This window comes from Acinetobacter sp. GFQ9D191M, from assembly GCF_011174875.1.
In the GTDB taxonomy this organism is placed as follows: domain Bacteria; phylum Pseudomonadota; class Gammaproteobacteria; order Pseudomonadales; family Moraxellaceae; genus Acinetobacter.
Map to the genome: position 1 here is coordinate 57145 of NZ_JAALGV010000002.1, position 57671 is coordinate 114815.

Consider the following 57671-nt stretch of genomic DNA (forward strand, 5'->3'; position numbering starts at 1 on the left):
GTCTTGCTTCTGGCTTGTACCAGTTCCGTGAAGGCACTCAGATCGACCGCGTTGTACTTGACTGTATCACTAGCTTACAAAACGGTGCTGACCTTCTTTGGATCGAAACTGCGACTCCAAACGTAGCTGAAATCGCTCACATGGTTAACCGTGTACGTGAAGTTGTGCCAAATGCGAAACTTGTTTACAACAACTCTCCATCATTCAACTGGACATTGAACTTCCGTCAACAAGCGTACGACCGTTGGGTTGCTGAAGGTAAAGACGTATCTGCATACGACCGCGCTAAACTGATGAGCGCTGAGTACGACGATTCTGAATTGGCTGCTGAAGCTGACGAAAAAGTTCGTACATTCCAAGCAGACGCTTCTCGTGAAGCAGGCGTGTTCCACCACTTGATCACTCTGCCTACTTACCACACAGCTGCTCTTTCTACTCACGAGCTTGCTCAAGGTTACTTCGGTTCTGAAGGTATGTTGGCTTATGTTGCTGGCGTACAACGTAAAGAAATCCGCGGTGGTATCGCTTGTGTGAAACACCAAGCAATGGCTGGTTCTGACATCGGTGACGACCACAAAGAAATCTTCGCTGGTGACAACGCGCTTAAAGCGGGTGACGATGCGAAAAACACAATGAACCAATTCTCTGCTTAATCAGCTCTGAATCGATTCTAAAAAAACCCTGCGCAAGCAGGGTTTTTTTATGCCTAAAATAAAAATAATAACCTTATAAATTGTTGAAATAGCTAGATGAAAGGCAAAATCTTCATATTTTCTTCATGATTCAATTTTATACATATTTTTCTGTGATCAAGCCTTGCATTCTCTAGGCCACTGCCTGAATATCCTTAAGCTGACTCAATAATGCAACGCTTTCCATAATTCATTAAATTCAAAGTGATTCAGACTTATGCTGTCTAAGTTTTTCATTCATCGTCCTATTTTTGCAGGTGTGCTGGCCATTGTAGTCATGGCCATTGGACTTTTTGCGGTGATGAATTTACCTGTTGAACGTTATCCGGATATTGCACCGCCTCGTATTACTGTGGCAACAACCTATACCGGTGCATCTGCAGAAACAGTAGAAGAAAGCGTGACCCAGGTGCTGGAACAGCAAATTAAAGGTATCGACCGCTTGCTGTATTTCAGCTCAAGCAGTGATTCCTCAGGTCGAAGCCGGATCAGCATCAGTTTTGAAAATGGTACCGATCCAGATACAGCACAAGTACAGGTTCAAAATGCGATTAACGGGGTTCTCAATCGTTTGCCAGATGATGTCCAGCGACAGGGCGTGAATGTCTTCAAATCTCTTGGCGATACCCATATGGTCATCGGTTTGTATGATGAGTCACGGCGTAGCAGCAATATTGAACTGTCTGATTATTTGACCACGCATCTGGAACAGGATATTTCCCGAATTGATGGCATTGGGGAAGTGGATGTTTTTGGTTCACAGTTCGCAATGCGCATCTGGCTGAATCCAGCAAAATTGAAACAATATAACCTGATGCCAAGTGATGTGCGGGCAGCGATTGAATCACAAAATACTCAAGTGGCAGCCGGCGCAATTGGGGACTTGCCAACAGCCGATGATCAGTATCTGAATGCCAAAGTCACATCAGGCAGCCGTTTAAAAACAGTCGAAGAATTTGAAAATATTATTGTGAAGTCTGCCCGGGATGGTAGCTTTATCTACTTAAAAGATGTTGCACGGGTTGAATTGGGTGCGGAAAATTATCAGTCATATAGCACCACCAACGGCTATCCTTCTGCCGGTCTGGGCATTTCACTGGCCTCCGGTGCCAATGCAATTGCGACGTCGAGTCTGATCAAGGCTGAAATCGAGCGACTCTCCCAGCAGTTGCCGGAAGGCTATAAAATTGCCTATCCGCGTGACAATACACCGTTTGTTAAAGAATCGATTAAAGAAGTCGTTAAAACTTTATTCGAGGCGGTCATTCTGGTCGTCATCGTGATGTTTATCTTCCTGCAAAACTGGCGTGCCACCTTAATTCCGACTGTAACTGTGCCTGTAGTTTTACTCGGAACCATGGCAGTACTTTATGTTTTGGGACTGAGTATTAATACGCTGACTTTGTTTGCCTTAGTACTGGCCATTGGCTTGCTGGTCGATGATGCCATTGTGGTGGTAGAGAACGTTGAACGTCTGATGCATGAGCAGCAGCTTACAGCCAAAGAAGCAGCACTGGAATCCATGCAGGAAATTAGCGGAGCATTGATCGGGATTACCCTGGTTTTAACCGCGGTCTTTATTCCCATGGCATTCTTTGGTGGCTCAACCGGGGTGATCTATCGTCAGTTCTCGATTACGCTCGTGGCAGCGATGTCTCTGTCGCTGATGGTCGCACTGATTCTGACACCTGCACTTTGTGCGCTGATTCTAAAACCAAATCCAAAACCTGCCAAGTGGGCGAGTTGGTTTAACCAGAAACTGGATGGTTTGAAGCATCGTTATCTGAAAGTTTCTAATGTCACTCTACAACATAAGGCCATTAGTCTGGTGCTGTTTGCCGGATTGCTCTGCGTATTTGCTTTATTTTATCGCGCCTTACCCACCAGCTTTTTGCCGAGTGAAGACCAGGGTATTCTGAATCTGCAAATCCGGCTGCAGGAAGGCGCGCCAATGAAAAACACCATTCAGGTCGGTGAGCAGATTCGTCAGTATTTTCTGGAAGAAGAAAAGGACAATATCGACTTGGTCATGCTACGTTATGGCCGTAACTTCTCAGGTACCGGTCAGAACCTGGCGACCGGTTTTGTTGCCTTGAAGCATTGGGATGACCGTGCTGGAGAAGAAAATACCGCGCAGGCGATTCGTGAACGTGCTATGAAGCATTTTCGCAGTAACCGCGATGCTCAAGTCAATATCAGCATGCCGGCTTCAGTGAATGGTTTAGGTCAAACCGACGGCCTGGATTTCTGGATTCGTGATATTAACGGTAATGGCCGTCAGTATCTGGAAGAGCAGTTCCAGAATATGCAGGCTGGAGCAGCTCAATATAGTAGCTTTGAAAATCTGGATAAGCGTTCCAATCCGGAAAAAGCCGAACTGAAAGTCAATATTGACCAGAAACAGGCTATGGCCAATGGTCTGAGTCAATCCGCAATCAACAGTACGCTTTCAGCGGCCTGGGGGGGTAATTATATTAATGACTTTATTGATCGTGGCCGGATTAAACGGGTGATTATGCAGGGCGATGCAGAATTCCGTTCCAAACCTGAAGATCTGGCGCAATGGCATGTACGTAATGACCTGAACGAGATGGTGCCTTTCAGTAATTTCGCTCAGGTGGACTGGAGTGGTGGTCCTGAGGTGGTCAACCGTTTTATGGGCTATACCTCGCTGCAAATGCAAGCGGATATGGTCAAAGGTTCCAGTTCTGGTGAAGCGATGCAAGATGTTGAAAATCTGGTGGCAGAACAGGATGGCATTGACGTGGTCTGGAGCGGTTTATCCTTTGAGGAAAAACAATCCAGTAATCAGGCAATCTGGTTATATCTGGTGTCGATTGGTTTCATTTTCCTGTGCCTGGCCGCTTTATATGAAAGCTGGACGATTCCGACTGCGGTCATGTCCGCTATTCCTCTAGGGATTGGTGGGAATATCATTTTTAGTTTTCTGGCAGATTTTCCGAATGATATTTACTTCCAGATTGCTTTGCTGACCACGATTGGTCTGTCCTGTAAGAATGCAATTTTAATCGTAGAGTTTGCGGCATTGGCTCAGGAAAAAGGTAAATCGGTAGTTGAAGCTGCACTTGAAGGTGCTTCACTGCGCTTGCGCCCAATCCTGATGACATCTCTGGCCTTTGGTGCTGGGATTCTGCCACTGGTCTTTGCTTTTGGTGCTGGTGCAGCCAGTCGTCGTGAGATTGGAATCAGTGTTTTTGGTGGAGTGATCTTTGGAACGATACTGGTGCTAATTTTTATTCCATTTATGTACGTTTTAATTCGCCAAATGACGATGAAGAAATCACATACATAATATCAATTGAGAATATAGCATTCTAAAATCCCCGTTATAACGGGGATTTTTTTATCGGAAATAAAAAGGTAAAGATTGGCTTAAATTTAAGCATGGTGTGAAAATTGCTATAGAAATCATCTATTCATGGCGTGTGCATCCTAAAGATGCATTTGATGGGGATTTCTGATTTATGTTGTCGCGCTTTTTTATTTATCGTCCCAAGTTTGCAGCGGTCATTGCAATTTTAATGATGGCCCTTGGGGTATTTGCACTTCAAAAAATTCCCATTGAACATATGCCAAATATGGATACGCCAGCTTTAGGCGTTTCCGCAGGTTATCGTGGTGCATCGGCTGAAACAGTTGAGCAATCGGTGACCCAGATTCTGGAACAGGCGGTAAAAGGCATTGAAGGTCTGGAAACTTTTCACTCCAGCAGTTCGGTGGGACGGGCCCAACTTACGCTGCAATTTGAGCCAGGAGTCGATCTTGATCAAGCCCAGTTACAGGTTCAAAACGCCGTGAATGGTGTATTGAGCCGCTTACCTGAAGAGACGCAGCAGGGCGGAGTCAATGTTTATAAATCAGGGTATGACCAGTTTGCACTATTAAGTTTATATGATGAGAGTGGGCAGAGTAGCGTTACCGAACTTTCAGATTATTTGATGGTCCACGTCGAACCGCGTTTGTCACGTATTGAAGGTGTAGGGGAAATTGACCTGTACGGTGCAGGTTATGCCATGCGGATTTGGCTAAATCCGCATAAGTTGCACCAGTTTAACCTGATGCCAAGCGATATCCGTAATGCCATTGAAACTCAAAACGCGCCACTGGCTTCAGGCGCAATTGGTGGTTTGCCGACGATGCAGGATCAATATCTCAATGCCAAGGTCAGTGCCGGTTCACATTTAAGCAGTGTGAAAGAATTTGAAAATATCATCGTTAAAACCACAGATTCCGGTGCATTACTGTATTTAAAAGATGTGGCACGGGTAGAACTAGGTGCAGAAAGTTATAACCACATTAACTATACCAACGGACAGCTCTCTTCAGCTTTATCGATTACTTTGGCGCCGCGGAGTAATGCTATTGCCGTGTCCAAACAGATTCAAGACGTATTAAAAAACACTCAGGCCAATTTGCCACCGCACTACCAGTTGCAAATGACCATGGACAAAACTCCATTTATTACCAGCTCAATTGAACAGGTAGCTAAAACTCTGGTTGAAGCCATTATTCTGGTCATTGTGGTGATGTTTATCTTCCTGCAAAACTGGCGTGCCACGATTATTCCGGCCGTTACGATTCCGATTGTGGTTTTGGCGACCTTTGCAGTGCTGTATGTCTTGGATATGACTCTGAATAGTTTTACCTTATTTGCCCTGATTTTAGCCATTGGTCTGCTAGTCGATGATGCCATTGTAGTGGTGGAAAATATTGAACGCCTGATGCAGGACGAACATCTGGATGCCAAAGCGGCTGCCTTAAAATCCATGCAGGAAATGAGTGGAGCACTGGTCGGTATTACGCTGGTACTTACTGCAGTATTTATCCCGATGGCTTTCTTTGGCAGTATTACTGGGGTGATTTATCGTCAATTTTCCCTCACTTTGGTAGTGGCGATGTTGCTGTCTTTATTCGTGGCCTTGGTCATTACCCCAACATTTGCGGCACAGTTATTGAAACGCAAACATCATCAGGCTCGCTGGGTACAGCGCTTTAACCATGGCATGGATCAGCTCAATGCCGGTTATCAAAAAGTTTCAGCTCGGAGCATGCGATTGAAATTCACGATGTTGGCACTGTTTGGTGTGTGCATAATGGGCTGCGGCTGGGTATATAAGCATTTGCCGGAAGGCTTGATGCCCACCGAAGACATGGGCTTTGTCATGGGGCAGATCGTCATGCCGGGCAACGCACCGCGTTCAGAAGTCGAAAAAGTCGGGCGTGAAGTACAAGACTATTTAATGAAACATGAATCAGAACGCATTCAGAGTGTAGGCGTCTGGTATAGCGGCAACAACGTTGGTGTAGGCCCGTATCGTGGGCAGCTCTTTGTGGTATTAAAAGACTGGGCTGAACGTAAAAATCCTGAAGATTCGGTCTTTGCCATTGTCGATCGAGCACAGAAACACTTTGCCAATCATGCCAATGCTCAAATTTTCTTTATGGCACCTTCCATGTCGAGTAATGGTCGTGTAGTCGATTTCTGGTTGCAAGACCTGGATTATAAAGGAGCTGAATTTTTACAGGAGGCATTTGGCCAGATTGAAGCGCGTGCCCAAGGCAAATCATCGATTGAATTTTTACAGCTGGATCAACCCAAAGAAAGTGCTGAGCTGAATATCAAACTTGATGCAGAGCGTGTGTTAAAGCATTCCATTCCTCAGCAAAATGTAAACAGTACTTTGGCTGCAGCGTGGGGTGGAACTTACATCAATGACTTTATTGATCGCGGGCAGATTAAGCGTGTGATTATGCAGGGTGAAGCAGAATACCGTTCCAAACCTGAAGATCTGGCCTTCTGGCATGTACGCAATCAAAAAGGTGAAATGCTGTCATTTAACCAGTTCAGTAGTCTGAATTGGCAGGGCGGGCCGAACAGTATTAACCGCTATATGGGCTATAACGCTGTTCCAGTCTATGCCGGGATTCCAAAGGACAAGTTTTCCAGTCAGACCATGCAGGATGTTGAAACATTGGTAGATACTCAGGAAGGCGTGAATCTGGCCTGGAGCGGAGCCGCATTGGAAGAAAAGCGTAGCAGCGGTCAGGCGATTTTTCTTTATGTGATTTCGATTGCCTTTATTTTCCTGTGTTTAACCGCTTTATATGAAAGTTGGACCATTCCTGCGGCCGTGATCAGTGCCATTCCATTGGGCGTAGGCGGCAGTATCTTATTTTGCTGGGTCTTTGGTTTCGCCAATGACATCTTTTTTCATATTGCCTTGCTGACGACGATTGGTCTGTCCTGTAAAAATGCCATTCTGATTGTGGAGTTTGCTGCACAGGCAGAGAAAGCAGGAAAAACAGCTATAGCTGCAGCCTTAGAAGGAGCAAGTTTGCGCTTACGGCCTATTCTCATGACTTCTATTGCTTTTGCTGCGGGAGTGATTCCTTTGATTTTTGCTTCTGGGGTCAGTGCGATCAGCCGTCAGGAAATTGGTGCCAGCGTTTTGGGCGGGGTCATTTTTGCAACTATTTTGGTATTATTCTTTATCCCGTTTATGTATGTGTTAATCCGAAACCTGTTTCGTGTCAAAGCAACAAATAAAGTTATACAAATCAATCAGGAAAATGAGGAATACTCACTCTAGGGCGGGTATGTTTCATACCTGCATGGAATGATGGTAGGGAAATGCAGTACCAAGAAAAAATACAGCAACTACATGAGACTCTGCTGACAGGGGAAAATAATATTCATCAGCTTCTGCAAAAGTTGAATATTGCCGATCAGGCCAGAATTTTGTCTGAGCTTGGACCAGCAGAACGCTGTCAACATTTCAAGCAGCTGGAACGTCAGGCAGAAGTACTGGAGTTCTTGCCGCTGGCCATGCAAATCCAGCTGGCCTATCAATTTCCTCTGGAGCAACTGGCCAGTCTGATGGATGCCATGCATTCCGATGACTTCATTGATTTATACAAGCAGATGCCCTGTGAAGTGCAGCAGCAGTTACTTGGCAAATTATCTACCCAGTCGCTACAAACCCTGCGAGAGCTGCATGCTTATCCGGAAGAAACAGCCGGTGCATTAATGAGTTCAGACTTCGTCACGCTTGCTCCCGAACTGAGCATGACGGAGGCGATTGAAACGCTACGTGATATTGCGGGGAATCATGACACTTTATATCTGATCTATATCGTGGATGAGAAACAGCATCTGCTCGGCGTAATTTCCTTAAGGCAAATTATTCAGGCACGGCCGGATGCCACCATTAATGAGGTCATGACCACAGATGTGGTCTATGCCACAGTGGATGAGGATCAGGAGCAGGTCGCCCGTACCTTGGCCTATTATGATTTTATTGCCTTGCCAGTGGTCGACGCGACCCAGAAGCTGGTCGGGATTATTACCTATGATGATGCCATGGATATTGCAGAGGCAGAAAGTACTGAAGATATTTTAAAATCCGGTGCAGTGACGCCTTTGAATGAACTGAGTCTGAAAACCGCACCGATTCTCAGATTGTATCAAAAACGGGTATTCTGGCTGGTCATCCTGGTGTTTGGCAGTCTGCTCTCCGGAATCGGGATTGCCCATTTTGAAGATATTATTTCCACCCATATTGTGCTGGTATTTTTCTTGCCATTATTGGTGGGTAGTGGCGGGAATGCTGGTTCGCAATCTGCCACCTTGATGGTGCGTGCCTTGGCAACAGGCAATGTGCAGTTTAAGGACTGGTTTAGCCTGCTGGGTCGTGAATCCCTGGTTGCGTTATGTCTGGGTGGAACGATGGCCATTGCTGTATCAATCTTGGGTTATATTCGAGGTGACTGGATGGTCGCCATCGTACTTGCTTTAAGTATGTTAGGTATTGTGCTGATGGGCTGTCTGATTGGCATGAGTTTACCCTTTATTCTCAACAAGCTGAAAATGGACCCAGCCAGTGCATCAGCACCGCTGGTAACGTCGATTTGTGATGCCACTGGGGTGATTATTTACTTGTTTATTGCCTCTCAATTATTGTTTTAAATACCTAGCAATTACAGCTTAAATAGAAAAAATACTTTATGCTCAATTACATCAGCTTCATTTCTGGAAGAACCTATGCCTGATCCCGGACAAAAAAATAAATTGAGCCAACAGGATGTCATTCGTCTGGAGCGGGATCTGGCCAAGTTTGCCAATATGATGGATTCGGTGGTACGGATTCCATTTACCAAGCAGGGCGTCGGGGCAGATGCTGCTTTGAGTACCATTCCGGTAGCTGGAGATATCGCAGGTTTTGTATTGACCAGTTATGCGATTTATAAAGCCCGTCAGATCGGGGTGCCAAGTGAAAAATTAAAGCCAGTCCTGAAAATGGCCGTCATGGATGCTGTGGTCGGCTTTATTCCTGTAGCAGGAACAATATTTGATATTTTTATTCGTCCTAGCCGTAAGGCACTGGATATTGTGCATCAGCATATCCGGGACGAATACCAGATCCGTACCGATCATCATGTGGTACATCCATTTCTGCATGAAAGTTTGGAACGCAGACAACAGCAATCTGCTTTCTGGCGTAATCCTGTGGTGGCCTGGATCTGGATTCATCTACCAGATATCTTAGGAACTTTCTTTTTGATTCTGTTAATTATGGCCATTGGCTGGGGCACAATGCAGCTCTTTCAATGGTTTAAAGCCTGAAGGTTTATAAACCTAAACTTAATAAAAAAGCCTGCAAATGCAGGCTTTTTTCTATCAAGCAATCAATGCGTTGCTTAAGGGCAATCGAGTTGTTGCAAAGCAGCAACACGTTGTTCAATCGTTGGGTGAGTCTGGAACAGTGCCGCCAGACTAAAACCTTGTTCCTGACCAGCAGAAATTGCAAAGGCTTTCATTTCTTTCGGCATAGTATCCGGCATTTCTGATTCCGCCTGTAAACGTAATAACGCTGAAATCATCGCCTGTTTGCCTGCCAAACGTGCACCTGCTTCATCAGCACGATACTCACGGTAGCGTGAGAACCACAGCACGATCGCTGAAGCCATAATACCAAATACGATATCCAGCACAATGGTAATCACAAAATAGCCAATACCCGGTGCCTCACCTTCTTCACGACCGAAGATCGTACGGTCTACAAAGTCGCCAACTACACGGGCAAAGAACATGACAAATGCGTTGACTACACCTTGGATCAAGGCCAGTGTCACCATATCGCCATTGGCAACGTGACCAATCTCGTGTGCCAGTACCGCACGAAGTTCGTCTTTATTCATGCGTTCAAGCAGACCCGTGGACACAGACACGAGCGCATCGTTCTTGTTCCAGCCTGTTGCAAAGGCATTTGACTGATAAGATGGGAAAATACCCACTTCCGGCATTTTAATGCCAGCGCGCTGAGAAAGTTGCGCAACTTCTTGTAATAACCATGCTTCTGCCTGGTTACGAGGGGCATTTGGGTCAATCAGTTCAGTACCGGTTGTTTTTTTCGCCATCCATTTAGACATGAACAGGGAAATCAGTGATCCCACCATACCGAACACAAAACAGATCACCAACAGGTTGCCTAGATTCAAGCCACCCGCGCCATGGTAACTACCGACACCGAAGAGTGACAGGATAATGCCAGCTACAACCAGTACCGCGAGGTTGGTTAGCAAGAACAAACCAATCCGCATCATTGAGAAATCCTCTTATTATAAAAAAATAATCTGATTAGCAAATGAAAATCATTGAAATCAATATGGGGTGAAATGACTAAAAATTCAAGAAAAAAAATGGCCCTGGATCACAAAACACAGCTTTATTTTTTGCTGCATTTTCGCTAAGGCTATTTAGAATCAAATGATTTTGATTTATTTATTCACTTAAATAAATTTTAGCTGCTGCTGTTGCATTCGCCGTTGCATAAGAACCCATCGGTGCATCGGTATAACTGCCATCAGAATTCATAATAATCTGACGCTGATACTTGGCTGCCTGAATGTGTGAAGTACTGCTGCTATCATTGGAGTAGTTCGCTGAACTGGCAATGATGCGGCCTTCACTGGATGATGTGCTAGACGTGGTTGTACTTGCACTCAGGCCATGAGTATACAGATTTTGATAACGGCTGGTCACACGGCGTACATAATCCTGAGTCTCCCGGAAAGGCGGGATTCCACCATATTTGCTGACATTGCCTTCACCGGCATTGTAGCCCGCCAGTGCCAGGCTGGTATTGCCATTAAAACGCTTTAATAACCAAGCCAGATATTTAGCACCCGCCATAATATTCTGATGAGGATCATAAGCATTACTGACATTAAAGCGACGTGCAGTGGCTGGCATCAGCTGCATCAAACCTTGTGCACCCACAGGGGAGCGGGCATGGGTATTAAAGCCGGATTCAGTATGCATGACTGCTTTAATTAAACCTTCAGACACACCATAAGTCTGGGCGGCCTGACGAATGATCGAATCAAAAGCGTTCTTATTCTTGCTATAGCTAGGCAAAACTGACGACTCGCTGCTGCCCCAGTTACTATAGCTATGAATATTGCTATCCGGATAATAAGTCTTCTTTTCGACCTGAAGATGATTATAACGGCTCTTCTTATTGGTCAATAAGGTACTGCCGTTTTTATCACGCAACTGATAGATGGTTTCACCGGCATACACCAAATGACTGCAGCCCAGCATAAGCAAGCTACCGATCAGTTGACACCCCAAGAAATACGTCTTTATTTTCATTGTTTATATTTGATAAATAATAAGCTAGAAAAATTCATGGATGAGTTTAACAAAAAATTACGTAATGCACAGCCTTATACGCTGCATTTATAAACGAGTATGTAAACGGGAACAGCTGTCAATATTTTGAACATTAAAATATTTTTTTTATTTAATTTAAAACCTTAGGGTTGACAGCTTTAAGTTGTTGATTTTAATAATAAAATAAATTGATCAAAAAATGATCAATTTAAAGAAAAGCCTTAAATTTTGAGGTGAACAAGTTGTCAAGTCCATTTCAATCCACAAAGTTATCCACAGCTTTTGTGGACAACTGTGGAAAAGTCCAAAAGATAAGCATCTTGCTTAAAAATTGAACTAAATCGTTCAATATATCAATCTAAATAAAACATGAAAATGAAACTAATATGGCATTTGTATGAAAATAAATTCTTTTGATGCGATACGGAACCGAATCAGCTAAAATTGCGCGGTATTTCTATTTATGGGTTATTCTCGTCTATGTACTCGCCAGTTGAATCCGAGCAAGGATTTAATTTCAAACCTGAACTGCCAACAAGCTCTGCCTACTACCGTTTGTTGAAGAAGCTTCGCCGCCAGGTCGGACATGCCATTCGCGACTTCAAGATGATTGAAGACGGCGACAAGGTCATGGTGTGTATTTCTGGTGGTAAAGACAGTTATACCTTGCTTGATATCCTCCTTCAGTTTAAACGCATTGCACCAATCAACTTTGATGTGGTGGCGGTTAACCTGGACCAGAAACAGCCCGGTTTCCCGGAAGATGTATTACCGCGTTATTTAGAAGAAAATAACATTCCATATTACATCTTGGAAAAAGATACCTACAGCATTACCAAAAAACTGACACCGGAAGGTAAGACTTACTGTGCAGTATGTTCACGTCTGCGCCGTGGTTCTTTGTACGGTTTTGCTCAGGAAATTGGGGCGACTAAAGTGGCGCTGGGTCATCACCGTGATGATATTTTGGCAACATTCTTCCTGAACCTGTTCCATGGGGGCAGCCTGAAAGCCATGCCGCCAAAACTGCTGTCTTCTGACAAAAAGAATATCCTGATTCGTCCATTGGCCTATGTGGAAGAAAAAGACATCATCAAATATGCACAGATGCGTCAATTTCCAATTATTCCATGTAATTTATGTGGCTCTCAGGAAAATCTTCAACGTGCCATTATCAATGACATGTTACGTGAATGGGACAATGCACATCCAAAACGTCTGCACAGCATCTTTGGTGCCTTGCAAAATGTTTCACCATCTCAGTTAGTTGACCGTGAATTATTTGATTTTGAAATTCTGGATAGCCAGCGCGAATTCGATTTCAAAGGCAGCTGTTCAACTGAAGAGGCGGTAGAAGGTGAGAACCGCCGCATCAATATGGTCAATTTGGGCTTTGCAGCGGACTAATCGACCTATATAAAGTTAAGCCGATACAGGCATGGGCTACGGCCTATGCCTGAATCAAAAATAACACAAGATAAGAACTACAAAAATTGAACGGTGCGTACAAAATTCGTTAGCCTTTGCCATAATGATCATGTTATAACAAGTCACAAGCATAATAGCTTCAACCTGATGTCGTCTGGATAGTCGACACAAATGAATAAATAAATTGAGGAAAGATCATGCCTGCTTTTTTAACTGATGATTGGTTTTCGACTGTAGACACGCTCACTGCACAAGCTGGTGATTTGGATTTGCCACCTGCTTTGGCGAATCTGGCAATTAATTTGGTCGTTGCAGACACTACAGGTAATACAGAATTATCTTTGGAAGGTGGCGCGATTAAAAAAGGTTTGTCTCCAAATGCAAAAACAACATTGAACATGGATGGCGAAACCTTACGTAAAGTTTTCCTTGAGTTTGATATGGCGGCTGCAATGCAAGCCTTCATGACAGGTAAAATCAAAGTGCAAGGCGATATGTCTCAATTGATGGCATTACAAACAGCGAAGCCAAGCCAAGCTCAAAAAGACCTCTTCAAGAAAGTTCTTGAAAATACCACAGCTTAATAGTTTTGATCTAAAAAGCTGTAGTAAAAAAAAGCTTACCCTGAGGTAAGCTTTTTTTTTATAGCTGAATATCTGGATTTGAAATGATCAGGCTTAAATATTCACCAGCTGTGGAGTGGTCTTGATGTGTTCCAGATAGGCACGAATACGGGTCACGTATTGCAGGGCCTGACGGTAACGACCATTACTGGCTTTATTCTGTTCCAGATAAGCATACAGGTTTACCCAGTTATTCGGATTCTTGCCTTGGGCCTGAATACGTTTTTGCAGCTGATTCACAGCACCTGGGCCCATGTTATAGGCAACTAAAGCAAACCAGTTACGATCCGGATAAGGGATATGTTCATAACGGCTCAGCATCTGGTCATAGTATTTGGCACCCCCATCAATACTTTCGCCTGGATCTGTCCGGTTACTAACCCCCATCGCTTTTGCGGTAGAGCTTGTGAGCATCATCAGACCGCGGACACCGGTGGGAGATACGGAGTTTGGCTTTAGATAGGATTCCTGGTAACCGATCGCGGCGAGCAGGTGCCAGTCCAGATCGTACTGCTGAGCAGATTTCTGGAAGCTTGCCTTGTATGTGGGGAGGCGCTGGTTCAGGTCCTGTTGAATTTCATCCCAAGAATGTTCTTCTACCACATTCTGATTGTAGAAGGATGCAAGCTGCTTGATCACACCACTTTGTTTGCCTTGACAGACAAAAGCACTGGCGGTTTGACTCAAGGGATCACTGGCTGATTTAAATACCAGATTCAGATTGGCATTCAGTCCATTACTGGCCAGTGAAGACTCATCACCACAAGTGGCAGAAAAAGCTGTTAAGCGCTCTTGTTCAATCGTACCCAGATCAGTCGTGGTCATGGCCAGATTGGCTTTGCCTTGGGCTACCCATTTCAGGGCCGTGGCATTATCCGGAACAGTTTTAAAATCCAGCTTAACATTCAGGCTGTTGGCATAGTTACGAACCAGGTCATAACCAAAGCCATGCTGATGTTGTCCATCCTGAAACACAGTCGTTGGACTTTGAACTGTGACGACGGTGAGTTTGTTGCTATTGACCACATGATCATATTGAAATGTGGTTTTAGTGGCATTGATACTATGAAAGGGGATAAGTGCCGTACTCAGTACCAGTGCTTTTACAGGGAGAGAAGAGATAAAAGAGCTAAGGCAAAGCCTCGACCCAGTGGTTGAACTACTGTGCATGTTGTCTCCGCTACAAGTAATTTATGCCCTAAAAATCACAGCCAATACTAGCCAGAAACTTTTAAAAGTTTGATAAATTCAATAAGGGTTGGGCAGTCATGACGTCATTCAAAAATGACTAAATTGATCGGGAAATATGTAGAAAAACTACATAGATTAAAAAATAAGCGATTCCAAAAGTAGGGTGCATATTAAAGATCAAAAAATGAATTGTCAAATTTTGTACATAATTTATTTTTTAAATGTAATTTAAGTTGTTAAATTTATTGAAGAAAAAAATTGCATATTCTGGCTTGTCCTAAAACTCCAAATAAAATAAGCTCTTAATGTCTAAAAACTGGTTCAAAATTGGCAATTAAAACACATGAAATCTAACCTGATTACCCGTGGTGGACACGACAAATTGGTGGCAGAACTTAAAAATCTCTGGCATGAGGAACGTCCTGAAATTACCAAAAAAGTGAACTGGGCAGCCAGTCTCGGCGACCGTTCGGAAAACGCAGATTACCAGTATAACAAACAGCTTTTACGTAAAATTGATCGTCGGGTTCGTTATCTGGGCAAGCGTCTGGAAGAGCTGCGAATTGTTGATTTTTCTCCTGAACAGGAAGGCAAAGTTTATTTTGGTGCCTGGGTCGAAATTGAAAATGAACAGGGTGAGCAAAAGAGCCTTCGGATTGTGGGCGTCGATGAAATTTATGATCATCATCCGCAGCATATTTCGATTGATTCACCCATGGCACGTGCCCTGTTAGGCAAGTCAGTGGATGATGAAGCTGAGGTGATGACACCATCCGGCAAGAAACTCTGGTTTATCAATTCAATTCGCTATGAAAAGCCAGAAAATTCAGAAGATTAATGAAATTGATTTTATTTTGCGCAGTTGATGCAGAGAAATTGGAAAAATATTTGCCAAGCGCAATTTTTATTTATATGATGGCGGCCATGGAAGCGTGGCAGAGCGGTTTAATGCACCGGTCTTGAAAACCGACGAGGGCTTATACCCCTCCGTGAGTTCGAATCTCACCGCTTCCGCCAGATACGAAAAACCCCGATCATTGATCGGGGTTTTTATTTTTAACTCATTAAAATGATTTTAAATTTCCATTGTTCAAAATGATGTAAATATAGGGATTAAATTTCATCCTTAAAATAAAAATATCAGTACCAAGATTCTGTGTATAAAATTTTATCTACTCTAAAATTTTCGTCTGATTTTTGACTGAATGAACTGATTTTTACAGAAGTTTTGCGAAAATTTATTGCCAAGAAACAGAAATATTTATATGATGGCGGCCATGGAAGCGTGGCAGAGCGGTTTAATGCACCGGTCTTGAAAACCGACGAGGGCTTATACCCCTCCGTGAGTTCGAATCTCACCGCTTCCGCCAGATACGAAAAACCCCGATCATTGATCGGGGTTTTTTATGGTCTATTCATTGGGGTTTATAGCTCAGACTCAGATGGAAGGCTGCCTTGAATTTCCTGTTGTATCCATGCAACAAATTTTTCAATCAGCGGTGAGCTTTCTTGGCTGGAATGGACCAGATAATAGCCTCGTTTCCTTTCTAAGGTCTTGCTGGATACCAGCACCAATTCCTGCCGCTTTAATTCTTTTTCAATTAGCATTTGTGGAATCAAGGCCATTCCCATGCCATGGCTAGCCACTACAGCGAGCATAGAAAACAGTTCATGTCGTTGCCCCTGCAAAGGATTCGGATGCTGGATCTGATGTAACTTGAACCAGTCTTCCCAGATATTCGGCCGGGTGGTTTGCTGTAATAAAGGAAGTTGAACCAATTGTTCAGCACTTAAGTCATAGCTGTAATCATTAATCTTCTGTGCATTGGGAAAATACTGTTGAATCAGGTCAGGTGCACAGACAGCAACTACATCTTCATGCATTAGAAAATGGCTATGTGTACCCGGCCATTGTTCGACCTGTTGAGGTGTTCCTGCATAAATAGCAGCATCGAAAATCTGTTCCTGAAACAGAAAAGGGCGGGTGCTGGTTTCCAGATGTATCGTAATTTCAGGATACAGCCGATTAAAGCTCTGGAGTTTAGGTAATAGCCAGCGAGTCGCAAACGTAGGCACTACGCCCAGTTTTAAAGTACCGCCGCGCCCTTGATGCGTAATGACGTCTAGGGTTGACTGTTCCAGTCCTTTGAGATGCGGAGTGATACTTTTTAAATATTGCTGTCCAGCATGATTGAGTTCTACACCATGCCGCGTACGGGTAAATAAAGCCGTGCCTAAATACTCCTCCAGTTGCTGGATCTGGCGTGAAACTGCACTTTGGGTTAAAAACAGTTCCTGTGCAGCATAGGTATAACTGGCATGACGTGCAGCAGTTTCGAAACAGATCAGCGCTTGCAGGGAAGGTATTTTTCTACGCACTTGTTCATCCTTGAACTTAAAATGGTCAGATATCAATAAATGGTATATCAATCTAATACTACTATACGACTTTGGTATAAAAAATAGGCAAATTAGCTATGAAAAAAATTTCTAGAAATAGCGACTTATATAAGGTATGCATAAAGTGCATAGCTGCATGCAAATTTATTGTTTGAACAAGTCATGATTCATGCCTAGAGTCAATCTGAAGGATAAAACAACATCATCAAATAGATAGATGAAGGATTGGCAGGGAATACTATGAATCAAATGGTCGATACGAAAAAAACCAGCAAAGTCTATTTTAACTGGCAGGATCCATTTTTACTGGAACAGCAACTGACTGAAGAAGAACGCATGATCCGTGACAGCGCGCATGCGTACTGTCAGGATAAGCTGATGCCACGTGTACTAGAACAGTTCCGCCATGAAAAAACTGATCCAACCATTTTCCGTGAAATGGGTGAACTCGGTCTGCTGGGTCCAACCATTCCTGAGCAATACGGCGGTGCAGGTTTAAACTATGTCAGCTATGGTCTGATTGCTCGTGAAGTAGAACGTGTAGATTCGGGTTACCGTTCTATGGCCAGCGTGCAAAGTTCTCTGGTGATGGTGCCCATCAATGAATTTGGTTCTGAAGAACAGAAACAGAAATATTTGCCAAAACTGGCGAGCGGTGAATATATCGGTTGTTTCGGTCTGACTGAACCAGATCATGGTTCAGATCCGGGCAGCATGATTACTCGTGCCAAAAAAGTCGATGGTGGTTACCGTCTGACTGGCGCAAAAATGTGGATTACCAACAGTCCGATTGCAGATGTCTTTGTGGTTTGGGCGAAAGAAGTGTCTCCTGAAGGTAATGTGGGTGATATTCGTGGCTTTATTTTAGAAAAAGGCTGGGAAGGGCTTTCTGCACCAGCGATTCACGGTAAGGTCGGTCTGCGTGCTTCGATTACCGGTGAAATCGTGATGGACAATGTTTTTGTTCCAGAAGAAAACGCGTTCCCGGAAATTCGTGGTCTAAAAGGTCCATTTACCTGTCTGAACAGTGCCCGTTATGGTATTGCCTGGGGTGCGATGGGTGCAGCTGAATTCTGTTGGCATACAGCGCATCAATACACCATGGACCGTAAACAGTTTGGCCGTCCATTGGCTGCGAATCAGCTGATCCAGAAAAAACTGTCAGACATGCAAACTGAAATTGCATTAGGTCTGCAAGTGGCTTTACGTTTCGGACGCATGAAAGATGAAGGCATTGCTTCAGTAGAAGGCACTTCACTGATCAAGCGTAATAACTGTGGTAAAGCTTTAGACATTGCCCGTTTAGCGCGTGACATGATGGGTGGTAACGGGATCTCTGATGAATTTGGTGTAGCTCGTCATCTGGTGAATCTGGAAGTGGTTAACACTTATGAAGGTACACATGATGTACACGCCTTGATTCTAGGTCGTGCGCAAACAGGTATTGCTGCATTCTCCAATTAAAAAAGGAAACTTTTTCGTGCAGGGTATGGCTTTCAATCGCCTAACCCTGCGTCATTTTCTTACTCCAATTACACTCCTTTGCCGAAGTGATGTTTGACTTCGGCATTTTTTATATCTCTATGTTTATAAGAATTCATCTAAAGCTTGAGTGAAAATAGTCACATCCCGGTTGACGCGGTATGATAGACAGATTCAGGCGTTGGAACAGATTATGAAAATTGTCGCAGATGAAAATCTGGCATTTACCGATTATTTCTTTGCAGAATTTGGCGATATTCAGCATTGTGCAGGAAGAACTCTCACTGCGAACGATGTAAAAGATGCCGAGGCTTTATTGGTCCGTTCCGTGACCAAAGTCAATGCAGCACTCGTACAGGACAGTCAGATTAAATTCGTCGGCAGTGCCACCATTGGTACAGATCATCTGGACATTGCTGCACTAGAACAACAGAACATCCGCTGGAGCAATGCACCCGGCTGTAATGCGCAGGCGGTAGCTGAATATGTGATTACGGCTCTATTATATTTACAACCCCCATTGATCAATGCAAATAAAGATTTCACCTTGGGTATTGTCGGTCTAGGAAATGTCGGTTCGCGTTTAGCAACAATGGCCAAATTGCTAGGCTGGAATGTGATTGCCTATGATCCCTTTGTACAGCGCGATCAGGTTCATCAGGTTGAATTTGAACAACTGCTAAAAACTGCAGATGCCATTTCTATTCATGTGCCTTTAACCAAAACGGGTCAGCATCCGACTTATCATTTGATTAATGCTGCTGAACTTGGACAAATGAAGCCTGAAGCCATTTTAATTAATTCAGCGCGTGGGCCAGTCGTTGAAGAAGCAGCACTAATTGCTGATATTCAGGCAACTCAACGTCAGGTTGTACTGGATGTCTTTGAGCATGAACCGGAAATTTCTGAACAGTTGCTGAATCTGATTACTTTGGTGACGCCGCATATTGCAGGTTATAGTCTGGAAGGTAAGGCACGCGGTACTCAAATGATTTACGACGCATTTTGCCAGACTTTCGGCTTTGAGATTAATAAGCAGTTTGAAAGCCAGTTGCCTGTCTGTGAACAGTTTTTCCAGAATCAGGATTTAAAACTGGCGCTACAGCAGCATTTAACCCAGATCTATGATATCGCCCGTGATGATGCCAATCTGCGTGCCTGTTTAAAAGATGGCAAAGTCGATCAGAAAGCATTTGATCATTTACGCAAGACTTATCCTTTACGCCGTGAATGGGCCGCTCATGGAGGGCCAAAGGCATGAGTCAGATTGTATCTTATCAACCGACCTGCGACTTAAAAGCCATTAAAGCACGTGCCAACATGTATGCCCAGCTCCGTCAGTTTTTTGCTGAACGTGACGTGCTGGAAGTAGAAACACCGATTTTATCTCAGGCTGGTGTGACCGATGTGCACCTGGCTTCGATTCAGGCCCAGCGTCATGTCATGGGTAAGCTCGGCACACATTATCTACAGACCTCACCTGAATTTGCCATGAAACGTTTATTGGCGAGTGGTAGTGGACCGATTTACCAGATCTGTAAGGTGTTTCGGGATGATGAACACGGCCGCAAGCACAATAGTGAATTCAGCATGCTGGAATGGTATCGCCCGGCCTTTAGTCTGAAAGATCTGATGTTTGAAGTGACAGATCTGTTAAATGTGACGCTTAAGGCACGTTTTGGAGAAATCCGCCCCACTGTGCTCAGCTATAAACATGCCTTTATGGATCGCCTGGATCTCAATCCTTTACAGGCCACTTTGCAGCAACTCAAAGATTGCTGTCGCAGGGTAGGTCTCAATCTGGACTTGGGGGATGACCGTTTAGGGTATATCGACCTTTTATTCTCGCATATGGTCGAGCCAAGCCTGGGTTTCGATACGGCTGTATTTCTGACAGATTTTCCACCGGAACTGGCATCATTGGCTAAAACCAGAATCGATGAAGATGGGGAACTGGTTGCGGCCCGTTTCGAGTTGTATATCGAAGGGCTGGAACTGGCCAATGCTTATGATGAGCTGATTGATGCTGAAGTTTTGCGTTCCCGCTTTGAAGCAGATAATGCAGAACGGGCAGTGCTTGGCTTGCATGTCATGCCGATTGATGAGTATTTGCTGGCGGCATTGCCACAAATGCCGGAATGTTCAGGTATTGCCCTAGGTCTTGATCGCTTGCTGATGATTGCAACCAATCAGATGAAATTGGAAAAAGTGATTACTTTCCCTGCTGAAATTTCATAAATTAAACCCACGATTGATCAGCTGGTTATGACTGGCTGATCATTCCAGATGCTTGCGAAATCCAATACTGTAACTGTCAAATCCCAGTCCTTGATAAAAGGCATGCGCAGGATAGCGTTCTTCGCGATTTCCGCTGTTGAGCTGAATCATCTTGAAGACTTGCTCTTTTGCAATCTGTTCAATAGCAGCCATTAATTGCTTGCCTATACCTTTTCCACGATAGGCCTGATCAATTACAAAAACCTGAATCCTTAAATATCCACCGTCAAATTCCCAGGTGTATTCCTGAATAAAACCGGCATAGCCGATCACATGTGAATCCTGTTCTATAATCAGTGTCTGATAATGACTGTTTTGATGGAGATGCTCCCAACGCTGTTTGATCTTTTCCAGCGTAGAGGGATAGCCAAGCTGAATCGTGAATTGATGAACGTCATGCAGGTCTTTTTCAAGATCCAGTTGACGGATGAGATAAGTCATTAGACATGTTCTTAGCTAAAAATAATATCAATCATAATCAATATTTACTTTGCTTAAGTGTTGAAAGTACACGGTAGCTTCAAAGAATTACTGCTATTTATATAGAAAATCGAGATGAGTGAGATTTGAGATATTAAAAAGGCCCCCGAAGGAGCCTGATATTTAGAGTATGGCACTATGCTGTTCTTTCAGTTCTGCCAAAGCCGCAATCCGTCGTTCAATCAGCATTTCACCAATATCCGGACCTTGAATTTCCGGTGCTAAATCTTGTGCTTTGATGCTACGTACAACCTGCATGGCATCCAGCACATATTGAGCCTGAGGATAAGCACGATTTTCCAGACCCAAGCGACCGCGAGAGTCACATTCACAGGCCTGTACAAACGCTTCAACACGTTCAGGACGACGCAATACATCCAGACGCTGTAATAAACGCCATAAAGTGCCAGGTTTTAAGTTAAAAGCCTGATGGCATTTTAAGTGTTCTTTACAGACCGCCAATGCCAGCTGTTTGGTATGAGTCGGAACTCTTAAACGTTCACACAGCTCATTTACCGGTTTGATCCCACGTTCTTCATGCATGATATGGCGTGGCAATTCTTCAACAGGGGTTAATGCCTTACCCAGGTCATGAACCAGAACTGCAAAACGAACATCCAGAGTATAATTTTGGCGGCAGGCTTGCTGTAAAGACATCATGGTATGAATACCACAGTCAATTTCCGGATGATATTCAGGACGTTGCGGAATGCCATATAAGGCATCCAGTTCCGGGAACAGCACTTTTAAAGCACCACAACTACGTAATACTTCAAAATACACATCTGCATCCTGTTCCATCAGTGCGCGTGTGGTTTCTTTCCAGACCCGCTCAGGTGTCAATGCATTAAGCTCGCCCGATTCCGCCAGCTGCTTCATCAGCACCAACGTTTCTTCTGCAATGCTAAAACCCTGATGTTGATAACGCGCAGCAAAGCGGGCAATCCTTAAAACACGTAAAGGATCTTCGACAAAAGCTTCTGATACATGACGCAGTACACGATCAGCCAGATCTTTTTGACCGCCATAAGGATCATAAATCTTACCTGAATCATCCATGGCCATGGCGTTGATGGTCAGGTCACGGCGGATCAGATCCTCTTCCAAGGTGACATTGATATCGGTATAAAATTCGAAACCATGATAACCATAGCCAGACTTGCGTTCGGTACGTGCCAGAGCATATTCGTCTTTGGTTTCAGGATGAAGAAAAACAGGGAAGTCCTTGCCAACAGGTTGAAAACCTTTAGCAAGCAATTGTTCCGGCGTCGCGCCGACAACCACATAATCTTTTTCGTGATAGGGGTGTCCAAGTAAATGATCCCGAACTGCACCGCCTACTAAATAAACTTGCATGAAAAAACCTCTATTCTTACAAGCATCATGCTACAGAATAGAGGTTTTCTCAAGTCAAGAAGTTACGCTGATGCGTACATTCCTTAAAACGCGTTTTTTTCTGCTTCCTGAATTTCAGCGACAGTTAACGCAGTCATATTCACTACGCGACGAGTCGTTGCAGTTGGTGTCAGGATATGAACAGGTTTCGCAGCACCAAGCAGGATAGGACCAATGGTCACGTTATTACCTGAAGTTGCTTTTAACAGGTTAAACGAAATATTGGCTGCATCCAGATTTGGCATGATCAGCAAGTTTGCAGAACCTTTGAAACGAGAGTTCGGGAATGCAAACTGACGGATATTTTCGTCCAGTGCTGCATCACCATGCATTTCACCTTCAACTTCAAGCTCAGGTGCAGTTTCAGAAAGGATTTCATATACACGGCGCATTTTTTGTGCGCTGGCATCGTGCTGGTCTGAACCGAAGCTAGAGTGAGAAAGTAGGGCAACACGTGGAGTAATACCGAAACGACGTACTTCTTCAGCAGCCAGAATCGTCATCTCAGCAAGCTGTTCAGCCGTTGGATTACGGTTGATGTAGGTATCCGCGATAAACAGGTTGCGCTCTTCAAGCATTAATGCGTTTAAGGTGAAGAAGGTATTATGGCCATCCTGTTTGCCGATGACATTGCTGACAAAGTCCAGATGGATGTCATAGCTTGAGTAAGTACCACATAACATACCGTCCGCCATGCCATGACGAACCAGCATCGCAGCGATCAGGGTAGAACGGCGACGCGCTTCACGGTGTGCATATTCAGGCGTTACACCTTTGCGTTGCATCAGGTTGTAATAGTCGTCTGCAAATTTTTCGTAATCTGGGTTCTTTTCCTGATCCACGATAGTGATATTCACACCATCTTCAAGACGTAAGCCTAATTTCTTGATATTGGCTTCAATGACTGCTGGACGACCTACCAGAATCGGTTTTGCCAAGCCTTCATCCACTGCAATTTGTGCAGCACGAAGTACACGCAGGTCTTCACCTTCTGCATAAGCGATACGTTTAGGATCTGTTTTAGCTTGTGCAAAGATTGGTTTCATCATGAAGGCTGAGTTGTAAACAAACTCAGACAGACGTTGACGATATGCCGAGAAATCCTGAATCGGACGAGTCGCCACGCCAGAATCCATTGCAGCTTGTGCAACTGCAGGCGCAATTTCCAGAATCAGGCGTTGATCCAGTGGACCAGGAATCAGGTAATCACGGCCGAAAGAAGCTGATTTTTCGCCATAAGATGCAGCATCTGCTTCTACGTGTGCCATACGTGCAATCGCGTGTACGCAGGCAATTTTCATTTCTTCATTAATGGTGGTGGCACCAACGTCTAATGCACCGCGGAAGATGTAAGGGAAGCACAGTGCATTGTTTACCTGGTTCGGATAGTCAGAACGGCCAGTCGCCATGATGACGTCATCACGAATTTCGTGTGCATGTTCAGGCAGAATTTCTGGATCCGGGTTCGCCAAGGCAAAGATAATTGGATCTTTGGCCATCAGTTTCACCATTTCTTTGGTGAGAATACCGGCTGCAGAAAGACCCAGGAACATGTCTGCACCTGCAATCACGTCACCGATCTGAGAGGCATCAATGTCTTGTACATATGCTTTTTTAGATTCGTCCAGACCTTCACGTTTAGTTGTTAATAGACCACGTGAGTCAGCAACGATGATATTTTCTTTTTTCGCGCCAAGGGCACAAAGCAAGTTCAAGCAAGACAGGGCAGCAGCGCCGGCACCTGAAGCAATGATCTTGATTTCATCAATTTTTTTGCCGTTTAATTGCAAAGCATTCAGAAGAGCAGAACCTACAATGATTGAAGTACCATGCTGGTCATCGTGGAACACAGGAATTTTCATGCGTTCACGAAGTTTCTGTTCAATATAGAAACATTCTGGAGCCTTAATGTCTTCCAGGTTGATCCCGCCAAAAGTGGGTTCTAGAGAAGCGACAATATCAACAATCTTGTCTGGATCATTTTCAGCAATTTCGATATCGAATACATCAACACCCGCAAATTTTTTGAACAGTACGCCTTTACCTTCCATGACCGGTTTAGACGCCAATGGGCCAATATTACCCAAACCAAGAACTGCTGTACCGTTACTGACCACTGCAACCAGGTTACCGCGTGCGGTATATAGGGCAGCTGTTGAAGGATCACGTTCAATCTCAAGACATGGTGCGGCAACGCCAGGCGAGTAAGCAAGGGCTAAGTCACGTTGGTTGACCAATTGTTTGCTTGGTGTAACGCTGATTTTTCCTGGAGTAGGGAATTCGTGATAGTAAAGAGCCTGCTGCTTTAAAGATTGTTCGTCCATCTGTATCTCTATCGTTGTAAAGATTACCCAGAAAGCGGGTAAAAAATTGCATTTATGGCTCTGAATATAACATTTGTTAAGCACTTAGCCCAGTCAAAGTCGACCATTTTTGCGACAATATTATTCGAGGTAGATATAGACTTAGACTTGATATATATAAGTTTCAGCGACGCGATTCTGTTCTAAATACGCAGTTGCTTCCAGTTCAGGCAATGGCTTGGAGAAGAAGTAGCCTTGGGCAATATCACAATCTAAATCACGTAGATATTGCAGCTGTTCTTCAGTTTCAATACCTTCAGCGACGACAGTCATGCCCATGGCTTTGCCCATCGCGACCATGGCGCTGACAATTGCTTCCTGTTTATGTTCGCCAATTTTAGAGACAAAACTGCGGTCAATTTTGAGAATGTCAATAGGAAAATCGGCAAGATAGGACAAAGAAGAATAACCGGTTCCGAAGTCATCCAGCGAGATATTAATCTGGCGCTGCTTGATCTGGTTCAGCAGATTTTTGACAGATTCAGAGTTTTCAATCAGTGAAGATTCAGTAATTTCCAGTTCCAGACTGGTGCCAGAAATCTGGTTTTCGCTAATGGCCTGATCCAGATCATCGAGTAACTGACCACGACGCAGTTGCTGCGCCACGATATTCACAGAGACACAGATATTATGAAAGCCAAGATCATTCCATTCACGAATCTGTTTGGCAGTTTGCTGAATCACCAGACGGCCGATCTCGGAAATCAGGCTGGTCTGTTCCGCTAAAGGAATAAACAGACTAGGTGGAATAATACCTTTCTCTGGATGTTTCCAGCGTACTAAAGCTTCAAAGCCATAAATATGCTGGTCATTGAAATTAATTTTCGGCTGATAGTAGACTACTAGTTCGCCATTTTGAATAGCTTTACGCAGATCACGTTCAATGAAAATTCCTTGCTCTAGCAAAGCTGTATTTTCATTGGAGTAGAAATGGATAGTATTCCCGCCGAGATTTTTGGCTTCACTCAGCGCCTGTTCAGCACAGTTATTCAAATAATCTAGCTGACGACCATGATCCGGATAGAAGGCCACGCCCATCGATAGGGTAATCACATAATCTTGTCCAAAAATATGGAAAGGAGCCTGGAAGGCTTCAGCAATTCGTTGACAGTGTTCCTGTACAGACGGGCGAATATGCGAGATTTCATACAGAATCGCAAAATCGTCACCATTTAGATGGGCCACAAACAGGGCTTCAGCATTGGTCAGACGTAAGCGCTGTGCCACCTGACGCAACAGCTCATCACCACCATTATTAGACAGGTATTCATTCAATGGACGGAAACGGTCGATATTGAGTCGAATCACCGCCATTTTCTTGATGGAATCTTTTTGCGTCATCAGATACTGATGCAGCTGGTAGTTATAGTAAAAACGGTTTGGCAAATCAGTTAGCGTGTCATAATTTTCCAGATAAGACAGGCGCTGTTCCTGTAATTTACGCTCAGTCAGATCAGAGACAATGCCGATATAGTGGGTGATACGGCCTTCATCATCGGTAATCGCATTGATATGCAACCAGAGTGGCATCTCTTTGCCGGACAGGAATTTTTCACTCAGTTCGCCATCAAAGGAACCGATTTTCACGACTTGCTTGATGATATTGGAATGAATGCTGCGCTGCTGTGACTTATGACTTGCAGTAATATCAAACAGATATTTACCTAGAATTTCATTACGTTCAAAACCGGACAAATTTTCGAAATAAGGGTTCACTTCGATATAACGTAATTCATCATTTAGGATGAAGATCCCTTCAGCTGCTTGCTCAATTACACTGGCTGCCAGTTTCAGGCGTTCTTGAGCACTACGTTCCTGTTGAATATCACGCAAAATTCCCACCATGCGTAAAGGACGGTGAGTTTCGGGATCGCGACTGATCACCCGACCTACATCATGTACCCAACTCCAGACTCCCGGCGCTTGCTGAATCCGGTAAGTTACTTCATAGCGCTCAGTTTTCCCACGCAGATGCTGTTTCATATTGCTTTTGAATGCAGCCAGATCATCGGGATGAATCATATGTTGTAACTGCAAATGATGCTCACTGGATTTCCGTTGTACCTTCTCATCTTTATGATTGGTCAGCAAAATACTGCGGTCTTTGATATTCCAGTCCCATGGACGGATACCGGCGATTTCATGAGTCAGTTCAAGGTTTTGCTGCTGGTTTTTCAGATCAATATTAATCTGTTCAATATCATAAGTACGTTCACGAACTTTCTGCTCTAGTAGTTGATTGCTGAGTTGTAGCTCCAGTTCGATATCTTTTGATTTATTGACTTCCGTTTGTAGCTGTTTGCACAGTTCATCCGTCCAGGCGACCTGTTGTTCGGCATTATTCACCAGCAATTCATTTTCTGCATAAAGGCGGGAAGTACGGGTATGAATACGATAGGTACTATTGGCACAGAGCAGGATCACAATGACTGCAAAATTTAAGGCTAGACCAAAGACTGGATTGGCACCTGAGATATGAAAAAATTGAAAGAGTAAAAAGGGTACCAATGAAGGCAAAAATACCAGTGAAAAATAACTGAGCTTCTGGGTTAAATAAGTCAGACCGAAAGCTTGAGTCACTATTAATAGCAAGGCTGATAGAGTCAGTGCTTCTATTTCATCAAAATTGGTATTGGCCTGCGGCAAGTAATAATAAATCAGGGAAATACCGGAAGCGATACAGCAACCTACCGCAAGGCTCTGAATTTGTAACCAGTAATGCGCATTTTTTAGTTGATATTGTTCAGGCTTAAAATACAGGGTATTGATGAGCCAGCACATGCTGACGGTAATTTCAGTCAGGATAAACCAGAGATTAAAGTAACTATTCGATAAGCTATATTGAATGTGATAAACACAGAAAATATAGAGGCAAATAATCATGATACTTAACAGAAAATATCGGCTATGTCGAAGCGTGTTCGCAATCTGAGCACGATGCAAGTGCTCTTTGATATAAGCCTCTTGATTATCAATCATATAATTAAGTGCCTTGTATTCGTCCTGAACGGTTTTTATCCTAGATTTTAATTTTTATTCAAGCCTGAATGATTCTTAAATCAATCAATATGTGTTTCATTATTATTGACTCAAGAGTAGAATGCTTATAAATAAAAATCAATAAAATTAATAACTAAATTTTACAATTTTGACCGCTTAAATAGTGTAATTCAAAATTGAGAGGGCAACGACAGGAGCAGTTTCGGTACGCAGGACACGTTCACCAATACACCAATTGACAAAGCCTTGCGCATTCGCCGCTAGGATTTCTGCTTCACTCAAGCCGCCTTCAGGGCCAATCAGCAAGGCAATATCCAGCGTGGCATTCACCAGAACATCAATTTCTTCTTTATTTGGCGCTAGCACCAGTTTGGTAGTAGGAAGATCAGTTTCCAGCCATTTTTCAAGTGACATTGGCGCTAAAATTTTAGGAACAATATTCATTCCACACTGTTCGCAAGCGGCAATGGCTACACCTTGCCAATGATCCAGTTTCTTCTGGTCGCGGTCGTATTTCAGGCGCATCTCACAGCGTTCAGAGGTTAAAAGCTGAATTTCAGATACACCCAGTTCGACCGCTTTCTGGATCGCATAATCCATGCGGTCACCTTTACTCATGACCTGGCCAAGCAAGGCTTTAAATTTTGGTGTGCGATCCGTAGGGTTATAACTATTGACCTGTACAGCAGCCGACTTTTTGGAAACTTCAACCAGTTCAACTTCATATTCGCCACCTTGTCCATTGAACAGGGTGGCTTTTTCGCCGACTTGAGCACGTAAAACTTTAACCCAATGATGAAACACTGTTTCAGTCAGTTCTACAGTGGTATCTACTGCTAAATCAGCTTCAATAAAAAAACGTGGCATTAAAGTTTTACTCTCAAATCAGGTATTTTACTTATGCAAGACCGAGGTCTTTAACAAGTTGACGGGTTGGATCAGTGGTATTCATGGTGTAGAAATGCAGGCTCGGTGCACCGCCAGCAATCAGGCGTTCACAGAATTTCACCACGACTTCATGACCAAAGGCTTTAATGCTTGCAGTATCGTCGCCATAAGTTGCCAGTTGTTTGCGAATCCAGCGTGGAATTTCAGCACCTGTACCATCTGCGAAGCGAATCAGGTTGCTGGCATTGGTAATTGGCATGATGCCTGGCGCTACTGGAATATCAATGCCTGCTTTCTGGATACGGTCTACAAAGTAGAAGTATGCATCCGGGTTAAAGAAGAACTGGGTCAATGCCGCATTGGCACCTGCATTTACCTTATCCACAAAGTGCTGAATGTCTTTATCAAAGCTGTCTGCTTGTGGATGCATTTCAGGATAAGCGGCAACTTCAATATGGAAGTGGTCACCTGAATGTTCACGGATAAAGCGAACCAGATCCTGTGCATAAGGCAATTCACCCAGGCCCACCTGACCAGATGGCAAGTCACCACGCAGCGCGACAATACGGTTAATTCCTTGTGCCTTATACAAATCAAGCAGTTCAGCGATACGCGCTTTGTCATCACCGATACAAGACAGGTGAGGGGCAACGGGGGTACCTTTACCATTAAAGTCATTGATCGTAGATAAAGTACGTTCGCGTGTTGAACCACCCGCGCCATACGTCACAGAAAAGAATTCTGGGTTCAGCAGTTGTAGTTCTTGATGTACGGTTTTAAGTTTTTCTGCACCCGCATCGGTTTTGGTCGGGAAAAACTCAAAAGAAATTGGAATCTGTTTAGACATGTTCAAATCCTTTTTATAAATACTTGTATTTTATAGATTACCCTCATCCTAACCTTCTCCCAGAGGGAGAAGGGACTACCATTGTGATAGTTAAAGTCTTTAAAGACTTACCCTATAACAATTTTCACAATGGAAATCTCCCTCTCCTTATAGGAGAGGGCCGGGGTGAGGTGGAAATCAAAAATTAGTATTTATAAGCATCAGACTTGAATGGACCTTCAACAGGTACACCTAGGTAATCTGCCTGTTCTAGAGTCAATTGAGTCAGAACACCACCGAAACCGGCAACCATTGCAGCAGCAACTTCTTCGTCTAATTTCTTAGGAAGCAGTTCTACACGAATCGCTGCTTGTTTTTGATCTTCAGGAAGATCCGCAAATTTCTCAGCGAACAGGTGCATTTGACCCAATACTTGGTTCGCGAATGAACCGTCCATCACACGTGATGGGTGACCAGTTGCATTACCCAGGTTTACCAGACGACCTTCAGAAAGCAGGATCAGGTAATCATTTTCATTTTCTGAACGATATACTTGGTGTACTTGAGGTTTCACTTCAACCCATTTATAACCACGTAAGTAGTTAGTATCGATTTCAGTGTCGAAGTGACCAATGTTACAAACCACTGCGCCAGCTTTCAGTGTATCTAGCATCGCAGCGTCACATACGTGGTAGTTACCAGTTGTAGTCACGATCAGGTCGGTATTTTGAAGAAGATCAACGTTCACATCTTCTTTTTTGCCAGTTTGAACGCCGTTTTTGTATGGAGAAACCACTTCATAACCGTCCATGCATGCTTGCATCGCACAGATTGGATCGATTTCAGATACACGTACGATCATGCCTTCTTGACGAAGAGACTGAGCAGAACCTTTACCTACGTCACCATAGCCGATCACTAATGCACGACGGCCAGAAAGCAGCATGTCAGTTGCACGTTTGATCGCATCATTTAGAGAGTGACGGCAACCATATTTGTTGTCGTTTTTAGACTTGGTTACTGAATCGTTGACGTTGATCGCAGGAACTTTCAGAGAGCCGTCTTTCCACATTTCCAGAAGACGTGCTACACCTGTAGTTGTTTCTTCAGTAATCCCGTGAATTTTTGCAATCAGTTCAGGATATTTTTCGTGAACAACAGCTGTCAAATCACCGCCATCATCCAGAATCATATTGGCATCCCAAGGTTTGCCATTGACATTAATCTGTTGTTCAAGACACCACATGTATTCTTCTTCTGTTTCGCCTTTCCATGCAAATACAGGAATACCGCGTGCAGCGATTGCAGCAGCAGCATGGTCTTGAGTAGAGAAGATGTTACAAGAAGTCCAGCGAACTTCAGCGCCTAATTCAACCAGAGTTTCAATTAAAACCGCAGTTTGAATAGTCATGTGGATACAGCCAAGAATTTTGGCACCAGCAAGCGGTTTAGCAGCTGAGTAGCGTTTACGCAAACCCATTAGGGCTGGCATTTCAGCTTCTGCAAGTTTGATTTCTTTACGGCCGTAGTCAGCTAGGGAAATATCGGCAACTTTATAATCTGTAAATGAAGCATTAACCGCGTTCATCACGATCTCCTTATAAAAAACAATAATTGATCATTCAGTTCGCGGATGCCGTTGTTGGTCCGTCTAGAAAAAGTTGGACCGATCGTCGAGCCTGGCGCTTTTACATTTCGTACCTGTAAAACGTCGCAGCATCCCTCGACTAGCGAGGTATTGTACTTGGAAATTAATTTGGTTCCAATCCGAAATTGTTTATTATCTGACTAATAAGAAAATTTTGAAAATATTTTGAGAAATATCCTGATATTTGAAAACTGAAATAAAGTTTTATTCTCGTAAAAAAGCCCATCATCTGACGGGCTTGTTATTTATTCTATGTCCTGCTCAATTTCATCTGCTTTCTTAGTCCAGTAATCTGCCTGTATGTCATCAGCGGCCACACCAAGACCATTGGCATAAATAAAGGCAAGATCACGCATGGCTTGAACTTCACCCCATTCAGCTGCTTGCTTTACAAGAGCGATAGATTTTTCAACATCTTTTTCGACCACATCACCACGACGGTAAAAACCAGCCAGTTCTAAAGTCGCTGCAGAGTGTTTTTCGAAATTGGCTTTGCTCAACCAGTAATAGGCTAACTCAAAGTGAGCTTTGGAATCTTCTGGGTCTTCCTCAGCGATTTCTTTGGCATAAACCGTATAACCCTCACCGAGCCAGTACATGGCTTCAACCCAGCCACCATTGGCTGCTTTCAATGCCCACTCTTCGGCCAGCATGATGTCTTCGTCATGCTCGCTTTGCATATAGAGCTCGGCAAGCTCAAATTGGGCTTCGGCATTGCCTGCCAATGCGCGGTTTGCCAGCGTGGCAGGGGGAGAAACACGCTCAGTCATGTCAGTATCTCAAATATCTTTGTATCTAGATTAAAAGGTTCAAAATAAAAAAGCCAATCCGAAAACTGGCTTTTGTATAAAAGTCGACTGATAGAGCTTAAAACACGCAAACTAAGCTATTTGTTTAGAGGAATAACAATAAAACGAATAGAAAGAGAACAAGAATAAATTTAAATATTTTTCCATGATTCAGAAAGCAAAACAGCGGCCCGAAAGCCGCTGTTGATATACGATTAATGAGATAAGAATTTAGTCTTGCTGGATTCCTGCAACCACCCAATCTTGTTGAGAACCGGCAGGTTTGACAAAGTGCCAGATTTCAGCAAACGGTTGAGGTTGGCTATTCAAGTCTTCACTTACAGTACCAGTGAAGCGTACGCTTACTACGTATTGACCATTCTCATTCGATGAATCCACAACCATTGCATTCAGGTTAGAGAACTCAGCTACGTCCTGATCCTGATTTGCCATAATATCGTTATACATCGACTGGTAAAGATCAGGAGTCAGGTAACGTTTAATTTCTGAAATATTGCTCGCCGTATTCATTGACTGAATGTGGTTAAAGCGCTGACGTGCAACACGTAAGAAAGTCGCAGGTTCTGTACCATCTGGAAGCTGGTTGCCGCTATTGGTATAGGCTGCACCAAATGGCGCATTATTTACCGGAGCTGAACCAAACGGAGCATTTGTGCTTGGCGTGCTACCACCCACGTTCTGACCAAAAATATTGGTATTGTCACCACCGCGAGGAGGTGTCTGACCAAATGGTGCTGAATGACCAGCACCACTATTTGGAGCGTATGGATTAGAAGCTACTTTTTTTTTTGCGCCCATCTTACGGAAAATGAAGAAGGCAACAGCGGCAGCAAGCAAGATCCAGATCCAGCCAGGAATACCACCTTTTTCCTCTTGTTGCTGTTGAGCTGCTTGAGCTTCAGAAGCCGCTTGTACTTCTTTGTCATCAGCCAGCGCATTGGCAGCAACCGCACCCACGGCAGCACCTGCTACACCGGCAGCAACCATACTACCTACACCTGGGCCAGATCTTTGCTGAGTTGCAGCACCAGCGGCTGGAGCCTGTTGTGCTGGCGCAGCTTGACGAGGTTGTTGATAAGATTGAGTAGGCGCAGCAGAACGTTGCATACCATGGCTTTTACCGCCACCGGCACGTTTTGCTTCAGCAGTTAAAGGAGCAACCAGTAATGCTGCTGTTAAAAGACCTGCAATCAAACCACGCTGTCGAACTTCCATTCAATTTTCCTATGTGAAAAAAACTTATTTGAATACTCTATTTATATAGGCTTTATAGGGGATTTCAATCAAAAATGTGTATTTTTTTAAGCTTTTTGCAAGATTTATCGATTAAAACTAACTGAGTTCATCACTTAGGCTCATGGCTTCACTCAGGGCTTCATGCAATCGGGCTACAGCAATGACCTGTACGCCGGGAATCGGTTTTTGCGGTGCATTGGCACGCGGTAAAATAATATATTTAAAACCATGTTTGACTGCCTCTTTCAGACGTTCCTGACCATTCGGCACTGGACGAATTTCACCAGAAAGACCAACTTCACCAAAAACAGCCAGTTGCTGAGGCAATGCTTTGGTCCGGATACTAGATGCACACGCTAAAAGTACAGCCAGGTCAGAACCGGTTTCGGTAATCTTTAAACCACCGACGATATTGACATAGACATCCTGTCCGGATGTTTGTACGCCACCATGACGGTGCATCACGGCCAGCAGCATATTCAGACGATTCTGCTCTAACCCCAAGGCTACACGGCGTGGCTGGCCATGAGCGTCATCGACCAAAGCCTGAACTTCAACCAGGAGTGGGCGAGTTCCTTCACGGCTAATCATGACGATGGAACCTGGAATCGCTTCATCATAACGACTGAGGAAAATGGCAGATGGATTGGCGACTTCACGCAGACCTTTATCGGTCATGCCAAAGACGCCAAGTTCATTGACTGCACCGAAACGGTTTTTGACTGCGCGGATCATACGGTAACGAGAATCCGACTGGCCTTCAAAATACAGCACACAGTCCACCATATGTTCCAATACACGTGGACCTGCTAAGGCACCTTCTTTAGTCACATGACCGACAATAAACAGGGCAGTTCCGCTATTCTTGGCGAAACGGGTCAGTAGGGCGGCAGACTCACGGATCTGTGATACACCACCTGGCGCAGACTGCAAGGTTTCGGTATATAAAGTCTGAATCGAATCCAGAATCGCAACAGCAGGACGTTCCTGTGCAAGCACCTCGCAAATGCGTTCCACACAGGTTTCTGCCATGACTTTCAACTGGTCTGTGGGTAAGTCCAGACGCTGGGCACGCAATGCCACCTGAGACAGGGATTCTTCACCTGTCACATACAGGGCAGAGCTGTTGCCGGCTGCCATATGGGTTGCAGTTTGCAATAAGATAGTTGACTTACCAATCCCCGGATCACCACCAATTAGCACCACGGAACCTGTGACCAGACCACCACCTAAGACTCGGTCAAATTCGCCAATCCCGGTTTGCAGACGGGTTTCATGTGAAACAGACACTTTATTTAAGGTAGTAATCGCAGCTGCCTGACCGGCATAACCTCCAATTTTTGGCTGAGCACGATGTGTCGTTGCTGGCGCAATACTGACTTCTACCAGACTGTTCCATTCCCCACATTCAGAACACTGACCCGCCCATTTAGGATGGTCTGCTCCACATTGTTCACAACGATACACACTTTTTGCTTTAGCCATAATTTCCGAAAATAAATATTGGGAATGGGGGCTACAGCATAGCGGTGAATGAGACTGAAAACCAAGACCTTTGGCTGAAAAAGTCACTGATTTACGTCAGCATATGACGCATATGAATTTACCTTTCTACATGAAAGTGAAATACCTTCTATAATGAGAAAATTCATCACGGGTACAGGAATCCTGACATGCCACAACTTTTAAAACATATCGATGCGATCGCACGTGAAAAAGACCGTGATGTATTATTTGTACATTTTGAAAATTACGAACATGAAAATGCAGATGCTGAGTCCTATCATTTGCGGCAGAACCTGATGGAATGGCTGGAGCAACGCCAAATTAACTTTGCACCCTGTATGGGGATAGAACAGCCTGGCGTAATTGAAAGTTATTCAGGTGATCTTTATATCGATGTGCCATTTGATGAAGCCCATCCGGTTTACCAAATGGTCAGTGAACATCTGGAAGATGCCGAAGGGGAGATGAAGATTCCGGGAGTGCTGTTCTTTGTATTATCTCTAGAAACTGCGCTGGAAATTGAAGCAGACCGTGAAGAGTTCTTAAATCTAAATCAAGCTCATGATGATGACGATGAATTTTCTGGCCGTGTGAACTGATATTTTTAGCAAACTTAAATAATAAAAAAGCCACGATGAACGTGGCCTTTTTATTAAGGGTTTTAAATTTGATTAATACAGTTCACCTGATTTACGGCGAGCAATAAAATCTTTAGATTCTTTCACGATCACCCCAGACAGCAGTAACAGGCCGATCAGGTTTGGAATGGCCATCAAACCGTTGAAGGTATCTGCAAACAGCCAGACCAGATCTAGTGTCGCGACACAGCCAATAAATACTGACAGGATATAGATGATGCGATAAGGGAATAGAAATTTCTCACCGAGCAGATAGGTTGCACATTTTTCCCCGTAGTAGCTCCAGCCTAAAATGGTGGAATAGGCGAAGAAGATAATGCCGAAGGTCACAATCCAGCCACCAACACCTGGCAGCAGTTTGTTAAATGTAGAAACGGTCAGAACAGCACCGGTTTGTCCACCAAAATCACTGCCGGCCATGATGAAGCCCATCACCAAGACAATACCAGTAATCGAACAGACAATAATCGTGTCAATAAAAGTTCCGGTCATGGAAACCAGACCTTGACGGGCAGGATGATCGGTTTTTGCAGCAGCAGCGGCAATCGGTGCCGAACCCATACCAGCTTCATTCGAGAAGACACCACGCGCGACACCATAACGAATCGCTGCACCAATCGCACCACCTACGGCAGCTTCACCAGTAAAGGCATAGGTGAAAATCATTTTCAGTGCAGGGCCCACTAAATCGAGATGGGTGAAAATAATGATCAGACCGCCCGCTACATAACCAATCGCCATGATCGGTACAATGAAAGAAGCAGCTCTAGAAATCCACTTAATCCCGCCCAGAATTACCAGTGCAGAAAATGCAGTGATTACGATCCCTGTAACCCAGGTTTCCAGACCGAAACCATTTTCTACTGCAAGTGCAACAGTGTTGGACTGAACTGAACTACCAATTCCGAAAGATGCGACAGCACCAAAGAACGCAAAGATCAGCGCCAGCCATTTCCATTTCAGGCCACGCTCAATGTAATACATTGGACCGCCAGACATTTCACCGCGTTCATTTTTAACCCGGTATTTGACGGCCAGTACACCTTCGCCATATTTGGTTGCCATTCCGAACAGGGCAGTCATCCACATCCAGAATACGGCCCCAGGACCACCCAGTACACAGGCAGTCGCGACACCGGCAATATTACCGGTACCGATGGTAGCTGACAGTGCGGTCATGAGTGAGCCAAACTGGGAAATATCGCCTTCATGCGAAGGGTGTTTGCCAAAAACCTGTTTAAAGGCCAGTGGCAACATGCGGAACTGCCAGAACAGCAGGCGGAAGGTCAGGAATATACCGGTACCGACAATGAGGACCAGCATATATGGGCCCCAGACCCAGCCACTGACGGTTTCCATGATGCTTTGTAAATTTTGCATAAATTTCTTCTTATTTATCCGTGTCAGCTTTATTTGAGATGTTGATTGAAAAGCAATTGCTATGCCATGCGCGCTCATCCTAAACGCGAATATTGGCGGATTTGTATTCTATTTTTTACATAGTTTCAGCGCTTTGACAAGAAAAATCCTGTATTCATTGCGCCTTAAAACTAAGACTAAAGATAAATGAATATTGATATAAGAAAAATAAATTAACTTGCAAGATTAGTTGGAAAATACAAATGATGCGAATTTTCTTTTTGTATTCCATGTTTTTTACGTTAATTTGTCGCGATTAAAACTCAAAGTTGAAATGAAATAATGTCAGAAAAATATAGTCACTCATCATCGGAAGATGGTGAGCTACAGCGTAGTTTATCCAACCGGCACCTGCAGTTAATTGCCATTGGGGGTGCGATTGGCACCGGCCTGTTTATGGGTTCAGGGAAAACCATTAGCCTGGCAGGACCATCCATTCTGGTGATTTATATGATCATCGGTTTTATGGTGTTTCTGGTCATGCGTGCATTGGGTGAATTATTGTTATCCAATCTGCAATATAAATCTTTTATTGATTTTGCCACAGATCTGATCGGGCCATGGGCAGGTTATTTTGTCGGCTGGACCTACTGGTTATGCTGGATCACGATTGGTATCGCGGATTTGTCAGCCATTATCTATTACTTGCAATTCTTTAATAACGGTCTGCCATTTACTCCGGGTGAAGGCGTGTTGATCAGTATTGCCTCTATTGTCTTTATTATGGGCTTGAACCTGGCAACCGTGAAACTGTTTGGTGAAATGGAATTCTGGTTTGCTTTGATCAAGATTATCGCCATTATTGTTTTGATTGGTGTGGGTCTGTGGATGATCTTTACTGGCTTTACTAATGATGCAGGTACGGTCGCTTCATTTGCCCATATCTGGGATCATGGCGGTTTATTCCCGACAGGAACTATGGGCTTCCTGGCCGGTTTCCAGATTGCGATTTTCGCCTTTGTGGGTGTAGAGCTGGTTGGTACTACGGCTGCTGAAACCAAAGATCCAGAGCGTAACCTGCCTAAAGCGGTGAACTCGATTCCGATCCGTATCATTATTTTCTATGTGCTAGCTCTGATCATTGTGATGTCAGTGACACCATGGGATCAGATCAATCCAAATGTTTCTCCGTTCGTAAATCTGTTCAGTCAAGCAGGTATTGCGGCGGCCGCGATCATCATGAACCTGGTGGTGTTGTCATCAGTAATGTCATCGATGAACAGTGGGGTGTTCTCAACCAGCCGTATGCTGTTTGGTTTGTCTCGTGAAGAACAGGCACCGAAAGCATTTGGTCGTTTGAATTCGCGCGCCGTTCCAGCGAATGCTTTGTATTTCTCAGCGATCTGTTTATTGCTCGGTGCAGCATTACAATACTTCGTGCCGAATACGGTTGAAGCATTTACCTTAGCAACGACTTTGTCGACTATTCTGTTTATCTGTGTATGGCTGATCATTATCTGGAGCTACATGATCTATTACCGTACCCGTCCGGAATTGCATGCTAAATCCATATTCAAGCTGCCTGGAGGATTGGTGACTTGCTGGATCGTCATTATTTTCTTTGTTGGTATGATTGGTGTGTTATCGCTGGAAGATGATACCCGTCGTGCCTTGATGGTCAGCCCAGTCTGGTTCATTTTGCTGATTATTGGATATTTAGGCTTCTATAAACAGAAACATAAATAATCCATATCAATAAAAACGTCAGCGATCTGCTGGCGTTTTTTTATGTCTGAATATACTCTCTAGCGTTTAGCGCTTTGGTCATACGGATGATCGCGTTATACTTCATCGAAAATACTCATATAGGTGGTCAGATGCGTCAGGTCATTTGCTACATCAGTTTAATTACAGTCGGTTTTGCCTTGGTCGGTTGTGGGCAGTCGGGAGCTTTACATCTTCCAAATGATCCAAACTACGATAAACGTGCCAAGTATTTACTCTATAAAAATACTGAATCTGCACCGCAAGTATCAGATGAACAACAGGATGCGCCGGTCAAGCAGCAATTTGAAGCGCCCGCTGAATCCGATTCAACACCATCTCCTTAAGACTTTCAGAGAAAGGATACATTCATGAGTTTCACCCGCATTAATGGGGTATTGCATGCTGAGCAATGTTCACTGCAACAGCTCGCAGAGCAATTTGGCACACCACTTTATGTTTATTCAAAAGCAACTTTTGAAAAGCATTATCTGGATATGGACCGTGCTTTTAGCTTTATCGATCATCAAATCTGTTTTGCGGTAAAGTCAAACTCTAATCTTGCGGTATTGAATGTATTGGCCAAGCAGGGTGCTGGTTTCGATATCGTGACTGGTGGTGAACTGGCTCGTGTCTTGAAAGCCGGTGGTGAGCCTTCAAAAATCGTATTCTCAGGTCTGGGTAAATCTGAAGCAGATATCAAGAAAGCACTGGAAGTCGGCATTGCCTGCTTTAATGTGGAATCTTATGCCGAGCTGGATCGTATTCAGAAAGTAGCGGCCGAACTTAATGTTAAAGCGCCGATTTCTCTACGTGTGAATCCGGACGTGGATGCTAAAACTCATCCTTACATTTCCACTGGTTTAAAAGAAAACAAATTCGGTATTCCATCAGACAGCGTATTTGAAACTTATCAATATGCAGCGTCATTGCCAAATCTTGAAGTGGTCGGGATTGACTGTCATATCGGTTCGCAGTTGACTGAAACTCAGCCTTTTGTTGATGCGCTGGATCGTGTCATTGTGATGATCGACAAGCTGAAAGACATGGGCATCAACTTGAAACACATTGATATCGGTGGTGGTCTAGGTGTGACGTATAAAGATGAAACACCGCCATCGGTTGAAGAATATGCCAATGCCATGCGTCCGGCTTTAGAAAAACTGGGCCTGAAAGTTTATATGGAGCCGGGTCGTAGTATCTCTGCCAATGCAGGTGTTTTACTGACCAAAGTGGATCTGCTGAAACCAACCAATCACCGTAACTTTGCCATCATTGATGCTGCGATGAATGACCTGATTCGTCCAGCTTTATATAAAGCATGGATGGATATTCAGTCTGTGACACCGCGTACAGATGTGGAAACAAAAGAATGGGATGTGGTGGGCGCGATCTGTGAAACAGGCGATTTCCTGGGCAAAGAACGCGAGCTTGCCATTAAAGAAAATGATGTACTAGCAGTTCTTGGGGCTGGTGCATATGGTTTCGTAATGAGTTCAAACTATAACAGTCGTGGCCGTGCTGCTGAAGTGATGGTGGATGGTGATCAGGCGCATCTGATTCGTGAGCGTGAAACGGTTGAATCACTTTGGGAACGTGAGCGTTTATTGCCTTAAGGAGACTGAATAATGTTGCTTGAATTTACCAAGATGCATGGCCTGGGCAATGATTTTATGGTGGTAGACCTGATTAGCCAGCGTGCTTATCTGGATACTCTCACTATTCAGCGCTTGGCAAATCGTAACTTTGGTGTGGGTTTTGACCAGCTCTTGATTGTTGAACCGCCTGATATTCCAAGTGCAGATTTTAAATACCGTATTTTTAATGCGGATGGTTCTGAAGTTGAGCAGTGCGGTAATGGTGTGCGCTGTTTTGCCCGTTTCGTGCATGAACGTCAATTAACGACTAAAACCAAAATCAAGGTACAGACCAAAGCTGGAATCGTGGAACCTGAACTTGGTGCCAATGGCTGGGTACGAGTGAATATGGGTTATCCAAAATTCCTACCTCAGGAAATTCCATTCGTGGCTGAAGAACCGGAAAATCTGTATGACATCGATCTGGCGGGTGGTGAGAAACTGACGATTGATGTGGTGAATATGGGTAATCCACATGCAGTGACGATTGTTCCGGATGTGTTGACTGCTGATGTGGCTAAAATTGGTCCACAGGTGGAATCTCATGTGCGTTTCCCGGCACGCGTTAATGCTGGATTTATGCAGATCATTGATGAAAAGCATGCCCGTTTACGTGTTTATGAGCGTGGTGTAGGCGAAACACTGGCTTGTGGTACAGGTGCCTGTGCTGCAGCAGTGTCTGGTATGCGCCGTGGTTTGTTATCTAGCAAGGTCGAAATTGAACTTGCGGGTGGTAAATTGCAGATTGAATGGAAAGAAGGTGATGTAGTCTGGATGACGGGCCCAACCGCCAATGTTTATGAAGGTCGACTGGACTTGCGCTACTTCCAGGGTTAATCCCACATTTATTTCTCTAAAAAGCACCGCACATAGTACGGTGCTTTTTTTATGATAGGATGAATTCCATATTTAATTGATATCACAACAGCTCTATGAATCAGCTTGTGTTTTTACCGGGTGCATCAGGCAGCCAAGGCTTTTGGCAGCCGTTGTTGGCTCATTTAAAAACAGATCAATCTACAAAAATATTGACATATCCGGGCTTCGATGGGGTAGAACTAAATTCAACTATTCAAAATCTTCATGATCTGCAGGAACTCATCACAGAGCAGATTGAGGATGATTCGATTCTGGTTGCCCAGTCCATGGGGGGAGTTCTTGCAGTTGGAATTGCACTACATCATCCACAGAAAGTCAAAGGACTGGTTTTATTGGCAACTTCTGGTGGTGTGGATCTATCACAGTTCGGTTGTGCTGACTGGCGGATAGATTATCGCGAGCAGTTTAAAGATGTTCCTGATTGGTTTTTACAAGATCAAACCGTATTTAGCCTGAAACAGTTAAGCAATCTTGAGATTCCTGTTCTACTGATCTGGGGTGACCAAGACGCTTTAAGTACCGTTCAGGTGGGGCAATGCTTAAAGCAAAATTTGAAACATGCAAACCTGCATGTAATTCAAAGCGGAGATCATTTCTTTGCGGCGACTCATCCAGTACAGACCGCAGAACTGATTGAAGCTTGGCTGGAGTCAATTGAATGGAGCAAGTAAAGCTTTCTGCAAAAGACTTGCTCGGAATCTGGCTCAAAGAACGTGAGATCCAGAACCAGTCTAAACATACCTTGCAGGCCTATGAACGTGATGTGGCTGATTTTCTGGAGTTCTGCGCAGTACAACAACTAGCGCTTAATGATGTGGAAGCCACGGATTTACGCCAATTTCTGGCTGAAAAAGTCGAGCAGCACGGATTAAGTTCGAGTAGCTTGCAGCGGATGCTCTCTTCGATTCGCCAGTTCATGAAATGGGCAGAGCAGGCGCAGTATCTTGCATTTAATCCGGCTGATGATTTTCAGTTGAAACGTCAGTCACGTCCTTTGCCGGGTATGGTCGATATTGAAACTGTGAACCAGATTCTGGACCAGCCGGCTCCAGAAACCGAAGCGCAGCAGCAAATGTGGTTGAGAGACAAGGCGATTCTGGAATTACTCTATTCCAGTGGTTTACGTTTGGCAGAAATTCAGAGCTTAAGAATCAAGGATGTTGATTTTAATCGTCAGCTCTTGCGTATTACTGGTAAAGGCAATAAAACCCGGGTAGTGCCTTTTGGTTCAAAAGCCAAAGACAGTCTGATGGAATGGCTAAAAATTTATCCGCTCTGGAATGGTGATTTTGTACCTGACGCGAATGTATTTATCACCCAAAAAGGCAATCCGCTCGGTGCACGGCAAATTGAAAACCGGGTCAAGTTTCAGGCGCAGCGTGCAGGGGTTAGTGTTGACCTGCATCCGCATTTGTTACGGCATTGTTTTGCCAGCCATATGCTGTCGAATAGTGGTGATCTTCGTGCCGTTCAGGAAATGTTGGGGCATAGCAATTTGAGTACCACACAAATTTATACTCATATTGATTTTGATCGACTTGCGCAGATTTATGATCAGGCGCATCCGCGGGCACAGCATAAAGAATAGGGAAAATATAAAGTTTTCTTCCGCTTGTCGGATGATTAGGATTCATGGCATAAAACTTTCATGTATCATGCTCAAAATATGACCTGAACAGACTGTTGGAAAGATATTTCACTATTGTCTTATTTTTCAAATGGCTGTTTTCGGATATAAGTATAAATAGTAATTAATTTTTAAAAGAAAATCAGCGATCTCGATACTGGAATTTTTATGGACACAGCAATTATCCCGGATATACAACAAAAGCATGCGCAGTTAAGCCCAGCCCAAAAAGACATGTTTGCGGGTTATGGTTTACGCCAGATTAAACATTTTGTTGAGATTAGCTTGCCCACTATTGAAGCCGTTCTCCCTGAAGGAGCAATCGTGCAAGGGATTAATGCAGAAGGAAAAATGCAGGCTTATAATCCTGAAACAGGCCAGTATTATCTATGGATTTCTGATCTGCAATGGCAGACCACGCAGCGAGCCAGTAAAGCTGTTGACCTAAAAGAAGATGCGCTCGAAATTTGGAATATTTTCGATCTGAAGTCTTATGAACTGATTGAACTGAGTCATGTGCATCGTGACTTTCTGCAAGTTTAATGAACATGAAGGATGACTAAGGTCATCCTTTTTTATTGCTAAAATATTTTATAAGTCATCCAAGGGTAACTGAAAACTTTGCTTGATAATCTGGCTGGGTAAATCTGTTTTGACACTGGTAATGCCATTTTTCTTGGTCAAATGTGTGGACTGGAATTTACGGTAACTTTCCAGATCAGGCACCACAACTTTTAACATCGCATCACATTCACCCAGAATGATATAGCACTCCATCACCTGAGGCAGCTCTTTCATCGCCTCGATAAAAGTATCAATGGTTTCTGCATCCTGACCGACCAGCCAGATCCGTGAAAACAGAATCAGTTGAAAACCGATTTTCTGTGAATCCACGATGGTGGTGTAATTTTGGATCACGCCCGCATCTTCAAGTAATTTTACCCGACGCAGACAGGAAGAAGGGGATAGTCCAATTTCACGTGCCAGATCGTTGTTCTGAATACGACCATTGGCTTGCAAGTGATGAATGATATTTTTATCAATTCGATCAAGTTTTACTCGCACAGACTTGGAAGATATTTTCATAAATTAGAATATAATTCGAAAAATAATACTTATTATAAAATAAATTGAAAGCCTATTTTGTAAAAATTCGCAGATACTAATTTCACTTTCCGAAGATTCAAAGGAAAAAGGAAATGTCTGTATTTGCACTTTTTGCACTGACCGTGCTCCCCCTGATTTTTACACCTGGACCAGATATGCTGTTTATCCTGTCTCAAGTGATGGGTAAAGATGCAAAAGCAGGCATGATGGCAACCATCGGGATCTGTACAGGCTATCTGGTACATTCCATTTTGGTAGCATTAGGAATCGCAGCCATTATCGTGTCTTTTCCGGTATTGTTTGAGGCGATTCGCTGGTTGGGTATTGCTTATTTGCTCTATCTGGCTTGTAGCCTGTTGAAATCAGTATTTAGCAAAAATTCAATGAAAATTGAGAAAAAGACCAGTGCTAATCCAGTGAAAAAAGGCTTCTTTACGGCCTTACTCAATCCTAAAGGCATGCTGATCTATTTTGCGATCTTGCCGCAGTTTATCGATAAAAGCGGAAATACGGTGAGCCAAGGCTTAATTCTCTCTTTTATTTTTATCGGTATGATTTTCATTGTTTATTGTGCTCTCAGCATTCTGTTCAGCAGAATTACCCGCAATACACAAATTGATGAGCGTAAACAGAAATGGGTTGATGGCACCTCAGGTGGTTTACTTGCCCTTGCTGCAAGCTGGTTAATTATTAATTAAGCAATGTCGTATTTTAAAAAAGCATACTGCTCCCGGTATGCTTTTTTTATATTTATAGATTGATGACAACCCGATTTTTAGACCTGCCAACAAAATAAAGCGGAGTAAATTGAGCAGATATGCAGAATAAATGATGAACAATTCTCTATTATGTCCAAACTGACCAAAGCGGTCATTTTTAAATATAAGTCATTTTCCACAAATCTCAGGACGGATTTGTGCATTTAATAAGCAAAAATCAAAAGTTCTGATGTGTTTCATCAAATAAAAACATAATAAAAATCAAAGGTTAAATTTTATTAAATATTGATAAAATTCATTGTAATAAATCGATACGGATTAATTGTGAACGCATCGTTCAAGGAAAATTACGCATTTTTACAGCTCTTTGCTGAATTGTGACTTGACCGAAATGCCGTGCACATTGCAAGATAGGGCACCTAAAAAAATTTAAGTGAAGAGTTATTATAACTTTTCTCAACATTTACATTTGCTAAAACAGCCGAGGATTACATGAAGGCTCTTGTTGCTGTAAAACGTGTGGTTGATGCCAACGTTAAGGTTCGCGTTAAGCCGGACAACAGTGGTGTTGACTTAACAAACGTTAAAATGTCAATTAACCCATTCTGTGAAATCGCGGTGGAAGAAGCGGTTCGTTTAAAAGAAAAAGGAACTGTTTCAGAAATCGTTGTTGTTTCTATTGGTCCTAAAGAAGCGCAAGAACAAATCCGTTCTGCAATGGCGCTTGGTGCTGACCGCGGTATTCTGGTTGAAGCTGATGACAGCCAGCTAGGTGCGCTAGAAGTTGCTAAAATTTTAAAAGGTGTTGTTGAAGCTGAACAACCACAATTGATCCTTCTTGGTAAACAAGCAATTGATGACGACTCTAACCAGGTTGGTCAGATGCTTGGTGCACTTCTAGGTGCAGGTCAAGGTACATTCGCTTCAGAAGTTAAAGTTGAAGGCGACAAAGTACAAGTGACTCGTGAAATCGACGGTGGTCTACAAACTGTTGAATTATCACTTCCAGCGATCGTAACTACTGACTTACGTTTGAACGAGCCACGTTATGCAGCTCTTCCAAACATCATGAAAGCGCGTAAAAAACCGCTTGATACCAAGTCACCTGCAGATTTCGGTGTAACTACTACAACTAAACTGAAAACAGTAAAAGTTGAATCTCCTGCAGAGCGTAAAGCTGGCGTACAAGTGAAGTCTGTAGACGAGCTTGTAGAAAAATTGAAAAACGAAGCGAAAGTGATCTAATACAGAAGGATAAAAATCATGAGTATTTTAGTAATCGCTGAGCACGACAACAAAGCACTTAACGCTGCTACTTTAAACGTTGTTGCTGCGGCGCAAAAAATCGGTGGTGATATCACTGTATTGGTTGCTGGTTCTGGCGCTCAAGCAGTTGCTGATCAGGCAGCTAAAGTTGCGGGCGTAAGCAAAGTTTTACTTGCTGACGACGCTGCTTATGCAAACCAATTGGCTGAAAATGTAGCAAAACTGGTTGCAGAATTAGGTAAAGGCTATAGCCATATTCTTGCTGCTTCTACTACAACTGGCAAAAACATTCTGCCACGCGCTGCTGCACTTCTTGATGTCAGCATGATCACAGACATCATCGCTGTTGATTCTGCAAATACATTCAAGCGTCCGATCTATGCAGGTAACGCGATTGCAACTGTTGAGTCTTCTGAATCAGTAATCGTTGCAACTGTTCGTGGTACTGCATTTGATGCGGTTGCTGCTGAAGGTGGTTCTGCTGCGGTTGAAGCTGCTGCTTCTACTGGTGATGCTGGTATTTCTAAGTTCATTAATGAAGAAATCGTTAAATCTGAACGTCCTGAATTGACAGCTGCTCGTATCGTCGTTTCTGGTGGTCGTGGTGTAGGTTCTGGTGAGAACTACCACAAAATCCTTGATCCACTAGCTGACAAACTTGGCGCTGCTCAAGGTGCTTCACGTGCTGCAGTTGATGCTGGTTTCGTTCCTAACGATATGCAGGTTGGTCAAACTGGTAAGATCGTTGCACCTGACCTGTACATCGCTGTAGGTATCTCTGGTGCGATCCAGCACTTGGCAGGTATGAAAGAATCTAAAGTGATCGTTGCGATCAACAAAGATGAAGAAGCTCCAATTAATGCAGTAGCAGACTACTGGTTAGTAGGTGACCTGAACACTGTAATTCCTGAATTGGTTTCTAAAATCTAATTTCTGAATCAGTTTCAAAAAAACGCTCCTTTAGGAGCGTTTTTCTTTTTTTTAATCTAAATAATTAATCTAACTAACAAGTCGTCCATTTCTGACTCGAAATTTTGGTTATTGTATATTTTGTGTTAATATTAAACTTTTATTAAGCTTGCCATTTGGCGGAGTGTCCGTGAAATTTGATTTTCAGTTACCAGTCAGTATTTTGGTAATGATGATCTGCTGTTTGATTTTCCCTTTTCTCCCGAGTTTGCACCTTCCTTTGTTAGGCGGTATGACGGTTACAGCAGTTGAGTCAATTCAAGCATTAATGTTGTTTGGTTTTGCCGTATTTAGTTTTTTCTATATTCGTCCATTTGAATTAAGTAAAGGTCAAAAACAATTTTGGCTCTGGTCAGTTGCATGGTAGATTATGCTGTTTGGTAGAAGTACCAGCTGGGGACGTGACTATTTCCCGGAAGTGCCAAAAATCTATTTCCGTGGTATTTCGGTTCTTGTGATTGCACCCGTGGTGTTTATGCTGTTTTTAGCACCTTTGCGTCAAGAAATTGCTTATAAGTTTAAGCATGTATCACTTCCAATTTGGGCACTCATATTAGCTTTCATTGGCTTGCTGATGTCTGATGGCATTGAACATAATCGGTTTTTTATTCATTTTATTTTTACAGATTTTATCTATAAAGATTTGATGGAAGAACTATACGAATTTCCGCTTATTATCGGCTTATTCCTGGTCGCTTATCCATTAATGAAGCAAGATTGTGCTGTGATAAAATCAACTAGTCAGGTCATAGCTGAAGATGATTTGTCCGATATAGATTCTAAACTTCATATTTAAGTGACTTGCTTTTTTAAAGAAAAAAATGAACCTCTGCAAGCAGAGGTTTTTTAATATCAAAATATTGTGAAGTGATTAAAATTTCTACTAAAAATCCTGTGGATAGTTGGGGCTGAAACAGGTAAATTTAGCCTAGATTATGCTATACTGTACGACTAAATTTTAATATTGGTTCAGCTTTTTTTTGAGCCGATTTATAGCTGGATTTACGACATATAAATGCAAGCCAAATCTGGCTTGTAGAATAAGGAGTATGCATGAGCGTATCGGAAATTAGACCGATTGCCATTGAGGATGAACTCAAGCACTCGTATTTAGACTATGCAATGAGCGTGATTGTTTCACGTGCCTTGCCGGATGTACGAGATGGTCTAAAACCTGTTCATCGTCGTGTGCTATTCGCAATGCACGAATTGGGCAATGACTACAACAAAGCTTACAAGAAGTCTGCCCGTGTTGTAGGTGATGTCATCGGTAAATATCACCCACATGGTGATTTTGCTGTTTATGAAACCATTGTCCGTATGGCCCAGGACTTTAGTCTGCGCTACCAACTGGTTGATGGTCAAGGGAACTTTGGTTCGATCGATGGCGATAGCGCTGCGGCAATGCGTTATACCGAAGTTCGTATGCGTAAGCTGACCCATGAATTACTGGCTGATCTGGAAAAAGATACAGTTGACTGGGAAGATAACTACGACGGTTCTGAGCGTATTCCGCAAGTCATGCCAACTCGTATTCCGAACCTGTTGGTGAATGGTGCGGCTGGTATTGCAGTCGGTATGGCGACCAATATGGCGCCACACAACATGACTGAAGTGGTGAATGCGTGTCTGGCTTATGCAGATAATCCAAATATCAGCATCGAAGGTCTGATGGAATATATTTCCGGTCCAGATTTCCCGACAGGTGGCATTATTTACGGTAAATCAGGTATCGTGGATGCCTATCGTACCGGTAAAGGCCGTTTGCATATTCGTGGTAAATATCACTTTGAAGAAGATGCCAAATCTGGCCGTACTACGATTGTCTTCACAGAAATTCCTTATCAGGTCAACAAAGCGAAAACGATTGAACGTATCGCCGAGCTGGTCAAAGAGAAAAAACTTGAAGGCATTTCTGAACTTCGTGATGAATCTGACAAAGAAGGGATGCGTATTGCGATTGACCTGAAGCGTGGTGAAAATGCTGAAGTTATCGTCAATAACCTGTTCCAGAATACACAGTTAGAAAATTCTTTCAGCATCAATATGGTGTGTCTGGACAATGGTCAGCCGAAATTGATGAACCTGAAAGACATCATTGCGGCGTTCATTCGTCACCGTCAGGAAGTCGTGACACGTCGTACCATGTACGAACTGCGCAAAGCACGTGAACGTGGTCATATTTTAGAAGGTTTAACCGTTGCTCTGGCAAATATTGATGCCATCATCGAAACCATCAAAACTTCTGCCAACCCGGCTGAAGCGCGTGAACGTTTACAAGCAGGTGAGTGGGCAGCAGGCGGTGTGGCAGCATTGCTTGAAAAAGCGGGTGCTGTTTCTGTACGTCCTAACGAAATTGAAGGCGAAGATCCAGAGCGCCCATTTGGTATTGATGGTGAGGTGTATCGCTTATCTCCGACTCAAGTCAACGCGATTATGGAACTGCGTTTGCACCGTTTGACCGGTCTTGAGCAGGATAAACTTCAAGCTGAATATTCTGAAATCTTAGGTCAAATTGCTGAATACACAGCCATCTTAAATGACTTCAACTTATTGATGAACGTCATTAAAGAAGAGCTGGCATTGATTCTTCAGCAATATGGCGATGCGCGTAAAACAGATATTGTTGAATCTCGTATCGACTTCTCTCGTGAAGATCTGATTCCTGAAGAGCAAATGGTTCTGACCGTTTCAAAAACAGGCTATGCGAAAACTCAACCATTATCTGACTATGCTGCTCAGCGTCGTGGCGGTCGTGGTAAGTCTGCAACCAGCATGAAAGAAGACGATTACATCCAGCACATGGTTGTAACATCGAACCATGCTACGGTACTTTGCTTCACCAATGTCGGTAAGGTTTATCGCCTGAAAGTTTATGAGGTGCCACAAGCTTCGCGTGGTGCCAAAGGTCGCCCAATGGTGAACTTGTTGCCGCTGGATGACAACGAAACCATTACTGCTATCTTGCCAGTGATTGATGCACCGAAGAAATTCAAAGAACGTCTGGCTGACTTCAAGGCATTTGTGAAGACCAATGCTGCCCAGCTGCAAACCAATGAAGTGATCAATAGTCACTTTGCGGCACTAGAAGCAGCTCTTGCTGAATCTGAAGATGGTGCAGATGATATTTCTGATGCACTGCGTGTTCAATTGAAAGAGCTTGGTTTAGCACTTTCAACCACTGATCTTGATGCTGACATCATCAATGACTTTGCACAGCAAGCCGAAGCTGTTCGTAAGAACTTCTATGTGTTTATGGCGACTGAGTACGGTACGATTAAACGTGTAGAACTGGAACAGTTCTCAAATGTTCGTTCAAACGGTTTACGTGCGATTGAACTGAATGGCGATGACACCTTAATTGGTGTTGCGATTACTGACGGTGAACAGCAAATTATGTTGTTCTCGAACGAAGGTAAAGCAATTCGTTTCGCAGAGACTGACGTACGTTCAATGGGTCGTTCAGCCAAAGGTGTGCGCGGTATGCGCGTGACCATCGGTGCTTCTCAGGTTGAAGATGCAGAAGATGCAGATGTTGAATCTGATGATGAAGATACAACTGAAGCTAACTTCATTAGTCGTATCGTATCTCTAGTGGTTGTACCTGAAACCGGTGAAGTGCTGTGTGCTTCTGCAAATGGTTATGGTAAACGTACCCCGGTAGATGACTTCCCAACCAAGAAACGTGGCGGTAAGGGTGTGATTGCAATCAAGACCTCAGAACGTAACGGTGAGCTGGTCGGTGCAGTTGCGATTGACGCATCTAAAGAACTGATGCTGATTTCTGATGGCGGTACATTGGTACGTACCCGTGCTTCTGAAGTGGCACAGACTGGTCGTAATGCACAAGGTGTTCGTCTGATCCGTCTGGCTGAAGATGAAAAACTGGTGGGTGTAGAAGCGATTGAAGCAGTTGAAGATGAGTTGGAAATATTGGAAGATATTGAAAATACTGAATCTGCAGCTGATGATGTAACTGATACACAAGAAGCTGAAAAAGATGATGACAATACAGTAGAGGAATAAGTTCTGCTACTGATGAAAAAGGGCGCTTCGGCGTCCTTTTTTACACATCGGCTAAATGAGAGATAAATAATGAAAACCAGATTGATGCTTTTGACCGCAGCTATTGCACTCAGCGGCTGTAATAATGCAATGGACAGTATGCCCGATCCAAGCCCTGAGCAGGAAAAGGCAGCGCAAGTAGCTTATGAAGACCTGCGTGATGGAAAATATGACGAGTTTTTAGCTCAGCTTGAACCGAAGTTGCAGGCAGAGTTTCAAAACAATGAAAAAATCATGAAGCGTTTTTCACGTTCAATTCCGCAAGGTGAATATAAGTCCAAGACTATCATGAGAAAGAACTTCGAGGAAAATAACGGTAAACCGAGTGAATACAAGGTCAGCTATGAAATTGTCTATCCAAAAAATCTGGTTCAGTATGATGTGAGTTTTGACCAGCCGAATGGCAGTACTAAAATCCGCAACTTTAATATTCAGGTATTTGGTGAATAATTTTCAATGTGAATAGACTGAATAAATCCATATCTAAGAACGTGGGCGTAGCCGATAATAGCCTAAGCTCATACAGATGATGCCGATCACCAATAGATAAGCAAGCTTTCCTAGAATCATATAAGTGGGCACGCCCATCTGATTGAGCTGAATAAACATCTGCACGATTTGGGTCGAAGGTAAAGCTTGCCCAATAAGTTGGACCCAGACTGGCATGGCAGCATGCGGCCAGGCGACTCCTGAAAGCATAAAGAGCGGAATCGAAGTAAAAACAATGATATGACCGGCGCGTTCTGGCATGTCCAGAAAACTGGCGAATAGTGTGGTAATACCAATCATGCAGAATACAAAGATGGGTACAGCCAGCAGCATGCCCCAGAAATTTCCACCACGGGGATAATCAAAATACCAGAAAGTAAAACCAAACAGGTAATAACAGCCCAGACAGCCAATGGTCAGAATCGCCAAACTGATACCACTTAAGGTGGTCAGATTAATCACCTGTCTACTTTCTCGATACAACGCAATTAACATACTCAGGCCTAGAAAAATAGTCTGATGAATAATCAATGGCGCAACAGCCGGAAACACATAGCTGCCATAGCCAGAAAGCGTATTAAATAATGGAATCTGGTGAATGGATAGGGCAGGAGAGAAGTGTGAAATCTCGCTAAAGCGTTCAGCATATTCACTTAAGGTATTTTCTACTGAAGAGACCAAGCCTAAACCAATCTGTTTGGTAATTAAAAAGTTAGCAGCACTTAAGTACAGCCCAATCCCGCCATTTTCACCATGCCGGATAGATTGAGAAAGATTATCTGGTAATAATAAAATCCCGTCAGCTTTTTGAGTTTCCACCCAGTATTTGGCTTCAGCAAAATTTCCAGTCACCGCCTTGATTTGTACATTGGGGCTTTGGCTGACATGACTGATAATGGTATTGGTTAAAGCACTTTGCTCTTCGTCGACAATAATAATCGGCAAGGCTTCTGCCTGTTCAGCTTTATACGCCGTTGGATAAAAAAAGCTGTAAAACACAACCGATAAAATTAGGGTGGTAAAAATACTGGTATTGCTAATAATGTCTTTAAAAGTTTGGCAATAAGCTTTCCAGAGTGATTTCATGGTGACACTCCTTTGGCTGTTTTTTTGAGAAAGACATAGGCCAGCACAGCATAAAGCACGACATAAATGACGAGCACGAACATCGGTTGCAGTGAAAGAGAGAGCGGACTGCCAATCACCCATTGCTCCGTCTGTAATTTGGCATAGGGTGTATAGGGAATAATATTGGCCCAGAACTGGGTGAATAGTGGGGCATTATTAAGGGGCAAAGTCACCCCAGCAAAACTGAGCGATGAACCACCATAAACTGCTAGTAGACCAAAAGATTTGGTCAGGTCTTGAGTGGCCAGAACCACCGCACTACTGATAAAGGCATAGGCACTATAGAACAGTATTTGCGCCAGAAGAATTGGCCATAATGACCCGGCAATAAACCAGCCGCGAATTTCGACCAGCCAAAACATCCAAGCCCAGGTCCAGCAACAAAATATTGCTACATAAACCAGATTTTTAGACAGCAGTGCCGACCACAAGTTTTGTTGGGCAATCCAATGACTAACAGTATGTCGTTTAATTTCCTGACCCACAGCAAAAGCCACACAGCAACATAACAGCAAGTGCAAAATTGCCGGCACCATGTAAGGTTCCAGATAAAATTCATAATTCAGCTGCGGATTATACAGTGGGGAAATTTTAATATTTGGTGTAGGTGCTTCCAGATAGGGGAGCGTGTTACCTAGATACTGCTTGCCAGTAAATTCAGCCAGAGCCTGCAAGGTGCTAAGTAGCATAGCCGAAGAAATGGTATTCCCGATACTAAAATAACTCTGATTAAAAGCAATACTAATTTCAGCATCCTGAGCTTTGACCAGTCGTTGCTCGGCTCCGGCAGGAATATGAATATAGCCCCAGATTTTATTTTCGTTTAATAGCTTCTCGATTTCGACCGTTTGATCGGAAACGGTATGCACTTGTAGGGTATGATTCAAAGATAAATGATCATAAATCTTGCTGCTCAGGCTACTTTGATCCTGATCAATAATGGCGATTGGTAGATGATCCGGTTTGCCTTTGGCAAACATGCTGCCAAGTAAAATCAGAATACAGGCTGGGGCGAGCAGAACCAGAGTCAGATCACATTTCTCTCTGCATAAATAGCGTATTTCACGCTGAATACCCGCCCAGAATCCAGAAGCCATTTATTTTGGCTCTTTCAATTTAAACAGCACGCTCATGCCGACTTTTAACTCAGGCATTTCAGTGACTGGCACAAGATGAACTTTAAAACTGCGGACATCATAACCACCGGTTTGGCGCGTGGTTTTAATGGTGGCAAATTCACCTTCAGCACTAATATTTTTTACTTTAAAAGTAGCTGATTGATTCAGTGCCGGAATAAACCCTTCAAGCTGTTGCTGTTTACCTAAAGCGGCATATTGGTCTTCACGAATATTCAGGCTAATCCAGCGTTCTGCCGAGATCAGGCTGACCACTGGCACTGCGGTTGCCACCAGCTCAGTGGCATTGCCATAGGTTTTGGAGACGGTACCATCAATCGGTGCCAATAATTCAGTTTCTGCTTCTAGTGCATTGGCTTCGGCGACTGCTGCACGGGCTATATCGACCTGAGCATCTGCTGAACTTTTCTGTTCTGGTGTACTGCCGCGTTTAGCCCGGGCATATTGCTGATAAGCAGCTTCGGTCATTTGGGATGCAGATTGTGAAGCTGCAAACAGTTCATCTCGGCGCTGGCGGGAAATGACGCCTTCCTTAAATAGATTGGCTCCACGTTGATAGGAAGTTTTAGCGAGTTGCTCCTGTGCTTTTAGTGACTGCCAGTTGGCATACAGAGAAGCGATATTTTCTTCCTGAGAACCACGTTCTGCGGTGGACTGAAGTGCTAATGCAGACTGTAAAGTGGCTAAAGCCTGCTGCTTTTTCGCCTCAATTTCAGGACTATGTAATTTTACCAGCGCCTGGCCTTTCTTGACGTTATCGCCTTCCTGTACATAAATCTTTTCAATCCGGCTTGGAACTTTGGTGGCCACTTGAACGGTTTCTGCCTCAACCCGGCCTTGTAGCTCGATTTCTTTGGGTTGATAGGTTTTCCATAGGCCAAACCCAATCAAAGCAAGAATCACTGGAATTAAAGCTAAAAGCAGATATTTTTTGCGCGATTTTTTTTCTGTGCTTTCAGGATTATCTGGCTCTGATTCACTGTAATTGATTTCTGAAGCCGGTTCATCAACAGGATGTTCTGGCTTTTGCTCATCTGTCATGTCTGGCTCCATTAACGAATATAGTGGGTATTGGCATGTTGCATGTAATTTGGAAATTCAACAATTGAGCCATGGCTCTGTAATAAGGTCGCAAGAGACATCACATATTTAAAAGCATTTAATGCCATTTCTGCTTTTAAACTGCTGAGCATGTTTTGGGCATCGATGACCTGAGTGGCTGTCCCGACATCTTCCTTAAAGGATAACTCCTGAATACGCAGATTTTCCTGAGCTGCTTTCAGATTCTGCTGAAGTAGAGCATCACTTTGCTGGGCGCTGACTGCTTCACTAAATGATTTATAAATCAGGTTTTCAATCTCCTGTTGGGTACGCGCCGTCATGAGTTCAGCAGCATAGCGTTTCAGCTCAGCAGCCTGAATATTTTTATTTTTATCAATGCCTGAGAACAGGTTATAGCGTGCAGCTACACCCACAATCCAGTTTTGATGTTGATCCAGGCTATATTCACCAAACGCAAAAACATTTGGCTTTTTAGCGGCCTGCTGGGCTTTGACATTGGCTTTGGCCAGCTCGGTATCCATCTGCATTTTTTTGATCAGGGGAGAGTTCTGACTAAAACTGCTGAGCAGAATATTCACATTTTGGGGTTCAGCACGATTCACAAATAAAGGTGTGCTTAGCTCGGTGATATTGCTATCCAGCAACAGATTATTTAGCTGAAATAGGGCAGCATTCAGATTGGCTTGGGCATTTTGTTGTGCGCGTTCAGCATTGTTGCGTGCCACTTCGAACTGCATGCGTTGACCTTTACTGATAAAACCCTGCTGTTCCAGCTTCAGAGCATTACGATAATGTTGTTGCATGGCATTTGAATTAAAGAGTGCTGCATCCAGTAACTGTTTTTGTAGTTGAACATTAAAGTAAGACTGAATCAGTTCAAAACGCTGCGTGTCCTGTTGCTGCTGATTGCTAAGTTCGCTACGTCCTGACTGAATATTGGCAATTTCTTTGGCGCTACGGGTGAGGCCTCCGGTATATAGTGGCATCATCACGGAAACAGTGGGACGAATCACCTGATCTTCAAGGACTACATTAGACGTATCCGGAATCAGACCAACTCCGCTATGAATAGTATTGTTAAGTCCTTCACGCAGTGGATCAGTAATACCTGCAGGTAGATCCACACCATTACTGGCTTCCCACTCATTAAGCCGGCCATTCACGCCTTGAGAGAGTGAATTTTCCAGATTATTTTTAAACTGCTTTAATGGAATATCGACTTCACTATGAAAGGCATAGGCACGAACATTCAGGTCAACACGAGGTAGGCCAATACCTTTGACAGCTTCTGCTTCAAGTTTTGACGCTTGCTCCAGACTTTGAAAAGCCTGGCTACTATAGGAACGTTGCAACAATTGTTGTTCTGCATCCTTAAAGCTGATGCTTTGTGCATAAGCAAAACTGCCATACATCATAGATGCAAGTACAGTCAGACCCCAGCAGACACATTGTTTATTTTTCTTCATATTCATAAAGTGGTAATGTAAAAGTCACATTAATTCAGTCTAAGCTGCATTATAAATCAAGTGCTTGCAGTGCAGGAATGGGTTAAGTTGTAGTATTGTTGTAATTTGAAACAATTCACTTCTCAAGTTTCAAGCTGATAGTTCTATGTCACTCTAAAACTTGAGCCGAGTTTAAATTCATTTTTCAATTATTTTATATTAGCGGCCGATTCAACATCTTCTAAGTATTGGATGAGATTGAATATTTTTAGCTGTACAATTTCTCATAAATGAAATCACCGAGTTAGAACAAAAAAATCAAAGATATTCAAATTATCCCTCGAATCTAGATTGGTTTTTTGACTCTATCTTCATTCTTGGATAGAAATAATTTTGTGCAAGCGGCGTCCAGATATGGTTAAATGCCATCATTTTATTGTGTTTCACTCTGAAAGGAAAAATCATGCGCGCGTACAACTTCTGTGCTGGTCCTGCTGCATTACCTACTGCCGTACTTGAAAAGGCTCAAGCTGAAATGCTTGACTGGCAGGGCAAAGGTCTTTCGATCATGGAAATGAGCCACCGTAGTGCAGACTATGTTGCAGTTGCGGAAAAGGCAGAAGCAGACCTTCGCAAACTCATGAATATTCCTGAGAACTATAAAGTACTGTTCTTGCAGGGTGGTGCATCTTTGCAATTCTCGGCAATTCCATTGAACTTGCTGGGTAAAAACAACAAAGCTGACTATATCCGTACCGGTATCTGGTCTGAAAAAGCATTGAAAGAAGCTAAACGCTATGGCGATATCAATGTGGTTGAAGCAGGCATTAAAACTGAAGATGGTAAATTAGCGATTGCTGATCAAAGCACATGGAATCTTTCTGATGATGCCGCTTATGTGCATTATGCAGATAACGAAACTATTGGCGGTCTGCAATTTGCCCATGTGCCAGAAACTGATAAGCCACTCGTATGTGATTTCTCTTCAAGCATTCTGTCTGCACCGATTGATGTTTCTAAATTCGGTCTGATCTATGCCGGTGCGCAAAAGAATATTGGCCCTGCAGGTTTAACACTGGTTATTATCCGTGAAGATCTGCTTGATCAGGCAAAACCTGAAATTCCAAGCATCCTGAAATATGCAGATCAAGCGAAAAACGGTTCGATGGTCAACACACCATCAACTTATGCATGGTATCTATCTGGTCTGGTATTTGAATGGTTACTGGAACAGGGCGGTGTAGACGCGATTCATAAAGTGAACCTGCAAAAAGCTGAATTGCTTTATGGCTATATCGATTCTAGCGACTTCTATGCAAATCCGATTGCCAAAGAAAACCGTTCAATCATGAACGTTCCATTTACCTTGGCAAATCCTGAACTTGAAAAACAGTTCCTGCAAGAAGCAAAAGAAAACCATTTGCTTAACCTTGCCGGCCAC

At 43.5% G+C, this 57671-nt stretch carries 47 protein-coding genes and 2 tRNA genes (2 of these 49 only partly in view); 29 read left to right on the plus strand and 20 right to left on the minus strand.

All coding sequences use genetic code 11. The features are described 5' to 3' along the window. The 5 genes from G5T77_RS00690 to G5T77_RS00710 all read left to right on the plus strand — a co-directional run. Nucleotides 1–653, plus strand: partial view of an isocitrate lyase gene (locus tag G5T77_RS00690; protein WP_159123482.1) — the 3' portion only. 949 nt of this gene lie to the left of the window's left edge; the window shows 653 of its 1602 coding nt (coding positions 950–1602); its start codon lies off the left edge, out of view; its stop codon occupies nucleotides 651–653. A 256-nt stretch (nucleotides 654–909) separates the two neighbouring features. Further along, on the plus strand, nucleotides 910–4005 hold the full coding sequence (locus G5T77_RS00695; RefSeq protein ID WP_166137801.1) for a multidrug efflux RND transporter permease subunit: 3096 nt from the start codon (nucleotides 910–912) through the stop codon (nucleotides 4003–4005). A 172-nt stretch (nucleotides 4006–4177) separates the two neighbouring features. Continuing rightward, on the plus strand, nucleotides 4178–7303 hold the full coding sequence (locus G5T77_RS00700; protein ID WP_166137798.1) for an efflux RND transporter permease subunit: 3126 nt from the start codon (nucleotides 4178–4180) through the stop codon (nucleotides 7301–7303). A gap of 41 nt (nucleotides 7304–7344) precedes the next feature. Then, nucleotides 7345–8679, plus strand: a complete 1335-nt coding sequence (gene mgtE / locus G5T77_RS00705) for a magnesium transporter (RefSeq protein ID WP_166137795.1) — start codon at nucleotides 7345–7347, stop codon at nucleotides 8677–8679. 75 nt (nucleotides 8680–8754) lie between these two features. After that, nucleotides 8755–9336 carry a DUF4112 domain-containing protein gene (locus tag G5T77_RS00710; RefSeq protein ID WP_005236796.1) on the plus strand — a complete coding sequence of 194 codons (582 nt, stop codon included), beginning with the start codon at nucleotides 8755–8757 and terminating at the stop codon, nucleotides 9334–9336. A 74-nt stretch (nucleotides 9337–9410) separates the two neighbouring features. Here the strand turns inward: G5T77_RS00710 and htpX are convergent, their stop codons facing one another. Both htpX and G5T77_RS00720 read right to left on the minus strand, forming a co-directional pair. After that, a complete protein-coding gene (gene htpX / locus G5T77_RS00715; RefSeq protein WP_166137792.1) occupies nucleotides 9411–10316 on the minus strand; it encodes a protease HtpX in 906 nt (301 codons plus the stop codon). 178 nt (nucleotides 10317–10494) lie between these two features. Beyond that, on the minus strand, nucleotides 10495–11316 hold the full coding sequence (locus G5T77_RS00720) for a lytic transglycosylase domain-containing protein (protein ID WP_166137864.1): 822 nt from the start codon (nucleotides 11314–11316) through the stop codon (nucleotides 10495–10497). Nucleotides 11317–11868: 552 nt separating this feature from the next. Between G5T77_RS00720 and ttcA the strand changes: the two genes are divergently transcribed. Together ttcA and G5T77_RS00730 are read left to right on the plus strand one after the other, a co-directional pair. Then, entirely contained in the window at nucleotides 11869–12795 is a 927-nt protein-coding gene (gene ttcA / locus G5T77_RS00725; protein ID WP_005236792.1) for a tRNA 2-thiocytidine(32) synthetase TtcA, read from the plus strand. A 218-nt stretch (nucleotides 12796–13013) separates the two neighbouring features. Further along, a complete protein-coding gene (locus G5T77_RS00730; protein WP_004784757.1) occupies nucleotides 13014–13400 on the plus strand; it encodes an SCP2 sterol-binding domain-containing protein in 387 nt (128 codons plus the stop codon). Nucleotides 13401–13493: 93 nt separating this feature from the next. On the opposite strand, the gene G5T77_RS00735 is transcribed toward G5T77_RS00730, so the two are convergent. Next, on the minus strand, nucleotides 13494–14609 hold the full coding sequence (locus G5T77_RS00735; RefSeq protein ID WP_166137789.1) for a transglycosylase SLT domain-containing protein: 1116 nt from the start codon (nucleotides 14607–14609) through the stop codon (nucleotides 13494–13496). Between the two features lie 364 nt (nucleotides 14610–14973). Between G5T77_RS00735 and greB the strand changes: the two genes are divergently transcribed. The 3 genes from greB to G5T77_RS00750 all read left to right on the plus strand — a co-directional run bounded on the left by greB (nucleotide 14974) and on the right by G5T77_RS00750 (nucleotide 16000). Further along, nucleotides 14974–15468 carry a transcription elongation factor GreB gene (gene greB, locus G5T77_RS00740; RefSeq protein ID WP_159123487.1) on the plus strand — a complete coding sequence of 165 codons (495 nt, stop codon included), beginning with the start codon at nucleotides 14974–14976 and terminating at the stop codon, nucleotides 15466–15468. 88 nt (nucleotides 15469–15556) lie between these two features. Beyond that, a tRNA-Ser gene (locus G5T77_RS00745) sits at nucleotides 15557–15647 on the plus strand. A gap of 262 nt (nucleotides 15648–15909) precedes the next feature. Then, nucleotides 15910–16000 (plus strand) — tRNA-Ser (locus tag G5T77_RS00750). Nucleotides 16001–16055: 55 nt separating this feature from the next. Here G5T77_RS00750 and G5T77_RS00755 read toward each other — a convergent pair. Continuing rightward, on the minus strand, nucleotides 16056–17009 hold the full coding sequence (locus tag G5T77_RS00755; RefSeq protein ID WP_166137786.1) for a LysR substrate-binding domain-containing protein: 954 nt from the start codon (nucleotides 17007–17009) through the stop codon (nucleotides 16056–16058). Nucleotides 17010–17270: 261 nt separating this feature from the next. Here G5T77_RS00755 and G5T77_RS00760 point away from each other — a divergent pair, with 261 nt between their 5' ends. The 3 genes from G5T77_RS00760 to epmA all read left to right on the plus strand — a co-directional run bounded on the left by G5T77_RS00760 (nucleotide 17271) and on the right by epmA (nucleotide 20750). Continuing rightward, nucleotides 17271–18494 (plus strand): acyl-CoA dehydrogenase, encoded by a 1224-nt coding sequence (locus G5T77_RS00760; RefSeq protein WP_166137783.1) that lies wholly within the window; start codon nucleotides 17271–17273, stop codon nucleotides 18492–18494. A gap of 211 nt (nucleotides 18495–18705) precedes the next feature. Beyond that, complete coding sequence (locus tag G5T77_RS00765) at nucleotides 18706–19773, plus strand: 4-phosphoerythronate dehydrogenase (protein ID WP_166137780.1); 1068 nt, start codon at nucleotides 18706–18708, stop codon at nucleotides 19771–19773. After that, nucleotides 19770–20750: an EF-P lysine aminoacylase EpmA gene (epmA, locus tag G5T77_RS00770; protein WP_166137777.1), complete on the plus strand. Its 981-nt coding sequence runs from the start codon at nucleotides 19770–19772 to the stop codon at nucleotides 20748–20750. The genes G5T77_RS00765 and epmA overlap by 4 nt, the downstream gene beginning before the upstream one ends. A 39-nt stretch (nucleotides 20751–20789) precedes the next feature. On the opposite strand, the gene G5T77_RS00775 is transcribed toward epmA, so the two are convergent. The 10 genes from G5T77_RS00775 to radA all read right to left on the minus strand — a co-directional run bounded on the left by G5T77_RS00775 (nucleotide 20790) and on the right by radA (nucleotide 34919). After that, nucleotides 20790–21230, minus strand: coding sequence for a GNAT family N-acetyltransferase (locus tag G5T77_RS00775; RefSeq protein WP_166137774.1), 441 nt, complete (start codon nucleotides 21228–21230; stop codon nucleotides 20790–20792). A gap of 162 nt (nucleotides 21231–21392) precedes the next feature. Further along, the gene (locus G5T77_RS00780) at nucleotides 21393–22625 is read right to left on the minus strand and encodes a multifunctional CCA addition/repair protein (protein WP_166137771.1); all 1233 of its coding nucleotides are present in this window, start codon (nucleotides 22623–22625) and stop codon (nucleotides 21393–21395) included. A gap of 83 nt (nucleotides 22626–22708) precedes the next feature. Next, nucleotides 22709–24988, minus strand: coding sequence for an NADP-dependent malic enzyme (locus G5T77_RS00785; RefSeq protein ID WP_166137768.1), 2280 nt, complete (start codon nucleotides 24986–24988; stop codon nucleotides 22709–22711). Between the two features lie 141 nt (nucleotides 24989–25129). Further along, nucleotides 25130–28006 carry a GGDEF domain-containing phosphodiesterase gene (locus tag G5T77_RS00790; RefSeq protein ID WP_166137765.1) on the minus strand — a complete coding sequence of 959 codons (2877 nt, stop codon included), beginning with the start codon at nucleotides 28004–28006 and terminating at the stop codon, nucleotides 25130–25132. A 177-nt stretch (nucleotides 28007–28183) separates the two neighbouring features. Beyond that, nucleotides 28184–28894 carry a 16S rRNA (uracil(1498)-N(3))-methyltransferase gene (locus G5T77_RS00795; RefSeq protein ID WP_166137762.1) on the minus strand — a complete coding sequence of 237 codons (711 nt, stop codon included), beginning with the start codon at nucleotides 28892–28894 and terminating at the stop codon, nucleotides 28184–28186. Between the two features lie 31 nt (nucleotides 28895–28925). Next, a complete protein-coding gene (gene metF / locus G5T77_RS00800; RefSeq protein ID WP_166137759.1) occupies nucleotides 28926–29762 on the minus strand; it encodes a methylenetetrahydrofolate reductase [NAD(P)H] in 837 nt (278 codons plus the stop codon). Between the two features lie 184 nt (nucleotides 29763–29946). Continuing rightward, on the minus strand, nucleotides 29947–31329 hold the full coding sequence (gene ahcY / locus G5T77_RS00805; protein WP_166137756.1) for an adenosylhomocysteinase: 1383 nt from the start codon (nucleotides 31327–31329) through the stop codon (nucleotides 29947–29949). A gap of 305 nt (nucleotides 31330–31634) precedes the next feature. After that, a complete protein-coding gene (locus G5T77_RS00810) occupies nucleotides 31635–32159 on the minus strand; it encodes a tetratricopeptide repeat protein (RefSeq protein WP_166137754.1) in 525 nt (174 codons plus the stop codon). Between the two features lie 249 nt (nucleotides 32160–32408). Then, the gene (locus G5T77_RS00815) at nucleotides 32409–33413 is read right to left on the minus strand and encodes a Tim44-like domain-containing protein (protein ID WP_166137751.1); all 1005 of its coding nucleotides are present in this window, start codon (nucleotides 33411–33413) and stop codon (nucleotides 32409–32411) included. Between the two features lie 117 nt (nucleotides 33414–33530). Continuing rightward, a complete protein-coding gene (gene radA, locus G5T77_RS00820) occupies nucleotides 33531–34919 on the minus strand; it encodes a DNA repair protein RadA (RefSeq protein ID WP_166137748.1) in 1389 nt (462 codons plus the stop codon). A gap of 188 nt (nucleotides 34920–35107) precedes the next feature. Here radA and G5T77_RS00825 point away from each other — a divergent pair, with 188 nt between their 5' ends. Further along, nucleotides 35108–35539 (plus strand): hypothetical protein, encoded by a 432-nt coding sequence (locus G5T77_RS00825; protein WP_166137745.1) that lies wholly within the window; start codon nucleotides 35108–35110, stop codon nucleotides 35537–35539. Between the two features lie 72 nt (nucleotides 35540–35611). Here G5T77_RS00825 and G5T77_RS00830 read toward each other — a convergent pair whose 3' ends face one another. Next, on the minus strand, nucleotides 35612–36958 hold the full coding sequence (locus G5T77_RS00830; RefSeq protein ID WP_166137742.1) for a sodium:alanine symporter family protein: 1347 nt from the start codon (nucleotides 36956–36958) through the stop codon (nucleotides 35612–35614). 321 nt (nucleotides 36959–37279) lie between these two features. Between G5T77_RS00830 and G5T77_RS00835 the strand changes: the two genes are divergently transcribed. The 7 genes from G5T77_RS00835 to G5T77_RS00865 all read left to right on the plus strand — a co-directional run bounded on the left by G5T77_RS00835 (nucleotide 37280) and on the right by G5T77_RS00865 (nucleotide 43387). Further along, nucleotides 37280–38683, plus strand: coding sequence for an amino acid permease (locus tag G5T77_RS00835; RefSeq protein ID WP_166137739.1), 1404 nt, complete (start codon nucleotides 37280–37282; stop codon nucleotides 38681–38683). A gap of 131 nt (nucleotides 38684–38814) precedes the next feature. Then, nucleotides 38815–39048: a lipoprotein gene (locus G5T77_RS00840; RefSeq protein WP_005236736.1), complete on the plus strand. Its 234-nt coding sequence runs from the start codon at nucleotides 38815–38817 to the stop codon at nucleotides 39046–39048. A 24-nt stretch (nucleotides 39049–39072) separates the two neighbouring features. Then, a complete protein-coding gene (gene lysA, locus G5T77_RS00845; protein WP_166137736.1) occupies nucleotides 39073–40317 on the plus strand; it encodes a diaminopimelate decarboxylase in 1245 nt (414 codons plus the stop codon). 12 nt (nucleotides 40318–40329) lie between these two features. Further along, a complete protein-coding gene (dapF, locus tag G5T77_RS00850) occupies nucleotides 40330–41175 on the plus strand; it encodes a diaminopimelate epimerase (protein ID WP_004784684.1) in 846 nt (281 codons plus the stop codon). Nucleotides 41176–41270: 95 nt separating this feature from the next. After that, on the plus strand, nucleotides 41271–41888 hold the full coding sequence (locus tag G5T77_RS00855) for an alpha/beta hydrolase (RefSeq protein ID WP_166137733.1): 618 nt from the start codon (nucleotides 41271–41273) through the stop codon (nucleotides 41886–41888). Continuing rightward, nucleotides 41876–42805: a site-specific tyrosine recombinase/integron integrase gene (xerA, locus tag G5T77_RS00860; protein WP_166137730.1), complete on the plus strand. Its 930-nt coding sequence runs from the start codon at nucleotides 41876–41878 to the stop codon at nucleotides 42803–42805. Before G5T77_RS00855 ends, xerA begins: the two co-directional genes overlap by 13 nt. Before the next feature lie 207 nt (nucleotides 42806–43012). Further along, nucleotides 43013–43387, plus strand: a complete 375-nt coding sequence (locus G5T77_RS00865; protein ID WP_159124423.1) for a hypothetical protein — start codon at nucleotides 43013–43015, stop codon at nucleotides 43385–43387. Between the two features lie 48 nt (nucleotides 43388–43435). On the opposite strand, the gene G5T77_RS00870 is transcribed toward G5T77_RS00865, so the two are convergent. Then, nucleotides 43436–43930: an Lrp/AsnC family transcriptional regulator gene (locus tag G5T77_RS00870; protein WP_005236726.1), complete on the minus strand. Its 495-nt coding sequence runs from the start codon at nucleotides 43928–43930 to the stop codon at nucleotides 43436–43438. Between the two features lie 113 nt (nucleotides 43931–44043). Here G5T77_RS00870 and G5T77_RS00875 point away from each other — a divergent pair, with 113 nt between their 5' ends. The 7 genes from G5T77_RS00875 to G5T77_RS00900 all read left to right on the plus strand — a co-directional run bounded on the left by G5T77_RS00875 (nucleotide 44044) and on the right by G5T77_RS00900 (nucleotide 51420). Further along, entirely contained in the window at nucleotides 44044–44649 is a 606-nt protein-coding gene (locus G5T77_RS00875) for a LysE family translocator (RefSeq protein ID WP_166137728.1), read from the plus strand. Between the two features lie 513 nt (nucleotides 44650–45162). Continuing rightward, complete coding sequence (locus G5T77_RS00880; protein WP_159124425.1) at nucleotides 45163–45915, plus strand: electron transfer flavoprotein subunit beta/FixA family protein; 753 nt, start codon at nucleotides 45163–45165, stop codon at nucleotides 45913–45915. Nucleotides 45916–45933: 18 nt separating this feature from the next. Then, on the plus strand, nucleotides 45934–46866 hold the full coding sequence (locus tag G5T77_RS00885; RefSeq protein ID WP_125278450.1) for an FAD-binding protein: 933 nt from the start codon (nucleotides 45934–45936) through the stop codon (nucleotides 46864–46866). Nucleotides 46867–47035: 169 nt separating this feature from the next. Then, the gene (locus tag G5T77_RS17100) at nucleotides 47036–47272 is read left to right on the plus strand and encodes a hypothetical protein (protein ID WP_240904232.1); all 237 of its coding nucleotides are present in this window, start codon (nucleotides 47036–47038) and stop codon (nucleotides 47270–47272) included. 3 nt (nucleotides 47273–47275) lie between these two features. Then, a complete protein-coding gene (locus G5T77_RS00890; protein WP_240904231.1) occupies nucleotides 47276–47701 on the plus strand; it encodes a hypothetical protein in 426 nt (141 codons plus the stop codon). A 257-nt stretch (nucleotides 47702–47958) separates the two neighbouring features. After that, nucleotides 47959–50931 carry a DNA gyrase subunit A gene (gene gyrA, locus G5T77_RS00895; protein WP_166137725.1) on the plus strand — a complete coding sequence of 991 codons (2973 nt, stop codon included), beginning with the start codon at nucleotides 47959–47961 and terminating at the stop codon, nucleotides 50929–50931. Nucleotides 50932–51000: 69 nt separating this feature from the next. Then, nucleotides 51001–51420: a DUF3887 domain-containing protein gene (locus tag G5T77_RS00900; RefSeq protein ID WP_125278447.1), complete on the plus strand. Its 420-nt coding sequence runs from the start codon at nucleotides 51001–51003 to the stop codon at nucleotides 51418–51420. A gap of 33 nt (nucleotides 51421–51453) precedes the next feature. On the opposite strand, the gene G5T77_RS00905 is transcribed toward G5T77_RS00900, so the two are convergent. Genes G5T77_RS00905 through G5T77_RS00920 form a run of 4 tightly spaced genes read right to left on the minus strand, consistent with a single transcriptional unit; the run spans nucleotide 51454 to nucleotide 56257 of the window. Next, on the minus strand, nucleotides 51454–52545 hold the full coding sequence (locus G5T77_RS00905; protein ID WP_166137722.1) for an ABC transporter permease: 1092 nt from the start codon (nucleotides 52543–52545) through the stop codon (nucleotides 51454–51456). Beyond that, the gene (locus tag G5T77_RS00910) at nucleotides 52542–53684 is read right to left on the minus strand and encodes an ABC transporter permease (protein WP_166137719.1); all 1143 of its coding nucleotides are present in this window, start codon (nucleotides 53682–53684) and stop codon (nucleotides 52542–52544) included. The genes G5T77_RS00905 and G5T77_RS00910 overlap by 4 nt, the downstream gene beginning before the upstream one ends. Continuing rightward, nucleotides 53685–54764, minus strand: a complete 1080-nt coding sequence (locus G5T77_RS00915) for a biotin/lipoyl-binding protein (RefSeq protein ID WP_166137716.1) — start codon at nucleotides 54762–54764, stop codon at nucleotides 53685–53687. It abuts the gene before it with no gap. 11 nt (nucleotides 54765–54775) lie between these two features. Continuing rightward, the gene (locus G5T77_RS00920) at nucleotides 54776–56257 is read right to left on the minus strand and encodes a TolC family protein (protein WP_166137713.1); all 1482 of its coding nucleotides are present in this window, start codon (nucleotides 56255–56257) and stop codon (nucleotides 54776–54778) included. A gap of 436 nt (nucleotides 56258–56693) precedes the next feature. Here G5T77_RS00920 and serC point away from each other — a divergent pair, with 436 nt between their 5' ends. Beyond that, nucleotides 56694–57671: the 5' portion of a 3-phosphoserine/phosphohydroxythreonine transaminase gene (gene serC, locus G5T77_RS00925; protein ID WP_166137710.1), read on the plus strand. The gene runs 105 nt beyond the window's last position; only the first 978 of its 1083 coding nucleotides appear in the window; the start codon lies at nucleotides 56694–56696; its stop codon lies beyond the right edge, outside the window.

Coding starts and splice junctions, on each gene's coding strand:
- G5T77_RS00910 (WP_166137719.1), bottom strand. CDS start 53,684: ATGGCTTCTGGATTCTGGGCGGGTATTCAGCGTGAAATACGCTATTTA.
- mgtE (WP_166137795.1), top strand. CDS start 7,345: ATGCAGTACCAAGAAAAAATACAGCAACTACATGAGACTCTGCTGACA.
- G5T77_RS00840 (WP_005236736.1), top strand. CDS start 38,815: ATGCGTCAGGTCATTTGCTACATCAGTTTAATTACAGTCGGTTTTGCC.
- radA (WP_166137748.1), bottom strand. CDS start 34,919: ATGGCTAAAGCAAAAAGTGTGTATCGTTGTGAACAATGTGGAGCAGAC.
- G5T77_RS00855 (WP_166137733.1), top strand. CDS start 41,271: ATGAATCAGCTTGTGTTTTTACCGGGTGCATCAGGCAGCCAAGGCTTT.
- epmA (WP_166137777.1), top strand. CDS start 19,770: ATGAGTCAGATTGTATCTTATCAACCGACCTGCGACTTAAAAGCCATT.
- G5T77_RS00880 (WP_159124425.1), top strand. CDS start 45,163: ATGAAGGCTCTTGTTGCTGTAAAACGTGTGGTTGATGCCAACGTTAAG.
- G5T77_RS00765 (WP_166137780.1), top strand. CDS start 18,706: ATGAAAATTGTCGCAGATGAAAATCTGGCATTTACCGATTATTTCTTT.
- greB (WP_159123487.1), top strand. CDS start 14,974: ATGAAATCTAACCTGATTACCCGTGGTGGACACGACAAATTGGTGGCA.
- G5T77_RS00785 (WP_166137768.1), bottom strand. CDS start 24,988: ATGGACGAACAATCTTTAAAGCAGCAGGCTCTTTACTATCACGAATTC.
- htpX (WP_166137792.1), bottom strand. CDS start 10,316: ATGATGCGGATTGGTTTGTTCTTGCTAACCAACCTCGCGGTACTGGTT.
- G5T77_RS00815 (WP_166137751.1), bottom strand. CDS start 33,413: ATGGAAGTTCGACAGCGTGGTTTGATTGCAGGTCTTTTAACAGCAGCA.
- G5T77_RS00700 (WP_166137798.1), top strand. CDS start 4,178: ATGTTGTCGCGCTTTTTTATTTATCGTCCCAAGTTTGCAGCGGTCATT.
- G5T77_RS00775 (WP_166137774.1), bottom strand. CDS start 21,230: ATGACTTATCTCATCCGTCAACTGGATCTTGAAAAAGACCTGCATGAC.
- G5T77_RS00900 (WP_125278447.1), top strand. CDS start 51,001: ATGAAAACCAGATTGATGCTTTTGACCGCAGCTATTGCACTCAGCGGC.
- G5T77_RS00825 (WP_166137745.1), top strand. CDS start 35,108: ATGCCACAACTTTTAAAACATATCGATGCGATCGCACGTGAAAAAGAC.
- G5T77_RS00735 (WP_166137789.1), bottom strand. CDS start 14,609: ATGCACAGTAGTTCAACCACTGGGTCGAGGCTTTGCCTTAGCTCTTTT.
- G5T77_RS00810 (WP_166137754.1), bottom strand. CDS start 32,159: ATGACTGAGCGTGTTTCTCCCCCTGCCACGCTGGCAAACCGCGCATTG.
- G5T77_RS00760 (WP_166137783.1), top strand. CDS start 17,271: ATGAATCAAATGGTCGATACGAAAAAAACCAGCAAAGTCTATTTTAAC.
- G5T77_RS00730 (WP_004784757.1), top strand. CDS start 13,014: ATGCCTGCTTTTTTAACTGATGATTGGTTTTCGACTGTAGACACGCTC.
- lysA (WP_166137736.1), top strand. CDS start 39,073: ATGAGTTTCACCCGCATTAATGGGGTATTGCATGCTGAGCAATGTTCA.
- G5T77_RS00885 (WP_125278450.1), top strand. CDS start 45,934: ATGAGTATTTTAGTAATCGCTGAGCACGACAACAAAGCACTTAACGCT.
- gyrA (WP_166137725.1), top strand. CDS start 47,959: ATGAGCGTATCGGAAATTAGACCGATTGCCATTGAGGATGAACTCAAG.
- G5T77_RS00720 (WP_166137864.1), bottom strand. CDS start 11,316: ATGCTGGGCTGCAGTCATTTGGTGTATGCCGGTGAAACCATCTATCAG.
- G5T77_RS00920 (WP_166137713.1), bottom strand. CDS start 56,257: ATGAATATGAAGAAAAATAAACAATGTGTCTGCTGGGGTCTGACTGTA.
- G5T77_RS00835 (WP_166137739.1), top strand. CDS start 37,280: ATGTCAGAAAAATATAGTCACTCATCATCGGAAGATGGTGAGCTACAG.
- ahcY (WP_166137756.1), bottom strand. CDS start 31,329: ATGAACGCGGTTAATGCTTCATTTACAGATTATAAAGTTGCCGATATT.
- G5T77_RS00790 (WP_166137765.1), bottom strand. CDS start 28,006: ATGATTGATAATCAAGAGGCTTATATCAAAGAGCACTTGCATCGTGCT.
- xerA (WP_166137730.1), top strand. CDS start 41,876: ATGGAGCAAGTAAAGCTTTCTGCAAAAGACTTGCTCGGAATCTGGCTC.
- dapF (WP_004784684.1), top strand. CDS start 40,330: ATGTTGCTTGAATTTACCAAGATGCATGGCCTGGGCAATGATTTTATG.
- metF (WP_166137759.1), bottom strand. CDS start 29,762: ATGTCTAAACAGATTCCAATTTCTTTTGAGTTTTTCCCGACCAAAACC.
- G5T77_RS00905 (WP_166137722.1), bottom strand. CDS start 52,545: ATGAAATCACTCTGGAAAGCTTATTGCCAAACTTTTAAAGACATTATT.
- G5T77_RS00710 (WP_005236796.1), top strand. CDS start 8,755: ATGCCTGATCCCGGACAAAAAAATAAATTGAGCCAACAGGATGTCATT.
- G5T77_RS00865 (WP_159124423.1), top strand. CDS start 43,013: ATGGACACAGCAATTATCCCGGATATACAACAAAAGCATGCGCAGTTA.
- G5T77_RS00830 (WP_166137742.1), bottom strand. CDS start 36,958: ATGCAAAATTTACAAAGCATCATGGAAACCGTCAGTGGCTGGGTCTGG.
- G5T77_RS00695 (WP_166137801.1), top strand. CDS start 910: ATGCTGTCTAAGTTTTTCATTCATCGTCCTATTTTTGCAGGTGTGCTG.
- G5T77_RS00795 (WP_166137762.1), bottom strand. CDS start 28,894: ATGCCACGTTTTTTTATTGAAGCTGATTTAGCAGTAGATACCACTGTA.
- G5T77_RS00780 (WP_166137771.1), bottom strand. CDS start 22,625: ATGCAAGTTTATTTAGTAGGCGGTGCAGTTCGGGATCATTTACTTGGA.
- G5T77_RS00890 (WP_240904231.1), top strand. CDS start 47,276: ATGCTGTTTGGTAGAAGTACCAGCTGGGGACGTGACTATTTCCCGGAA.
- G5T77_RS00870 (WP_005236726.1), bottom strand. CDS start 43,930: ATGAAAATATCTTCCAAGTCTGTGCGAGTAAAACTTGATCGAATTGAT.
- G5T77_RS00875 (WP_166137728.1), top strand. CDS start 44,044: ATGTCTGTATTTGCACTTTTTGCACTGACCGTGCTCCCCCTGATTTTT.
- G5T77_RS00915 (WP_166137716.1), bottom strand. CDS start 54,764: ATGACAGATGAGCAAAAGCCAGAACATCCTGTTGATGAACCGGCTTCA.
- ttcA (WP_005236792.1), top strand. CDS start 11,869: ATGTACTCGCCAGTTGAATCCGAGCAAGGATTTAATTTCAAACCTGAA.